This window comes from Pseudomonas sp. NFACC02 (assembly GCF_900110765.1).
In the GTDB taxonomy this organism is placed as follows: Bacteria; Pseudomonadota; Gammaproteobacteria; order Pseudomonadales; family Pseudomonadaceae; genus Aquipseudomonas.
The window spans coordinates 1-55,651 of sequence record NZ_FOEO01000028.1 but is presented as its reverse complement, the minus strand read 5'-3'; the positions used below and the strand labels follow the sequence as shown (position 1 = coordinate 55,651).

The 55,651-nt window shown below is 57.4% G+C and carries 61 protein-coding genes and 4 tRNA genes; 12 read left to right on the top strand and 53 right to left on the bottom strand.

Going from position 1 to position 55,651, the window contains the following annotated elements; translation table 11 throughout:
• Nucleotides 1-21: 21 nt before the first annotated feature.
• The 3 genes from BMY73_RS20055 (at nt 22) to trxA (ending at nt 2,213) form a co-directional block, all read left to right on the top strand.
• Nucleotides 22-474, top strand: a complete 453-nt coding sequence (locus BMY73_RS20055) for a YbaY family lipoprotein (protein WP_062384711.1) — start codon at nt 22-24, stop codon at nt 472-474.
• Nucleotides 471-1,124 carry a class I SAM-dependent methyltransferase gene (locus BMY73_RS20050; protein WP_062384708.1) on the top strand — a complete coding sequence of 218 codons (654 nt, stop codon included), beginning with the start codon at nt 471-473 and terminating at the stop codon, nt 1,122-1,124. Before BMY73_RS20055 ends, BMY73_RS20050 begins: the two co-directional genes overlap by 4 nt.
• Nucleotides 1,125-1,340: 216 nt before the next feature.
• Complete coding sequence (gene trxA, locus BMY73_RS20045; protein WP_092409202.1) at nt 1,341-2,213, top strand: thioredoxin; 873 nt, start codon at nt 1,341-1,343, stop codon at nt 2,211-2,213.
• Nucleotides 2,214-2,268: 55 nt separating this feature from the next.
• On the opposite strand, the gene BMY73_RS20040 is transcribed toward trxA, so the two are convergent.
• On the bottom strand, nt 2,269-2,622 hold the full coding sequence (locus BMY73_RS20040) for a hypothetical protein (RefSeq protein WP_092409200.1): 354 nt from the start codon (nt 2,620-2,622) through the stop codon (nt 2,269-2,271).
• A gap of 194 nt (nt 2,623-2,816) precedes the next feature.
• Here BMY73_RS20040 and BMY73_RS20035 point away from each other — a divergent pair, with 194 nt between their 5' ends.
• From BMY73_RS20035 to BMY73_RS20015, 5 genes are all read left to right on the top strand, one after another.
• A complete protein-coding gene (locus tag BMY73_RS20035) occupies nt 2,817-3,386 on the top strand; it encodes a DUF2796 domain-containing protein (protein ID WP_092409198.1) in 570 nt (189 codons plus the stop codon).
• A gap of 64 nt (nt 3,387-3,450) precedes the next feature.
• Nucleotides 3,451-4,161 (top strand): ABC transporter ATP-binding protein, encoded by a 711-nt coding sequence (locus tag BMY73_RS20030; protein ID WP_092409196.1) that lies wholly within the window; start codon nt 3,451-3,453, stop codon nt 4,159-4,161.
• Nucleotide 4,162: 1 nt separating this feature from the next.
• On the top strand, nt 4,163-5,428 hold the full coding sequence (locus BMY73_RS20025) for an ABC transporter permease (RefSeq protein WP_092409194.1): 1,266 nt from the start codon (nt 4,163-4,165) through the stop codon (nt 5,426-5,428).
• Nucleotides 5,429-5,438: 10 nt separating this feature from the next.
• On the top strand, nt 5,439-5,963 hold the full coding sequence (locus BMY73_RS20020) for a DUF3299 domain-containing protein (protein WP_062384691.1): 525 nt from the start codon (nt 5,439-5,441) through the stop codon (nt 5,961-5,963).
• A 162-nt stretch (nt 5,964-6,125) separates the two neighbouring features.
• Complete coding sequence (locus BMY73_RS20015; protein WP_092409192.1) at nt 6,126-6,812, top strand: OmpW/AlkL family protein; 687 nt, start codon at nt 6,126-6,128, stop codon at nt 6,810-6,812.
• Between the two features lie 57 nt (nt 6,813-6,869).
• Here BMY73_RS20015 and BMY73_RS20010 read toward each other — a convergent pair whose 3' ends face one another.
• Complete coding sequence (locus BMY73_RS20010) at nt 6,870-7,799, bottom strand: NAD-dependent epimerase/dehydratase family protein (protein WP_092409190.1); 930 nt, start codon at nt 7,797-7,799, stop codon at nt 6,870-6,872.
• A complete protein-coding gene (locus tag BMY73_RS20005) occupies nt 7,792-8,676 on the bottom strand; it encodes a sugar nucleotide-binding protein (RefSeq protein WP_062384682.1) in 885 nt (294 codons plus the stop codon). The genes BMY73_RS20010 and BMY73_RS20005 overlap by 8 nt, the downstream gene beginning before the upstream one ends.
• Before the next feature lie 289 nt (nt 8,677-8,965).
• Here BMY73_RS20005 and BMY73_RS20000 point away from each other — a divergent pair, with 289 nt between their 5' ends.
• A complete protein-coding gene (locus BMY73_RS20000) occupies nt 8,966-13,279 on the top strand; it encodes a DEAD/DEAH box helicase (protein ID WP_092409188.1) in 4,314 nt (1,437 codons plus the stop codon).
• 353 nt (nt 13,280-13,632) lie between these two features.
• On the opposite strand, the gene BMY73_RS19995 is transcribed toward BMY73_RS20000, so the two are convergent.
• Nucleotides 13,633-15,762: a mechanosensitive ion channel family protein gene (locus tag BMY73_RS19995; protein ID WP_092409214.1), complete on the bottom strand. Its 2,130-nt coding sequence runs from the start codon at nt 15,760-15,762 to the stop codon at nt 13,633-13,635.
• Between the two features lie 214 nt (nt 15,763-15,976).
• Between BMY73_RS19995 and BMY73_RS19990 the strand changes: the two genes are divergently transcribed.
• Nucleotides 15,977-16,546: a TetR/AcrR family transcriptional regulator gene (locus BMY73_RS19990; RefSeq protein ID WP_092409186.1), complete on the top strand. Its 570-nt coding sequence runs from the start codon at nt 15,977-15,979 to the stop codon at nt 16,544-16,546.
• A gap of 58 nt (nt 16,547-16,604) precedes the next feature.
• Nucleotides 16,605-17,084 carry a nuclear transport factor 2 family protein gene (locus tag BMY73_RS19985; protein ID WP_092409184.1) on the top strand — a complete coding sequence of 160 codons (480 nt, stop codon included), beginning with the start codon at nt 16,605-16,607 and terminating at the stop codon, nt 17,082-17,084.
• Nucleotides 17,085-17,203: 119 nt separating this feature from the next.
• On the opposite strand, the gene BMY73_RS19980 is transcribed toward BMY73_RS19985, so the two are convergent.
• Both BMY73_RS19980 and BMY73_RS19975 read right to left on the bottom strand, forming a co-directional pair.
• A complete protein-coding gene (locus tag BMY73_RS19980; protein WP_074758972.1) occupies nt 17,204-17,731 on the bottom strand; it encodes a single-stranded DNA-binding protein in 528 nt (175 codons plus the stop codon).
• Nucleotides 17,732-17,740: 9 nt separating this feature from the next.
• Nucleotides 17,741-19,135, bottom strand: a complete 1,395-nt coding sequence (locus BMY73_RS19975; RefSeq protein WP_092409182.1) for an MFS transporter — start codon at nt 19,133-19,135, stop codon at nt 17,741-17,743.
• A gap of 188 nt (nt 19,136-19,323) precedes the next feature.
• Between BMY73_RS19975 and uvrA the strand changes: the two genes are divergently transcribed.
• The gene (gene uvrA, locus BMY73_RS19970) at nt 19,324-22,158 is read left to right on the top strand and encodes an excinuclease ABC subunit UvrA (protein WP_092409180.1); all 2,835 of its coding nucleotides are present in this window, start codon (nt 19,324-19,326) and stop codon (nt 22,156-22,158) included.
• Nucleotides 22,159-22,228: 70 nt separating this feature from the next.
• Here uvrA and bfr read toward each other — a convergent pair whose 3' ends face one another.
• From bfr to birA, 47 genes are all read right to left on the bottom strand, one after another.
• Nucleotides 22,229-22,693, bottom strand: coding sequence for a bacterioferritin (bfr, locus tag BMY73_RS19965; protein ID WP_092409178.1), 465 nt, complete (start codon nt 22,691-22,693; stop codon nt 22,229-22,231).
• Between the two features lie 259 nt (nt 22,694-22,952).
• Nucleotides 22,953-23,339, bottom strand: coding sequence for a 50S ribosomal protein L17 (gene rplQ / locus BMY73_RS19960; protein WP_062384499.1), 387 nt, complete (start codon nt 23,337-23,339; stop codon nt 22,953-22,955).
• A 42-nt stretch (nt 23,340-23,381) separates the two neighbouring features.
• On the bottom strand, nt 23,382-24,383 hold the full coding sequence (gene rpoA, locus BMY73_RS19955; RefSeq protein ID WP_007970428.1) for a DNA-directed RNA polymerase subunit alpha: 1,002 nt from the start codon (nt 24,381-24,383) through the stop codon (nt 23,382-23,384).
• Nucleotides 24,384-24,405: 22 nt separating this feature from the next.
• A complete protein-coding gene (gene rpsD / locus BMY73_RS19950) occupies nt 24,406-25,026 on the bottom strand; it encodes a 30S ribosomal protein S4 (protein WP_037017742.1) in 621 nt (206 codons plus the stop codon).
• 18 nt (nt 25,027-25,044) lie between these two features.
• Complete coding sequence (rpsK, locus tag BMY73_RS19945) at nt 25,045-25,434, bottom strand: 30S ribosomal protein S11 (protein WP_002555466.1); 390 nt, start codon at nt 25,432-25,434, stop codon at nt 25,045-25,047.
• 30 nt (nt 25,435-25,464) lie between these two features.
• Nucleotides 25,465-25,821, bottom strand: coding sequence for a 30S ribosomal protein S13 (gene rpsM, locus BMY73_RS19940; RefSeq protein WP_004883692.1), 357 nt, complete (start codon nt 25,819-25,821; stop codon nt 25,465-25,467).
• A 131-nt stretch (nt 25,822-25,952) separates the two neighbouring features.
• Complete coding sequence (gene rpmJ, locus BMY73_RS19935; protein ID WP_002555468.1) at nt 25,953-26,069, bottom strand: 50S ribosomal protein L36; 117 nt, start codon at nt 26,067-26,069, stop codon at nt 25,953-25,955.
• 28 nt (nt 26,070-26,097) lie between these two features.
• Nucleotides 26,098-27,429 carry a preprotein translocase subunit SecY gene (gene secY, locus BMY73_RS19930; RefSeq protein WP_062384496.1) on the bottom strand — a complete coding sequence of 444 codons (1,332 nt, stop codon included), beginning with the start codon at nt 27,427-27,429 and terminating at the stop codon, nt 26,098-26,100.
• Complete coding sequence (gene rplO / locus BMY73_RS19925) at nt 27,430-27,861, bottom strand: 50S ribosomal protein L15 (RefSeq protein WP_037017733.1); 432 nt, start codon at nt 27,859-27,861, stop codon at nt 27,430-27,432.
• A 3-nt stretch (nt 27,862-27,864) separates the two neighbouring features.
• Complete coding sequence (gene rpmD / locus BMY73_RS19920) at nt 27,865-28,041, bottom strand: 50S ribosomal protein L30 (RefSeq protein WP_028621547.1); 177 nt, start codon at nt 28,039-28,041, stop codon at nt 27,865-27,867.
• A gap of 2 nt (nt 28,042-28,043) precedes the next feature.
• A complete protein-coding gene (gene rpsE / locus BMY73_RS19915) occupies nt 28,044-28,544 on the bottom strand; it encodes a 30S ribosomal protein S5 (RefSeq protein WP_062384493.1) in 501 nt (166 codons plus the stop codon).
• 3 nt (nt 28,545-28,547) lie between these two features.
• Nucleotides 28,548-28,898 (bottom strand): 50S ribosomal protein L18, encoded by a 351-nt coding sequence (gene rplR, locus BMY73_RS19910; protein WP_037017727.1) that lies wholly within the window; start codon nt 28,896-28,898, stop codon nt 28,548-28,550.
• Between the two features lie 10 nt (nt 28,899-28,908).
• Nucleotides 28,909-29,442 (bottom strand): 50S ribosomal protein L6, encoded by a 534-nt coding sequence (gene rplF, locus BMY73_RS19905; RefSeq protein WP_062384491.1) that lies wholly within the window; start codon nt 29,440-29,442, stop codon nt 28,909-28,911.
• A 12-nt stretch (nt 29,443-29,454) separates the two neighbouring features.
• Nucleotides 29,455-29,847, bottom strand: a complete 393-nt coding sequence (gene rpsH / locus BMY73_RS19900; protein ID WP_020290698.1) for a 30S ribosomal protein S8 — start codon at nt 29,845-29,847, stop codon at nt 29,455-29,457.
• A 213-nt stretch (nt 29,848-30,060) separates the two neighbouring features.
• Nucleotides 30,061-30,366, bottom strand: a complete 306-nt coding sequence (gene rpsN / locus BMY73_RS19895) for a 30S ribosomal protein S14 (RefSeq protein WP_003228726.1) — start codon at nt 30,364-30,366, stop codon at nt 30,061-30,063.
• A gap of 13 nt (nt 30,367-30,379) precedes the next feature.
• Nucleotides 30,380-30,919 carry a 50S ribosomal protein L5 gene (gene rplE / locus BMY73_RS19890; RefSeq protein ID WP_062384487.1) on the bottom strand — a complete coding sequence of 180 codons (540 nt, stop codon included), beginning with the start codon at nt 30,917-30,919 and terminating at the stop codon, nt 30,380-30,382.
• A gap of 20 nt (nt 30,920-30,939) precedes the next feature.
• On the bottom strand, nt 30,940-31,254 hold the full coding sequence (gene rplX, locus BMY73_RS19885; RefSeq protein ID WP_002555478.1) for a 50S ribosomal protein L24: 315 nt from the start codon (nt 31,252-31,254) through the stop codon (nt 30,940-30,942).
• A gap of 11 nt (nt 31,255-31,265) precedes the next feature.
• The gene (gene rplN / locus BMY73_RS19880) at nt 31,266-31,634 is read right to left on the bottom strand and encodes a 50S ribosomal protein L14 (RefSeq protein ID WP_002555479.1); all 369 of its coding nucleotides are present in this window, start codon (nt 31,632-31,634) and stop codon (nt 31,266-31,268) included.
• A gap of 23 nt (nt 31,635-31,657) precedes the next feature.
• Nucleotides 31,658-31,924 (bottom strand): 30S ribosomal protein S17, encoded by a 267-nt coding sequence (gene rpsQ / locus BMY73_RS19875; protein WP_003194644.1) that lies wholly within the window; start codon nt 31,922-31,924, stop codon nt 31,658-31,660.
• A gap of 2 nt (nt 31,925-31,926) precedes the next feature.
• Nucleotides 31,927-32,118 (bottom strand): 50S ribosomal protein L29, encoded by a 192-nt coding sequence (gene rpmC, locus BMY73_RS19870; protein WP_002555481.1) that lies wholly within the window; start codon nt 32,116-32,118, stop codon nt 31,927-31,929.
• Nucleotides 32,118-32,531: a 50S ribosomal protein L16 gene (gene rplP, locus BMY73_RS19865; protein ID WP_019409905.1), complete on the bottom strand. Its 414-nt coding sequence runs from the start codon at nt 32,529-32,531 to the stop codon at nt 32,118-32,120. Before rplP ends, rpmC begins: the two co-directional genes overlap by 1 nt.
• A gap of 12 nt (nt 32,532-32,543) precedes the next feature.
• Nucleotides 32,544-33,230 (bottom strand): 30S ribosomal protein S3, encoded by a 687-nt coding sequence (rpsC, locus tag BMY73_RS19860; RefSeq protein ID WP_003176422.1) that lies wholly within the window; start codon nt 33,228-33,230, stop codon nt 32,544-32,546.
• Nucleotides 33,231-33,243: 13 nt separating this feature from the next.
• Nucleotides 33,244-33,576 carry a 50S ribosomal protein L22 gene (gene rplV, locus BMY73_RS19855; RefSeq protein WP_003103908.1) on the bottom strand — a complete coding sequence of 111 codons (333 nt, stop codon included), beginning with the start codon at nt 33,574-33,576 and terminating at the stop codon, nt 33,244-33,246.
• A 13-nt stretch (nt 33,577-33,589) separates the two neighbouring features.
• Nucleotides 33,590-33,865 (bottom strand): 30S ribosomal protein S19, encoded by a 276-nt coding sequence (gene rpsS / locus BMY73_RS19850; protein ID WP_002555486.1) that lies wholly within the window; start codon nt 33,863-33,865, stop codon nt 33,590-33,592.
• 16 nt (nt 33,866-33,881) lie between these two features.
• Nucleotides 33,882-34,706 carry a 50S ribosomal protein L2 gene (rplB, locus tag BMY73_RS19845; RefSeq protein ID WP_062384485.1) on the bottom strand — a complete coding sequence of 275 codons (825 nt, stop codon included), beginning with the start codon at nt 34,704-34,706 and terminating at the stop codon, nt 33,882-33,884.
• 14 nt (nt 34,707-34,720) lie between these two features.
• On the bottom strand, nt 34,721-35,020 hold the full coding sequence (gene rplW, locus BMY73_RS19840) for a 50S ribosomal protein L23 (RefSeq protein ID WP_008374165.1): 300 nt from the start codon (nt 35,018-35,020) through the stop codon (nt 34,721-34,723).
• On the bottom strand, nt 35,017-35,619 hold the full coding sequence (gene rplD / locus BMY73_RS19835; protein ID WP_008374167.1) for a 50S ribosomal protein L4: 603 nt from the start codon (nt 35,617-35,619) through the stop codon (nt 35,017-35,019). The genes rplW and rplD overlap by 4 nt, the downstream gene beginning before the upstream one ends.
• 12 nt (nt 35,620-35,631) lie before the next feature.
• A complete protein-coding gene (gene rplC / locus BMY73_RS19830) occupies nt 35,632-36,267 on the bottom strand; it encodes a 50S ribosomal protein L3 (protein ID WP_062384476.1) in 636 nt (211 codons plus the stop codon).
• Between the two features lie 81 nt (nt 36,268-36,348).
• Nucleotides 36,349-36,660: a 30S ribosomal protein S10 gene (rpsJ, locus tag BMY73_RS19825; RefSeq protein WP_003186070.1), complete on the bottom strand. Its 312-nt coding sequence runs from the start codon at nt 36,658-36,660 to the stop codon at nt 36,349-36,351.
• A gap of 138 nt (nt 36,661-36,798) precedes the next feature.
• Entirely contained in the window at nt 36,799-37,992 is a 1,194-nt protein-coding gene (gene tuf, locus BMY73_RS19820) for an elongation factor Tu (protein WP_062384473.1), read from the bottom strand.
• A 31-nt stretch (nt 37,993-38,023) separates the two neighbouring features.
• Nucleotides 38,024-40,153: an elongation factor G gene (gene fusA, locus BMY73_RS19815; RefSeq protein ID WP_062384470.1), complete on the bottom strand. Its 2,130-nt coding sequence runs from the start codon at nt 40,151-40,153 to the stop codon at nt 38,024-38,026.
• Between the two features lie 30 nt (nt 40,154-40,183).
• Nucleotides 40,184-40,654 (bottom strand): 30S ribosomal protein S7, encoded by a 471-nt coding sequence (rpsG, locus tag BMY73_RS19810; RefSeq protein WP_010490886.1) that lies wholly within the window; start codon nt 40,652-40,654, stop codon nt 40,184-40,186.
• A gap of 118 nt (nt 40,655-40,772) precedes the next feature.
• Nucleotides 40,773-41,144 carry a 30S ribosomal protein S12 gene (gene rpsL, locus BMY73_RS19805; protein ID WP_002555494.1) on the bottom strand — a complete coding sequence of 124 codons (372 nt, stop codon included), beginning with the start codon at nt 41,142-41,144 and terminating at the stop codon, nt 40,773-40,775.
• A gap of 204 nt (nt 41,145-41,348) precedes the next feature.
• The gene (rpoC, locus tag BMY73_RS19800) at nt 41,349-45,548 is read right to left on the bottom strand and encodes a DNA-directed RNA polymerase subunit beta' (protein WP_062384467.1); all 4,200 of its coding nucleotides are present in this window, start codon (nt 45,546-45,548) and stop codon (nt 41,349-41,351) included.
• Between the two features lie 63 nt (nt 45,549-45,611).
• Nucleotides 45,612-49,685: a DNA-directed RNA polymerase subunit beta gene (rpoB, locus tag BMY73_RS19795; RefSeq protein WP_062384465.1), complete on the bottom strand. Its 4,074-nt coding sequence runs from the start codon at nt 49,683-49,685 to the stop codon at nt 45,612-45,614.
• 220 nt (nt 49,686-49,905) lie between these two features.
• Entirely contained in the window at nt 49,906-50,271 is a 366-nt protein-coding gene (gene rplL, locus BMY73_RS19790; RefSeq protein ID WP_027617682.1) for a 50S ribosomal protein L7/L12, read from the bottom strand.
• Nucleotides 50,272-50,349: 78 nt separating this feature from the next.
• Nucleotides 50,350-50,850 carry a 50S ribosomal protein L10 gene (gene rplJ, locus BMY73_RS19785; protein WP_062384462.1) on the bottom strand — a complete coding sequence of 167 codons (501 nt, stop codon included), beginning with the start codon at nt 50,848-50,850 and terminating at the stop codon, nt 50,350-50,352.
• A 197-nt stretch (nt 50,851-51,047) separates the two neighbouring features.
• Entirely contained in the window at nt 51,048-51,743 is a 696-nt protein-coding gene (gene rplA, locus BMY73_RS19780; protein WP_092409176.1) for a 50S ribosomal protein L1, read from the bottom strand.
• A complete protein-coding gene (gene rplK / locus BMY73_RS19775) occupies nt 51,743-52,174 on the bottom strand; it encodes a 50S ribosomal protein L11 (RefSeq protein ID WP_062384456.1) in 432 nt (143 codons plus the stop codon). The genes rplA and rplK overlap by 1 nt, the downstream gene beginning before the upstream one ends.
• A 122-nt stretch (nt 52,175-52,296) precedes the next feature.
• Nucleotides 52,297-52,830, bottom strand: coding sequence for a transcription termination/antitermination protein NusG (nusG, locus tag BMY73_RS19770; RefSeq protein WP_002555501.1), 534 nt, complete (start codon nt 52,828-52,830; stop codon nt 52,297-52,299).
• Nucleotides 52,831-52,839: 9 nt separating this feature from the next.
• Nucleotides 52,840-53,208 carry a preprotein translocase subunit SecE gene (gene secE, locus BMY73_RS19765; protein WP_037017694.1) on the bottom strand — a complete coding sequence of 123 codons (369 nt, stop codon included), beginning with the start codon at nt 53,206-53,208 and terminating at the stop codon, nt 52,840-52,842.
• Between the two features lie 45 nt (nt 53,209-53,253).
• Nucleotides 53,254-53,329, bottom strand: a tRNA-Trp gene (locus BMY73_RS19760).
• Between the two features lie 187 nt (nt 53,330-53,516).
• Nucleotides 53,517-53,592: transfer RNA gene (locus BMY73_RS19755), tRNA-Thr, on the bottom strand.
• A gap of 27 nt (nt 53,593-53,619) precedes the next feature.
• Nucleotides 53,620-53,693, bottom strand: a tRNA-Gly gene (locus BMY73_RS19750).
• Between the two features lie 27 nt (nt 53,694-53,720).
• Nucleotides 53,721-53,805 (bottom strand) — tRNA-Tyr (locus BMY73_RS19745).
• Nucleotides 53,806-53,946: 141 nt separating this feature from the next.
• Nucleotides 53,947-54,384 (bottom strand): hypothetical protein, encoded by a 438-nt coding sequence (locus BMY73_RS19740; RefSeq protein ID WP_062384453.1) that lies wholly within the window; start codon nt 54,382-54,384, stop codon nt 53,947-53,949.
• A gap of 78 nt (nt 54,385-54,462) precedes the next feature.
• Nucleotides 54,463-55,428, bottom strand: a complete 966-nt coding sequence (birA, locus tag BMY73_RS19735; RefSeq protein WP_062384452.1) for a bifunctional biotin--[acetyl-CoA-carboxylase] ligase/biotin operon repressor BirA — start codon at nt 55,426-55,428, stop codon at nt 54,463-54,465.
• Between the last annotated feature and the right edge of the window lie 223 nt (nt 55,429-55,651).

Below are 55,651 nucleotides of genomic sequence, written 5' to 3'. Positions count from 1 at the left end.
CCGTTTTTGCTGGAGCTGTTCATGACGCTACGTTCGCTCGCTGTAATCAGCCTGCTCGGCCTGCTCGCCGCCTGTAGCACTGCCGAGCCGCCCAAACCCGCTGCACCCGCGAAGCCTGCGCCGAATGCGATCAAGCTGCCCGCGGGCCCTGGCCCGCTTCTGCCGTATCAGCGCGAATTGAGCGGACAGTTGCTGGGTGTCCCCACCGGCGCCGAAGTTGAGTTGGCGCTGCTGGTGATCGATGACCGCAACCGCCCGCAAAAGCTGCTGAGCAGCACCAAGCTCACCGGCAACAACCAGTCGCTGCCGTTTCAACTGCGTTTCAACCCGGAAGCGTTCCCACAAGGTGCGCGTGTCGAGTTACGCGGCCGCGCCAGCCAGTCGGGTCAGTTGATCCTGCATCTGCCGTCGGTGCTGATCGCCAGGCCTGACACCCAGTCGCTCGGACAACTGCAATTCGTCACGGCGCCATGACCCCGCCGCCGCATCTGCAGGCGGCGTTGAACGAACTGCTGGGCGACGCCCGATTGGTCGCCGAGCCGTTGCCGGGCACGGACTTGAAGTTATGGCTGATCGACGCGGACAACATGGACCGTGCGTTCAGTCCTGAAGAAACCCGACGCATCCTTGAAGAGCCGCCCTACTGGAGCTTCTGCTGGGCCAGCGGCCTGGCGCTGGCACGCTTCCTCGCCGAGCACCCGCAATGGGTCGAGGGCAAGCGGGTACTCGATTTCGGCGCAGGCTCGGGCGTCGCAGGCATCGCCGCCATGAAGGCCGGCGCGCTGGAAGTGGTGGCGTGTGATCTCGATCCCATCGCCCTCGCCTCGTGCAAGGCCAACGCCGAGCTCAACGGCGTGACGCTCGCTTACTCGGCTGATTTCTTTGCCGAGGCCGACCGTTTCGACCTGATTCTGGTGGCCGACGTGCTGTACGACCGGGCCAACCTGCCGTTGCTGGACCAATTTCTCAGCCGGGGCAAAGCCGCGCTGGTCGCCGACTCCCGCGTCAGGGATTTCCAGCATCCGCTGTATGAGCGACTGGGGATTCTGGAGGCACTGACCTTGCCGGATCTGGCCGAGCCCTGGGAGTTTCGCAGGGTGAGTCTTTATCACGCGGCAAGATAACGCCTCCCCTTGTGCGTAGCTTGTCCCGCGAGCGGCTGCGAAGCAGTCGTAAATCCGGTGTACGCGGTACAACCGAAAAACTGCATTTACAGGGTTTACGACGACTGCGTCGCCGGTCGCGGGACAAGCCACGCCCCTACAAGACGTCACCGACCTTTCAACAACACCCGGCCGCCCTTTATAGTTGGCGCCATTAAGCCTTTTTCGAGACTTGCGATGAGCCAGGACACGCCGTACATCTTCGATGCGACCACTGCCACTTTCGATCAGTTGGTCATCGAGAACTCCTTTCACAAACCGGTGCTGGTGGATTTCTGGGCCGAGTGGTGCGCGCCGTGCAAGGTGCTGATGCCGTTGCTGGCGCAGATTGCCGAGAGCTATCAGGGCGAGCTGCTGCTGGCGAAAGTCGACTGCGACGCCGAGCAGGACATCGTTGCCCGCTTTGGTATTCGCAGCCTGCCGACCGTGGTGCTGTTCAAGGACGGCCAGCCAGTCGACGGTTTCGCCGGTGCCCAGCCTGAATCGCAGATTCGCGCGCTGCTCGAACCGCACGTCCAGATGCCGCCACCGGCTGCGGCAGACCCGCTGCAAACCGCTCAGGAAATGTTTGCCGCGAGCCATTTCGCGGAAGCGGAAGCGGTGCTGCAGACTATCCTCGCCGAGGACAACAGCAACGCCGCCGCGTTGATTCTGTACGCACGCTGCCTGGCTGAACGTGGCGAGCTGACCGAAGCCCGTGCTGTGCTGGACGCGGTCAAAGGCGATGATCACAAAGCCGCGCTCGCCGGCGCGAAAGCCCAGTTGACCTTCCTCGGGGAAGCCCAGGCACTGCCGGATGCGGCGGACCTGAAGAGCCGTCTGGCGCAAAACCCGCAGGACGATGAAGCCGCGCATCAACTGGCGATCCACCAGTTGTCCCGCCAGCAGTACGACGCTGCGCTGGAAGGCTTGCTCAAACTGTTTATCCGCAACCGCAACTACAACGAAGGCCAACCGCACAAGACCTTGCTGCAGGTGTTCGACCTGCTGGGCAACGATCACCCACTGGTGACCACCTATCGCCGCAAGTTGTTTGCTGCGCTCTACTGATGTGACTTCGGCCCTGTAGGGCTTTAGACAGGATTGCGTCGGGAGATCCCAGGCATCACTCGATCCAGTGATACTCCGGCGCATCGCCATGGCTTTCGACTTTGACGTTGGCACTGTGGCGCATGCGCACCATCAGGCGTTTGCCCGCCGCCGTGCTGCCGGCCAGCCCTTCCAGCTGTCCGAGCAGGTCAGGTCCGCTCATATGCCCCGCCTTGCGCAGCAGTTCCTGTGCGATCTCCCAGACCGCGTCGTTACGACTGGCGATCGGCTTGGCCGGTGATTCGTTGAGCGGTTCGGTCTGCTGCACGTGCACGCCCAGCTGCGTACCCAGCCGGGCCCAGTCGCTTTCGTCCATCTCCACGGTCAGATCCACCGGCATGTCGCCAACGGTTCCACGGATTCGCAACATGATGTGTGTCCTCTGGTTGAGTGAGCGGCATGGTCCCACAGGTGCTCCCGTGCTGCACGTGATCCGCCGAGCCCGGAACGTCCGAACGACGCAAGCGCGCTTCTACAGTCCCAACAAAAAAGTTAAGAACGCGCGCAACGTATTGTTATAAGATCACATAACAAATTTCCAACCTTCTCCCGGAGCCCTTCTCTATGCGTCGTCTGTTCCTCGCTTTGCCCTTCGCGCTGCTGCCCCTGACTTTCGCTCACGCTGCCGATGAACATGACCACGATCATGAGCACGGCAGCCTCGGCGCGCATGTTCACGGTGTGGCGAGACTGGACGTGGCGCTGGATGGCCGCACGCTGGAGCTGGAACTGGACACCCCGGCCATGAACATCGTCGGCTTTGAACACGCCGCAACGACCGCTGCCGACAAAACGACGCTGGCGCTGGCGCGGGAAACCTTGCTCAAACCTCACGGCCTGTTCAGCATTCCGGAAGCGGCGGGCTGCACGGTCACCAAACAGAAGCTGGAAAGCCCCTTGTTTGGCGACAAGGACGATGACCACGATGACGGTGATGCGGACGAGCACGAACACAGCGAAATCCACGGTCACTACCAGTTCACCTGCGATGTGCCCGCCGTGCTCAACAAGCTGGACCTGACCCAGTTGTTCAAAAGCTTCCCGGCCACCCAGACCATTCAGGTCCAACTGGTGACACCGAAACGCCAGATGGGCGCGGAAGTGCGTCCAAGCAACCCAGTGGTCAAGTTTTAAACCACGTGGCTTCACATACGACCGGGACCTCCCGGTCGTTCACCTTTCAAATGCGACTGAGGCCATGACTCAAGCACTTATCGAGCTGTCCGGACTCGGCTTTGCCTGGCCGGGACACGCCCCTCTGCTGGACATTCCGGCGTTCCGCCTGGAGCCGGGCGAAACCCTGTTTCTCAAAGGCCCCAGCGGCAGCGGCAAAACCACCTTGCTGGGCCTGCTGGGCGGCGTGCAAAAGCCCGACCGCGGCAGCATTCGCCTGCTGGGGCAGGAGCTGACAGCGCTGTCGGCCGGCGCCCGCGACCGGTTTCGCGTCGATCACACCGGTTACATCTTCCAGCAGTTCAACCTGCTGCCGTTTCTGTCAGTGCGCGAGAACGTCGAACTGCCCTGTCATTTCTCCAGGCTGCGCGCGGCACGAGCAACACAACGTCATGGCAGCGTCGATCATGCCGCTACGGCCCTGCTCGCGCATTTGGGCCTCAAGGATCCGCAGGTGTTGAGCCGTCGCGCCGACGCGCTGTCCATCGGCCAACAGCAACGCGTTGCCGCCGCCCGCGCGTTGATCGGCCAGCCCGAACTGGTGATCGCTGACGAGCCCACCTCGGCCCTCGACGCCGACGCCCGCGAAGCCTTCATCAAGCTGCTGTTCGCCGAATGCCGCGAGGCCGGCGCCAGTCTGTTGTTTGTCAGTCACGATCAAAGCCTGGCGCCACTGTTCGACCGCAACCTGTCGCTGGCCGAACTCAATCGCGCCGCCGTCGCCACCGAGGTTTGAGATGTATCTTCTTCGTCTGGCACTGGCCAGTCTTGCCAACCGCCGCTTTACCGCGTTTCTCACGGCGTTCGCCATTGCCCTGTCGGTCTGCCTGCTGCTGGCGGTCGAACGGGTGCGCACCGAAGCCCGCGCCAGCTTCGCCAGCACGATCAGCGGTACGGATCTGATCGTCGGCGCGCGCTCAGGCTCGGTGAACCTGTTGCTGTATTCGGTCTTCCGCATCGGCAACGCCACCAACAATATTCGTTGGGACAGCTTCGAACATTTCGCCAACAGCAAACAGGTGAAGTGGGCGATCCCGATCTCACTGGGTGACAGCCACCGCGGCTATCGGGTGATGGGCACCAACGAATCGTACTTCGAGCATTACCAGTACGGCCGCCAACAGCATCTTGAACTGGCCGAGGGCCGCCCGTTCGCCACCGATCCATTCGAAGTGGTACTGGGTGCCGAGGTGGCGCACGCCCTGCATTACAAGCTGGGCGACAAGCTGGTTCTCGCTCACGGCGTGGCGACCGTGAGTCTGGTCAAGCACGATGACAAGCCGTTCACCGTGGTCGGCATTCTCAAACGGACCGGCACGCCGGTGGACCGCACGCTGCACATCAGCCTGGGCGGCATGGAAGCGATCCACATCGACTGGCATAACGGCGTGCCGGCGCAGGGCGCGGGGCGTATCACGGCCGATCAGGCGCGCAACATGGACCTGACGCCGACCGCCATCACGGCCTTCATGCTCGGACTGAACAGCAAGATTTCGACCTTTGCCTTGCAGCGCGAAATCAACGAGTTCCGGGGCGAACCGATGCTGGCGATCCTGCCGGGCGTGGCGCTGCAAGAGCTCTGGAGTCTGATGGGCACGGCGGAAAAAGCGCTGTTCGTGATTTCGTTGTTCGTGGTGCTCACCGGCTTGATCGGCATGTTGACCGCGATTCTCACCAGCCTCAACGAGCGTCGCCGAGAGATGGCGATTCTGCGTTCGGTCGGTGCGCGCCCTTGGCATATCGCGAGCTTGTTGATCCTTGAAGCGTTCGCGCTCGCGCTCGCGGGCGCGGTCAGCGGGCTGGCCTTGCTCTACATCGGTATCGCCGCCGCTCAGGGTTACGTGCAGGCGAATTACGGGTTGTACTTGCCATTGTCGCTGCCGAGCGCTTATGAATGGGCGCTGTTGGGCGGCATTCTCGGCGCCGCGCTGTTGATGGGTGTCGTGCCGGCCTGGCGCGCTTATCGGCAATCTCTGGCAGATGGCCTGTCGATCCGGTTGTGAGGACGTGTTGATGCATAGGGTGTGGATGGTGATGGTGTCGCTGATGTTCTCGACGCCACTGTGGGCGCAAGACCTGCGCGTACTGACCTGGCAGGAGATGATTCCGCCGGATGCGCCACCGGTGAAATTGATCACGGCGCCCATCCATAACTTGTCGCAAATGGCTGACGCGCTGTCAGTGGAATCGGCACCTGCCGCTCATCAACTGGCGCCGCACGCACCGGTGGTCAAATCACTGGATGGGCAGAGGGTCCGCTTGCCAGGGTACATCGTGCCGCTGGAAGTCAGCGAAGAAGGTCGGGTGACGGAGTTTCTATTGGTGCCGTATTTCGGCGCCTGCATCCACGTGCCGCCGCCTCCGCCGAACCAGATTGTCCACGTCACCAGTGAGCTTGGCGTGAAGGTCGACGAGCTGTATCAACCCTACTGGATCGAAGGCCCGATGCAGGTCAAATCCACGTCCAGCGAACTGGCTGACGCCGGGTATCAGATGGAGGCCGACAAGATTCTGGTCTACGAGCTGCCGGATCAGTAGCTTGACTGCGTTTCTGTAGGCGCAGGTCGCGAAGCGGTTTACGACGGGTTTCCCGCCGATCCCGGACACGCCACGCGTCTACACGTTGACCCAGGTCAAAACAGGCGACTTACACACTTCGTAACATAAGGCATCCCTTTTTTATGCCCTTACGGAGCCCCTATGAACAAGTCCTTGCTCGGCGCATCGGTATTCGCGCTCGCACTCGTCGCCCCCATCGCCGCCCATGCCCACCAGGCTGGCGACATCATTGTTCGCGCGGGTGCTGCCACCACCGCGCCCAATGAGGACAGCGGAAATCTGAAGTTCGATGGCGTAAAGGCACCGGGGACCAAAGCAACGCTGGACAGCGATACTCAACTGGGCCTGACCTTCGCCTACATGTTGACCGACCACGTGGGTCTGGAGCTGCTCGCGGCCACACCTTTTCAACACACGGTTGCGATCAAGGGGCTTGGCGCGGGTCTGGATGGCAAGCTGGCCGACGTTAAACAACTTCCGCCGACCCTGTCGCTGCAGTACTACCCGATGGACGCGAACTCCAAGTTCCAGCCATACGCTGGCCTCGGCGTGAACTACACCTGGTTTTATGACGAGAACCTGAGCAGCGACCGCAAAGCACAGGGCATGAACAACCTGCACCTCAAGAACTCGTGGGGTTGGGCCGGGCAGGTGGGCATGGACTACATGCTGACCGATCATGTGATGGTCAACGCCGCTGTCTGGTATGTGGACATCGACACACAGGCGGCCCTTGACGGCCCGTCGGCGTTGGGCGTCGGACGTACCAAAGTCAATGTGGACGTCGACCCTTGGGTCTACATGCTTGGATTCGGCTACAAGTTTTAAACCACGGCATCAGGCATAAAAAAGGCACCTCGAAGGTGCCTTTTTGCGTTACGCGATTCAGCGCCCCATCAGGCGCGCCAGCCCGACTTTCAACGGCGTCGGCGTCGGCACCTTGAAGCGTTGCAGCAGACGCTCGTTGTTGGCGCGGGAGTGCTTGATGTCACCGGACCGCGCAGGCAGATAGCTCACCGGTGGCAGGCTGCCAACCACCTGTTCAAACGCCGCCAGCAATTCATTCAGCGAAGTGGTCGCGTTCAAGCCTACGTTGACCGCACCCTCCTCCACGTCAGGCAGCTCGAAACCCTGGACCACAAGGTCGACCAGGTCTTCGACGTAGAAAAAGTCCCGGGTCTGCTCGCCGTCACCAAACACCGAAATGGGGAGGCCTTTCTCGGCACGCTCGGCGAAAATGCTGATCACGCCCGAGTACGGCGAGGACGGGTCCTGGCGCGGTCCGAAAATATTGAAGAAGCGAAACACCACAGGCTCCAGGCCATGCTGACGACGGTAGAAGTCGAAATAGTATTCACTGGCCAGCTTGTCCGAGGCGTACGGCGTTAGCGGCGCTTTTGCCGTGTCTTCGGTGATGGCTTCGCCTTCGCCGTTATTGCCGTACACCGCTGCGCTCGAAGCAAACACCACCCGCTTGATGCTGGCCTGGCGCATGGCCTCGCAGACGTTCAGCGTGCCGATGAAATTGCTCTGATGGGTTCTCACCGGATCGTCGACCGATGCCTGCACCGAGGCCACAGCCGCCAGATGCGCGACGGCCTGACAACCTGCCGCAACGCGCGCGACCAGTGCCGCATCGGCAACGTCACCTTCGATCAGCTCGACCCGGGGATTATCCAGCGGCAGGTTGCTGCGTTTGCCGGTGGACAGATCGTCAAGCACGCGCACCGCGTAACCTTTGGCGAGCAGGGCGTCGACCAGGTGCGAGCCAATGAAACCGGCACCGCCGGTAATGAGGACGGGAGCATCAGACATGACGGTAGTAGCGGTCCAATAAGCTGGGCAAACCGGCACGCCATGCGCGAGGCTTGATACCAAAGGTGTGGAGGATTTTCTTGCAGGCCAGCACGGCGTTTTGCGGTTCTTCGGCGACATCAGGGCTCGCGGCGTGGGCCTGAGCGGTCGGTGCTTCGATCGCCAGCGGACGCATCAGGCGCGCCTCGGTAAGGATCGCCTGACCCAGCGCCAGCGGCGTGGTCGCCTCATGCCCGGCGTAGTGATACGTGCCCCACAGCGGCGCCGCGCAATCCAGTTGCTTGAGCACGGAAATGATCACGCGCGCAGCGTCATCCACCGGCGTTGGATTGCCGCGACGGTCATCGGCCATGAGCAGTTCATCAGGCGATTCGGCGCGCGTCAAGAACCGCCCCAGCACGCCGTCGGCACTGTCGTCGAGCAGCCAGCCGAAACGCAACAGCACATGTTGCGGGCACGTGGCGCGCACGCTTTGTTCGATGCGCCACAGCGCCTGGCCACGCGACCCCAGCGGCACGGGTTCATCTTTCTCGCTGTAGGCGGTCGCCCGCGAGCCGTCGAACACGCGATAACTGGAAGGCTGGACCAGAACGATGTTGTGGTATTGGCACAGCTCGGCGAGACGCTCCACAGAGCGCTCCTGGGTGTTCAGCCTCTCTGCGCTGACGCTCTCCGCCTGAAACCAGTCGAAGTAGTAAGCGAGGTTGATCAAGGCATCCGGGCGGGTGTCATCGAGCAGTTGCGTCAGGCTTGCCGCATCCCAACCGTCTTGCGGTGGACGCGGTGCGAGGAATCCAATGTCTTCCTCAGCTCCCAGACGAATCAACGCCTGCCCAAGGGCATTCCCGCCGCCCAACAGCATAAGGCGCATTCGCATAGAGTCAGCAGGCTCAGTCTTAAAAAAATAGGTGAAAAACGCTCGCAAACATAACACGTCAGTGGACAAGTCCCAACAGGTGGCCGGGCGATGGTATGGCGCAAAACGGTGATTTACCGGTGGGAGTGAGCGCTCACGAAGACAGAATGTCAGTCGCTGCACCTGTGGCGGATGCGTGGGCCTCTTGGCGAGCAAGCTCGCTCCCACCGAAACTGCAGCGCTCAGCAGGCGCAATTCCCCCGATCACCGGCCCTTGCATCCGCCAGCCAGCGCCCGCATAAATTCACTCATGAATGTATCCCACGCTTCTGAACCGGTGCTCGACGCCTTTCACCCGGCCGTCAGTGCCTGGTTTCGCACCACGTTTCCGGCGGTTACAGCGGCCCAGGCCCAGGCGTGGCCGTTGATAAAACGGCGGCAGTCCACGCTGATTGCGGCGCCGACCGGCTCGGGTAAAACCCTGACGGCGTTTCTGGCGGTGATCGACGATCTGGTCCATCAGGGACTGGAAGCGGGCGGACAATTGCCGGACCAAACGTTCGTGGTCTACGTCTCGCCCCTCAAAGCGCTGTCCAACGACATCCAGATCAACCTGCAAAACCCGTTGGCAGGCATCACGGATCAGCTAGTGCAGCAAGGCCTCCCTGAACTGCGCATCATTACCGCCGTGCGCACCGGTGACACGCCGCAGAAAGATCGCACGGCCATGCGCAAGACCGCGCCGCACATTCTGGTGACCACGCCCGAATCGCTCTACGTGCTGCTGGGTTCTGACTCGGGCCGGCGCATGCTGTCGAGCACGCAAACCGTGATCATCGACGAGATTCACGCCATCGCGGCCAGCAAGCGCGGCAGCCACCTGGCCTTGAGCCTCGAGCGTTTGCAGGCGCTGTGCGAAAAGCCACTGCTGCGCGTAGGACTGTCGGCCACGCAGAAACCCATCGAGCGCGTGTCACGCTTTCTGGTCGGCAGCGATCCTGTCAGTCGTCCCTGCGCCATCGTCGACATTGGCCATGCGCGTCCTCGCGATCTGGCTATCGAAGTGCCTCCCGTGCCGCTGACCGCCGTGATGGCCAACGATGTATGGCAGTTGGTTTACGATCGCCTCGCCGAGCTGGCGCGCGAGCATCGGACCACATTGGTTTTCGTCAACACGCGGCGCCTGGCCGAGCGCATGGCCCGCCACTTGAGTGATCGCCTCGGCAAAGAAGCCGTCGCCGCGCACCACGGCAGCCTCGCCAAGGAGCAGCGGCTGGACGCCGAACAGCGGCTCAAGCGCGGTGATCTGCAGGTATTGATTGCGACCGCGTCGCTGGAACTGGGGATCGACATCGGCGATGTCGACCTGGTCTGTCAGATCAGCTCGCCGCGCTCCATTGCTGCATTTCTGCAACGCGTAGGACGCTCCGGGCACCATGTTGGCGGCACGCCAAAGGGCCGCCTTTTTGCCGTTTCTCGCGATGACCTGATCGAGTGCGCCGCCCTGCTCGACTGCGTGCGGCGTGGCGAACTCGACATCCTGCAGATTCCCAAGGCTCCCCTGGACGTTCTGGCGCAGCAGATCATTGCCGAAGTCAGTTGCCAGGAATGGGAAGAGCATGCGCTGCTGGAGATGTTCCGCAAAGCCTCGCCCTACGCTGAGGTCGACGAAGGCCATTATCAGTCGCTGCTGGGCATGCTCGCCGAAGGCTACAGCGGTCGTCAGGGCGTGCGTGCGGCTTATCTGCATCGCGACGCCGTGACCCGCACGTTGCGGGGTCGACGCGGCAGCAAGCTGACGGCGGTCACCAGCGGCGGGACGATTCCGGATAACGCCGATTACAGCGTTATCCTGGAGCCGCAGGCGCTGAACATCGGCACGGTCAACGAAGACTTTGCCGTCGAAAGCCTCGCCGGAGACATCTTCCAGCTCGGCAATACGTCTTACCGGATCCTGCGCATCGAAGCCGGGCGCGTGCGGGTCGAAGACGCTCAAGGCGTACCGCCCAACATTCCGTTCTGGCTGGGTGAAGCGCCCGGTCGAAGCAATGAGCTTTCCTTCGCCGTCGCGCGGTTGCAGGCTGAGATCGACCAACAGCTCACGGCGCATCCCGCCAATCTGCTCCCGTGCATCGACTGGCTGATGAGCACACTCGGGCTGGACACCGCCAGCGCCGAACAGATCGTCGACTACCTCGCGCGCGCCCACTCAGCGCTGGGTGCCTTGCCGTCCCAGGACACCTTGGTGATGGAGCGCTTCTTCGATGAGTCCGGCGGCACACAACTGGTCATCCATACGCCCTTTGGCAGCCGGATCAATCGCGCCTGGGGGTTGGCGCTACGCAAGCGCTTCTGTCGCACGTTCAATTTCGAATTGCAGGCAGCCGCCAGCGAAGACGCCATCGTGCTGTCGCTGTCCACTACCCACAGTTTTGCACTGGATGACGTCTGGCGTTATCTGCACTCGAACACGGCCGAGCATTTGTTGATTCAGGCCGTGCTCGAGGCACCATTGTTTGGCGTGCGCTGGCGCTGGAACGCCGGGGTTGCACTGGCCTTGCCACGTTACGCGGGCGGTCGAAAAGTCGCGCCGCAACTGCAGCGCATGAAGAGCGAAGACCTGATTGCCACGGTATTTCCCGATCAGATTGCCTGCCTGGAGAACCTGGTCGGCGAACGTGAAGTTCCTGAGCATCCGCTGGTCGAGCAAACCCTCGACGATTGCCTGCACGAAGCCATGGACGCTGAGGGCTGGCTGTCTTTGCTGCGCCGAATGGAGAACGGCGAAGTGCGGCTGATCAGTCGCGATCTCCCTGCCCCCTCGCCACTTGCGGCCGAAATTCTTAATGCCAAGCCCTACACCTTTCTGGACGACGCGCCTCTGGAGGAACGACGTACCCAAGCCGTCCTCAATCGACGCTGGAGCGACCCGGCGTCTGGCGACGATCTGGGCGCGCTCGACGCCGATGCGATTGTCGCGGTCAGCGAAGAAGCCTGGCCGCAGCCTCAGAATCCGGACGAGATGCACGAAGCCTTGATGAGCCTCGGTTGCGTGAGCGGCGCGGAAGCCCGGGATCAACGCGACTGGATGAAATGGCTGGAAAGCCTCGCCCGTTCTGGCCGAGCGACTCGCCTGCAAGTCACGCCCGATCAAGCACTGTGGATTCCCCTGGAGCGGCTGACCTGCCTGCAGGCGCTGTATCCCGCCGCCGAGATGCACCCGCCGCTGGCGGCATTGGCGGGATTCGACGAAGTGTGGAGCGAGGACGACGCTCGCGTCGAAATCGTTCGCGCGCGCCTGAGCGGATTCGGGCCGAGGGTGTTGTCGGCCATCGCCGAACCATTGGCCTTATCACCCGGCGACGTCACTCAGGCCTTGGCGCAACTGGAAAACGAAGGCTATGTACTACGCGGCCATTTCAGCCCCGGCGTCAGCGAAGAACAGTGGTGCGAGCGGCATCTGCTGTCACGTATTCATCGCTATACGGTTAAGCGCCTGAGGCGGGAAATCGAGCCGGTTTCGTTGCAGGACTTCATGCGGTTTCTGTTCGACTGGCAGCGCCTGTCCACGTCGACCCGGAGCCAGGGTAAGGCTGCACTGCCCGAAGTGGTTGAACAGCTCGAAGGGTATTCCGCAGCGGCAGGCGCTTGGGACAGCGAGATTCTTCCGGCGCGCTTGAAGGATTATTCCCAGAGCTGGCTGGACGACCTGTGTCGCTCCGGCAAGGTGGTGTGGATGCGTCTGACCAGTCGGAACAAAGTTGGCAGCGCTGCCTTGCGCAGTACGCCGATTGTGCTGCTGCCGCGCCCACAGGTGCGTTTGTGGAGCGGGCTGACCGAGCCGCCCGCGCCGACCGAACTGTCGTTGCGCGCGCAACGGGTTCATGAAGTGCTGTCGGACCACGGCGCGATGTTCTTCGATGAACTGACCTCGGAGGCGCATCTGTTGCGCACAGAGCTTGAGAACGCGCTGCAGGAACTGGTCGGCGCCGGTCTGGTGAACGCCGACAGTTTTGCCGGACTGCGGGCACTGGTCACGCCCGCCAGCAAGCGCGCGGCGCACACCAGCCGACGCAATCGAGGTGCATTTATCGGCGGAATGGACGATGCCGGCCGCTGGGCATTACTGCGCCGCCCACCCGCCAACGCGTCTGCCTCGGCGCAACGACTCGACAATGACACGCTCGAACACATTGCCAGGACGTTGCTACGCCGCTATGGGGTGGTTTTCTGGCGATTACTCGAGCGAGAAGCCGACTGGCTGCCCAACTGGCGCGAGTTGCTCAGGACGTTTCATCGACTGGAAGCACGCGGCGACATCCGCGGTGGACGCTTCGTTGCAGGTCTGGCCGGTGAACAGTTCGCGCTGCCAGAGGCCATTCCTGTGCTGCGGGACGTGCGCAAGCGCCCACTGGATGGCAGCCTGATTGGCGTCAGCGGTGTCGACCCGCTCAACCTCGCCGGTACCTTGCTGCCCGGGGCGAAAGTAGCAGCGGTGGTCGGCAACCGACTGGTGTATCGCGACGGCGTTCCCATCGCGGCGATCGTCGCAGGCAAACCACTGTATTGGGGCGAGCTGGATGCCGAAATGATGTTGCAGGTGCGCGACCGGTTGTTCAGGTAAAAGCTCCATCCGCTGCCCCACCGCATTCGCCAGCAAACTCGCTCCCACCGGTTGTGTGTACGCCGCAAAGCATCGAACCCCCTCGATCCCTGTAGGAGCCGTCCGAGGTTACGAGGGCCGCGAAAGCGGTCTGTCATTCACCCTCGATGCCGATGCCCAATCCCCTTCGCCAGCAAGCCGGCTCCACCGGTTGGGTATACGCCGCAAAGCATCGAAACGCCACGCCCCCCTGTAGGAGCCGTCCGAGGTTACGAGGGCCGCGAATGCGGTCTGTCATTCACCGATGATGTCGCCGACCACCACCTTAATCCGAACGCGACCCGCAACAAGCCTGCTATCGCTAACATCCGCCGCTAGGCCGGGCTTTCCGAGCCGTCCTTGTTCACCACCGAGGTCTTGCCCGGCAACGGCTGCTGCCCATCGCCCTCCTCCAACGGCGGCCTTCCCCCGTTATGCGGACTCATGACGAGTTGTGGATAAGTTTGCGCAAACCGTACATCCGTCGACTTATCCACAAGCCGCTTGAGTTTGTCGTTGAACGCACGACTCACCGCATACTGCCCGCCCGACGACGTGCGGAACTGCGCTGTAATCACGATCCCGTTCATGTCCATGCGATCCAGGCCGAACACCTCCAGCGGACCTTGCAGCTTGCTCGACAGCAAGAAGTCGTCGCTGATCGCCTGCCCCGCCTCGCGAATCAACGAAGTCGCCGAATCCACATCCGAATCGTAAGTGAACTGGAACGAGAAGAACGCATACGCGAACTGGCGCGACTGGTTCGTCACCGCCTTGATCTGGCCAAACGGCACCGAATGCACGAAGCCCTTGCCGTCACGCAGGCGCAACGTGCGAATGGTCAGGCTTTCCACCGTACCGGCATGACCGGAGTCCAGCACCACCCAGTCGCCGATGGAAATGGTGTCTTCGATGATGATGAACAACCCGGTGATTACGTCCTGAACCAGTTGCTGGGAACCGAAACCGATGGCCAGACCGACGACCCCCGCACCCGCCAGCAGCGGCGCCACATTGATGCCCAGATTGGCCATGGTAGTGATGGTGCAGATCACCACCAGAACAATTTTGATCGCGTTGCGCAGCAGGGGAAGGATGGTTTTCACCCGCGTGCTGGGCTGACGCGAAGAGCGGTTGTTGGTCGGCGGCTTGAGGGCCTCCTGAATCGCGGTATCCATGACCACCCACAGCAACCACGTCACCAGGAAGATCATCCCGATACTGCTGAGCGAGTCGCTGATGACCTTACCCAACGCATTACGTTGGGCGAATTCGAACAACGAAAAACCCCAGATCCTGCCCAACAGCTCGATAAACCCGATCGCCAGCGCAATGCGCAGCACCGCGTGCAGCAAACTCAGCAGACGCTCTTTGTAGACACGTCCAGTATGGCGTTCGGCGGGTTTGAACATGTGCTGAAACAAGGTGCTCAGAAACACCGTGCCGATGAGCAAGACCGTGGTCAACAAGGCGCAACGGAGCGCTTCCTGACTGTCCTCGCCGGCGCCGATCAGGTTCACGGCCGAGACCAGAATCATCAGCAGAATCGGCAAATGCCAAAGGCTCGAAAAGATCTTCAGCGTCTGTTGCAGCGCCGGCCGTGCCAGCCGCGCGCTCAGCGACCGGTTTCGAATCAGATGGGCCACGGGCCTGCGCATCCTGATCACCACGATGCAGAACATCACGGAAGCCATCAGCCCGGTAAACGCCGCGACGCTGGTGGTGAAGTTGCCGCCAAACTGACGGGAAATCTGTGGACTGGTCAGCGCATCACTCAAGGCGGCAAGAAAGCCGATGATGAACAAGGGATGCGGTGCGTAGCCCCGAATGACGCGGACCGCCGCGCGCTTATGCCCCGCGTTGAACAGCACGATGACGGACAGCAGCACAGAGGTTGAAAAGATACCGCTGCTGGTCGAATACGCCAGACACAACGCCAGCGCGCGACCGATCGAGGCTGACATGAAGTGGCTGACATAAAGCGTCAGCGGCAGACAGATCAGCGCGGGAATCGTGAAAGGCAGAACGTAGCTCAGCACTCCCTGAAGCCGCTGACGTTTGATCAACACGCGCCGCCGCGACAGGCGACCAACGATAAAGGTGGCGATGCGATTGAGCAGCAAAAATGCTCCGATCCACACCGCCGACAGAATCAGAAAGTCGCTGGTGATGCTCCACGGCGAACGCGCCAGCGGCTTATTGACGAGCGTATCGATCTCATCCGCAGCACGGTCTGCACGCAGGCGCCAGGCGTCGAAGATATTCTCGTCAAGATCCAGCTTGTCCTGAACGCTGTCGATACTGGAGCTGATCGCACCGAGCAATCCTCCCTTCACCAGAATCTCCGGCTTGGCAGGTTCTGTTGCAGGAGCAGAATCGGCGGGTGCCGACGACTGTGCAGTGCTTGCGGCAGGCGCGTCGGCGGCCATGACGTTGGAACTGCCCACGCCAAGCAGCAGGCACATCAGCAGGACGGATTTGAAGTTCGGCAAAACGCTGGTCACTCCTTTGAGTCATGAGGGACGGCGGAATCAAGGCCCACTGGAACTGATCCACATTTGCCCGCCAAGTTCGGCGCCGAGCCAAATCCTTCATCTGCGGATGGCGACAAGGCGGCGGAATCAATCATTTTTCAAAAGTCGCTTGACCAAGGAGAACGATCGTTCTACCTTAAGTCCCATGAACGCACCCACAACCGAAACACGTGAAAAGATTCTCGCGACCGCCGAGCAACTGATCTACCAGAACGGCATCCACGCCACCGGCATGGACCTTCTGGTGAAAACGTCCGGCGTCGCGAGGAAAAGTATTTACCGTTACTTCGCGACGAAGGACGAGGTGGCCGCCGCAGCGCTGAACGCGCGGGATGTCCGCTGGATGGCCTGGTTCAGGACGGAGTCGGACAAGGCTGAGAACGCCGGAGCGCGCATCCTCAAGATGTTTGACGTGCTCAAAGGCTGGTTTGAATCCGAAGGATTTCACGGCTGTGCCTTTATCAACACCGCCGGCGAGATTGGCGACCCGAACGACCCGATTCGTTTGATCGCCAAGCGGCATAAACAGAAGTTGTTCGATTACACACTTGAGCTGTGCGAGCAGTTGAACGTCGAGCAACCGTCGGCGCTGGCCAGACAGCTGCTGATTCTAATGGAAGGCGCCATCACCACGGCCCGTGTCATGGGGGACTTCAGTGCCGCCGACAGCGCAAAGGACGTTGCGCAGCTACTGCTGAAACAGGCGTCGCCCTAGAGGCCTGAACTTCAAGAACGCTTTACCCAACGCTGAACTCATCAATGGAGGCTTCACTATGTCGTCCAATGCCCAAACTCGCCCGCCACTTCCCCCTTTCACCCGCGAATCGGCCATCGAAAAGGTCCGCCTGGCCGAAGACGGCTGGAACAGCCGTGATCCGGAAAAAGTGTCGCTGGCCTACACCCTCGACACCAAATGGCGCAACCGCGCCGAGTTCGCCACCAACCGTGAAGAGGCCAAGGGCTTCCTGACGCGCAAGTGGAAGAAAGAGCTGGATTACCGGTTGATCAAAGAACTGTGGGCCTTCACCGACAACCGCATTGCCGTCCGTTACGCCTACGAATGGCACGACGACTCAGGCAACTGGTACCGCTCGTACGGCAACGAAAACTGGGAATTCAACGAAGACGGCCTGATGGCTAATCGTTTCGCCTGCATCAACGACATGCCGATCAAGGAATCCGAGCGCAAATTCCATTGGCCACTGGGTCGCCGTCCTGATGATCATCCGAGCTTGTCGGATTTGGGGCTGTAACGCACTGACGCCTGTACAGCCCGAATGTGAAAGGTTCCGACCTGAAAAAAAGCCCCCGGCAGCTGTGCTGTCCGGGGGCTTTTTTGTTCGAAGCGTTATCGTGTTCGATCTGCAGGGATCTAGAACGGAATATCGTCGTCGAAGCTGTCGAAGTCAGGTGCTGGCTGTGGCGCCTGTTGCGGAGCTGGACGGGATTCACGCTGAGGCTGAGGAGCGGCCTGCGGACGCGACTGTTGCTGCGGACGAGGTGCGGAGTTCTGATAACCGCCACCGCCTTGGCCCTGTGGAGCGCCTTCGCCTTGCGGACGGCCGCCCAACAGCTGCATGGTGCCCTGCATGTCGACGATGATTTCAGTGGTGTAACGCTTGATGCCGTCTTTTTCCCACTCGCGGGTCTGCAGCTTGCCTTCGATGTAGACCTGCGAGCCTTTACGCAGGTACTCGCCGGCGATTTCTGCGACCTTGCCGAACATCGACACGCGGTGCCATTCGGTCTTTTCGACTTTCTGACCGGTTTGTTTGTCGGTCCACTGTTCGCTGGTCGCCAGACTCAGGTTGGTCACGGCATTACCGTTAGGCATGTAGCGGACTTCGGGATCCTGGCCGCATGTGCCGACCAATATGACTTTGTTAACCCCACGGGCCATAACGTTCTCCTAGGCTTCACACGTTTCCGACGCTGGATTGACCACTTCGTCGAAAGACGCCCGATCCAACAGTTCTTTGTCAAATTTGATATAGATGGCAGCCTCGTCGGCAACCACTACTGCATCTGTTACTCCACGTACGGCCAACACGCGATCGGCCAGGCCTGTGTCGCGTTGAGCCTCGGGCGACAACGGCAAGCGAAGGCTGGTCACGTACGGAGGTTCGCGCATGGTAACAGCAAACGCGAGCCAGATGGCGGCCAGACCGGCGCCGCCGAGGAACACCACGTCCAGTCCACCGTGCTGAAACAACCAGCCGCCGAGAATGCCGCCTGCCGCCGAACCGAGGAACTGGCTGGTGGAATAAATCCCCATCGCCGTGCCCTTCCCGCCCGCCGGAGACACCTTGCTGATCAACGATGGAAGCGAGGCTTCCAGCAAGTTGAACGCGGTAAAAAACACAACCGTGCCAATCACCAATGCCCGAAGCGTGTCACCGAACTCCCAAAAGAATAGTTCAGTGAGCATCAATACCAAGACGGCGCCGAGCAAGACCCGCTTCATCTGACGCTTTTTCTCGCCGTAAATGATGAACGGGATCATGGCGAAGAAGGAAATCAGCAGCGCAGTCAGGTAGACCCACCAGTGCTGCTCTTTGGGCAAACCGGCTTTCTCGACCAGCGCCAGCGGTAACGCGACGAAACTGGACATCAGCATCGCGTGCAACGCAAAGATACCTAAATCCAGGCGGAGCAAGTCCGGGTGCCGGAGGGTCGCGCCCAGTGCCTGTTTCGCAAGACCTGACTCGCGATGCTGCAGCGTCACGGTCGACTTGGGCACGACGAAGGCCACGATCCCGACGCCGACAAGCGCCATCGCGCCCGTGGCCAGAAACAATCCCGACAGGCCGAACGCGCTGGTCAGGATCGGACCAATCACCATTGCAACGGCAAACGAGACGCCAATGGTCATGCCGATCATGGCCATCGCTTTGGTGCGGTGCTGCTCACGGGTCAGGTCAGAGAGCAGCGCCATGACCGCCGCGGAAATCGCACCGGCCCCTTGTAAAATGCGGCCGGCGATCACGCCCCAGATCGATGTCGACTGCGCAGCCAGGACGCTGCCCAAGGCGAACACGATCAGCCCCAGGTAAATGACCGGGCGACGACCGATGCGGTCGGAAATAATCCCGAAGGGAATCTGCAGCACCGCTTGCGTCAGACCGTATGCGCCAATCGCCAGACCAATGAGTGCCGGGCTCGCGCCAGCCAGGTCCATGCCATAGGTCGCGAGGACCGGCAGAACCATGAACATGCCGAGCATACGGAACGCGAACACCAGCGCGAGACCGCCCGCCGCGCGGGTTTCGCTGCCACTCATGCGCTCGCTGTGAGAATCGTGCATGGAAGAACCTCATGTGAACCGGCGGCGATTCTACCAGTCCCATCGATGTACAGCACATACGACGCTTTGCCGCGCATCGCAGGAATTTTCTTTTTTCCATGCCTGCCGACATCCATATCGATAGTGTGCATCCATCCAGTATTTCGCCGTATACTCCCGTGTTTTGAAGCCCGCCGTGCGAGGCCACTTTGGACAAGATCCTGATTCGTGGGGCTCGAACCCACAACCTGAAAAACATCGACCTGACCCTGCCACGCGACAAGCTGATCGTGATTACCGGTCTATCCGGTTCAGGCAAATCATCGCTGGCATTCGACACCCTGTATGCCGAAGGTCAACGTCGCTACGTCGAATCGCTGTCTGCGTATGCACGTCAGTTTCTTTCAATGATGGAAAAACCTGACGTCGACACGATCGAAGGTCTCTCCCCTGCCATCTCCATCGAGCAGAAATCGACGTCGCATAACCCGCGTTCGACCGTAGGTACCATCACCGAGATCTACGACTACCTGCGCCTGCTGTATGCGCGTGTCGGCCAGCCCCGCTGCCCTGACCACGACATCCCGCTGGAAGCGCAGACGGTCAGCCAGATGGTCGACCTGGTCCTCGCAGAGCCGGAAGGCAGCAAACTGATGCTGCTGGCGCCGGTAGTGCGTGAGCGTAAGGGCGAGCACCTCGCCGTGTTCGAGGAAATGCGTGCTCAAGGCTTCGTACGCGCCCGGGTGAATGGCAAGCTCTGTGAGCTCGACGAGTTGCCGAAGCTCGACAAACAGAAGAAGCACTCCATTGACGTGGTCGTTGACCGCTTTAAAGTGCGCGCCGATCTGCAGCAGCGTCTGGCCGAGTCGTTCGAGACCGCCCTGAAGCTGGCCGACGGCATTGCGCTGGTTGCGCCGATGGACGACGAGCCCGGCGAGGAGATGATCTTCTCCGCTCGCTTTGCCTGCCCGATCTGCGGCCACGCAATCAGCGAGCTGGAACCCAAGCTTTTCTCGTTCAACAACCCTGCAGGCGCTTGTCCGACCTGCGATGGCCTGGGCGTGAAGCAATTCTTCGACACCAAGCGCTTGGTCAATGCCGAACTGACGCTGGCCGAGGGTGCGATTCGTGGCTGGGACCGGCGCAACGTTTATTACTTCCAGATGCTCGGTTCCCTGGCGAAGCACTACGGCTTCAGCCTGGAAGTGCCCTTCAAGGAATTGCCGGCAGATCAGCAGAAGGTGCTGCTCAATGGCAGCGGCTCTCAGAACGTTGATTTCCGTTACCTGAACGACCGCGGTGACATCGTTAAACGCGCGCACCCGTTTGAAGGTATCGTTCCCAACCTCGAACGCCGCTATCGTGAAACCGAATCAGCGACCGTGCGTGAAGAACTGGCCAAGTTTCTCAGCACCCAGCCCTGCCCGGATTGCCGTGGCACACGCCTGCGTCGCGAGGCGCGGCATGTCTGGGTCGGTGAGAAAACGCTGCCTGCCGTGACCAACCTCCCGATCGGTGACGCCACCGATTATTTCGGCGGTCTGAAACTCACTGGACGTCGCGGCGAAATCGCCGACAAGATCCTCAAGGAGATTCGGGAGCGTTTGCAGTTCCTGGTCAACGTAGGTCTGGATTACCTGACGCTGGATCGCAGTGCTGACACGCTCTCGGGCGGCGAGGCTCAGCGTATCCGTCTCGCCAGTCAGATCGGCGCAGGCCTGGTGGGTGTCATGTACATCCTCGACGAGCCGTCGATCGGGTTGCACCAGCGCGATAACGATCGACTGCTGGACACCCTTCGCCACCTGCGCGACATCGGCAACACCGTGATTGTGGTTGAGCATGACGAGGACGCGATCAGACTGGCCGACTACGTGGTGGACATCGGCCCTGGCGCCGGCGTGCACGGTGGCCACATCGTTGCCGAGGGTACGCCACAGGAGGTCATGGCGCATCCGGATTCCCTGACGGGCAAATACCTCTCAGGACGCGTGAAAATCGAGGTGCCTGCCAAGCGGACGCCACGCAACAAAAAACTGTCCCTCAAGCTCAAGGGCGCGCGCGGCAACAACCTGCGCAACGTCGATCTGGAAATCCCGATTGGCCTGCTGACCTGCGTGACCGGGGTTTCGGGTTCAGGCAAATCGACGCTGATCAACAACACGCTGTTCCCGCTCAGCGCTACCGCATTGAACGGCGCGACCACGCTGGAGGCCGCGGCGCACGACAGCATCGAAGGGTTGCAGCATCTGGACAAAGTCGTCGACATCGATCAGAGCCCGATCGGCCGCACCCCGCGCTCGAATCCGGCAACCTACACCGGTTTGTTCACACCCATCCGCGAACTGTTTGCCGGCGTGCCGGAGTCGCGCTCGCGCGGCTATGGCCCGGGGCGTTTTTCCTTCAACGTCAAAGGCGGCCGATGCGAAGCGTGTCAGGGCGATGGACTGATCAAGGTGGAGATGCACTTCCTGCCTGATATCTACGTCCCGTGCGATGTGTGCAAGAGCAAACGCTACAACCGCGAGACGCTGGAAATCAAATACAAGGGCAAGAGCATCCACGAGGTGCTGGAGATGACCATTGAGGAAGCGCGAGCGTTCTTCGATGCGGTGCCAGCCCTCGCACGCAAGCTGCAGACCCTGATGGATGTGGGGCTTTCCTACATCAAGCTGGGCCAGTCAGCGACGACGCTCTCAGGCGGTGAAGCTCAACGGGTGAAACTCTCCCGGGAGCTCTCCAAGCGCGATACCGGAAAGACCCTGTATATCCTCGATGAGCCAACCACAGGTTTGCACTTCGCCGATATCCAGCAGCTTCTGGACGTGTTGCACCGCTTGCGCGACCACGGTAATACCGTTGTGGTGATCGAGCACAACCTGGACGTGATCAAGACAGCCGACTGGCTGGTAGACCTTGGCCCTGAAGGCGGCTCTAAAGGCGGCCAGATCATCGCGACAGGGACACCTGAGCAAGTCGCCGGGATGAAGCAATCTTACACAGGCCATTACCTGAAGCCGTTGCTGGAACGTGATCGTGCGTAACTTCTGAACGCACACAAATAAAAAGCCCCTGCCGCGAGGGTCACGGCAGGGGCTTTTTATTGGCTCGGATTCAGAGCTGCGATTGCAGGTAGTTCTCCAGGCCTATGGACTTGATCAAACCCATCTGCTTTTCAAGCCAGTAAGTGTGATCCTCTTCGGTGTCCGCGAGCTGGACACGCAGGATGTCGCGACTGACGTAGTCCTTGTGTTGCTCACAGAGCGCGATGCCCTTGCACAGGGCAGCACGGACCTTGTATTCGAGGCGAAGGTCGCTGGCGAGCATTTCAGGCACCGTGGTGCCGACATCGAGATCGTCCGGACGCATGCGCGGCGTACCTTCAAGCATCAGAATTCGGCGCATCAACGCATCCGCGTGCTGTGCCTCTTCTTCCATCTCGTGGTTGATACGCTCGTACAGCTTGCTGAACCCCCAATCTTCATACATCCGGGAATGGATGAAGTACTGATCGCGTGCAGCCAATTCGCCGGTCAGCAGCGTGTTGAGGTAATCGATGACGTCCGGATGGCCTTGCATCGCCGTGAATCTCCTTCGTGAAAGTCGATAGTTTGAACCATCATCACGGGCAGGTCACTGGATCCGGGGCAGAAAAACAAAGAAAAACCGTGATTTCCTCAAATTTGGTGCTGAAAACGCGGGTAAATGAGGAGAGTTCCGTTTATCACTTAGACTTAGCGCAATACTGATGCAAAGTAACTGATAACGCGTTGTATTTAGTGAATTCCGGAAACAAAAAACCGGGCGCTAGGCCCGGTTTTTCGCAACGACTGACGTCTTATTCAGCAGCTTCTACAGAGCCACCGACAGGACGGTCAACCAGTTCGACGTACGCCATTGGCGCGTTGTCGCCAGCGCGGAAACCGCACTTGAGGATGCGCAGGTAGCCACCCTCACGAGTTGCATAACGCTTGCCCAGGTCGTTGAACAGTTTGCCGACCATTTCTTTCGAACGGGTACGGTCAAATGCCAGACGACGGTTAGCAACGCTATCAACCTTGGCCAGAGTGATCAGCGGCTCGGCAACGCGGCGCAGTTCCTTGGCTTTCGGCAGGGTAGTTTTGATCAGCTCGTGCTCGAACAGCGACACCGCCATGTTTTGGAACATGGCCTTGCGGTGAGAGCTGGTACGGCTCAGGTGACGTCCACTTTTACGATGACGCATGGTTCATTCCTTACCAAACACAACGTTCGGTGATTACGACGATCAGGCAGTCGCCTTGTCGTCCTTCTTAAGACTTGCAGGCGGCCAGTTGTCGAGGCGCATGCCGAGGGAGAGACCACGAGAAGCCAGAACGTCCTTGATTTCAGTCAAGGATTTCTTGCCCAGGTTCGGAGTCTTCAACAGTTCTACTTCGGTGCGCTGAATCAGGTCGCCGATGTAGTAAATGTTCTCCGCCTTAAGGCAGTTGGCCGAACGTACAGTCAGTTCCAAATCGTCAACCGGACGAAGCAGGATCGGATCGATCTCGTCTTCCTGTTCGACTACCACTGGCTCACTGTCACCTTTGAGGTCGACGAACGCAGCCAACTGCTGTTGCAGAATGGTTGCAGCGCGGCGGATTGCCTCTTCAGGATCCAGAGTACCGTTGGTTTCCAGATCAATAACCAGTTTGTCCAGGTTAGTACGTTGCTCGACACGGGCGTTTTCCACCACGTAGGCGATACGACGAACCGGGCTGAACGAAGAGTCGAGCTGCAAGCGACCGATGCTGCGGCTTTCGTCTTCGTCGCTCTGACGCGAGTCTGCTGGTTCATAACCGCGACCACGAGCTACGACGAGCTTCATGTTCAGGGCGCCGTTAGACGCCAGGTTAGCGATTACGTGATCGGGGTTAACGATCTCGACATCATGATCCAGCTGAATATCGGCAGCGGTAACCACCCCCGAACCCTTCTTCGACAAGGTCAGCGTAACTTCGTCTCGACCGTGCAGCTTGATAGCCAGACCTTTAAGGTTCAACAGGATTTCAATGACATCTTCCTGTACACCTTCGATGGCGCTGTACTCGTGGAGTACACCGTCAATCTCGGCCTCGACTACTGCACAGCCGGGCATGGAGGACAACAGGATGCGGCGCAGCGCGTTGCCCAGGGTATGGCCGAAACCACGCTCGAGAGGCTCGAGTGTGATCTTGGCGCGGGTTGGACTGACAACCTGCACATCAATGTGGCGGGGTGTCAGGAACTCATTTACCGAAATCTGCATGGATGCACCTATTTTCTAGCCCTTACTTGGAGTAGAGCTCGACAATCAGGCTTTCGTTGATGTCGGCGGACAGATCACTGCGAGCTGGAACGCTTTTGAAAACGCCAGATTTCTTCTCAGTGTCTACTTCTACCCATTCTACGCGGCCACGTTGGGCACACAGATCGAGAGCCTGGACGATACGCAGCTGGTTTTTCGCTTTTTCGCGAATAGCGACCACGTCACCAGCACGAACCTGGTAGGACGGAACGTTAACGGTTTTGCCGTTTACGCTAACCGACTTGTGCGATACCAGTTGACGAGATTCGGCACGAGTAGAACCGAAACCCATACGGTATACGACGTTGTCCAGACGGCATTCGAGAAGTTGCAGCAGGTTCTCGCCAGTAGCGCCTTTCTTGCCGGCCGCTTCTTTGTAGTAACCGCTGAACTGACGCTCGAGAACGCCATAGATACGACGGACTTTCTGCTTTTCACGCAGCTGGGTGCCGTAGTCGGATTGGCGACCGCGGCGCTGACCGTGGATACCTGGTGCAGCTTCGATGTTGCACTTCGATTCGATCGCGCGCACGCCGCTCTTCAGGAAGAGATCGGTGCCTTCGCGACGAGCGAGTTTGCATTTTGGACCAATGTAACGAGCCATTCTTTACAATCTCCTGGATTACACGCGGCGCTTCTTCGGCGGACGGCACCCGTTGTGCGGGATTGGCGTCACGTCGGTGATGCTGGCGATCTTGTAGCCACAGCCGTTCAATGCACGAACTGCAGATTCACGACCCGGACCTGGGCCCTTGACGTTAACGTCGAGGTTTTTCAGGCCGTATTCCAGCGCAGCTTGACCAGCACGCTCAGCAGCTACTTGAGCAGCGAACGGGGTGGACTTGCGGGAACCGCGGAAACCCGAACCACCGGAGGTAGCCCAGGAAAGAGCGTTACCTTGACGGTCGGTAATGGTCACGATGGTGTTGTTAAAAGATGCATGGATGTGGGCGATGCCATCAACCACTGTCTTTTTAACTTTTTTACGAGGACGAGCAGCAGGTTTTGCCATGATTTAATTCCTGTCGATTCGCTGGGGCGATTACTTGCGGATCGGCTTACGCGGACCTTTACGGGTACGCGCGTTAGTCTTGGTACGCTGACCGCGTACTGGAAGACCACGACGATGACGCAGACCGCGATAGCAACCGAGGTCCATCAAGCGCTTGATTTTCATGTTGATTTCGCGACGCAGGTCACCTTCAGTGGTGAACTTCGCGACTTCGCCACGCAGCTGTTCAATCTGCTCGTCGCTCAGATCTTTGATCTTTGCCGCCGGGTTAACCCCGGTGGTAGCACAGATTTTCTGTGCAGTCGTGCGACCAACACCATAGATGTAGGTCAGCGAGATAACAGTATGCTTGTTATCTGGAATGTTAACGCCTGCAATACGGGCCATTCAGTGGGACTCCAATTGACAGCTACCTACGCCCCGGAAGCCAAGAAATAGGGCGCGAGATAATATCGCTGTAATAACAAATAATCAACCCAGCAGCGCACTAGCTGCTGGGCTTATAGCACAGATCACACTCAGCCTTGGCGCTGCTTATGACGTGGTTCCGCGCTGCAAATTACTCGAACAACACCTTCGCGGCGAATAATCTTGCAGTTACGGCACAGCTTTTTCACCGATGCACGAACTTTCATCACCAACTCCTCGAACCTTATGGGTGCTTCAGCGCAGCATGCCGCTGCCGTAGCCCTTCAGGTTGGCTTTCTTCATCAGGGATTCATACTGGTGCGAAACGAGGTGAGATTGCACTTGGGACATGAAGTCCATCACAACCACGACCACGATCAGCAACGAGGTCCCGCCAAGGTAGAACGGCACGTTTGCAGCAACCACCAAAAACTGGGGCAACAGGCACACGGCCATCATATAAAGAGCACCGAACATGGTCAGACGAGTCAGAACGCCATCGATATAGCGCGCCGACTGCTCACCAGGACGAATGCCCGGAATAAAGGCACCGGACTTCTTCAGGTTTTCCGCTACGTCTTTCGGATTGAACATCAACGCCGTATAGAAGAAGCAGAAGAAAATAATCCCTGCACTAAACAGCAGAATATTCAACGGCTGACCAGGAGCGATCGACTGCGAGATGTCCTGCAACCAGCCCATACCTTCAGACTGACCGAACCAGGCACCCAACGAAGCCGGAAACAGCAAGATGCTGCTTGCGAAAATGGCCGGAATAACCCCAGCCATGTTCACTTTCAGCGGCAAGTGGCTGGTCTGCGCAGCGAAGACCTTGCGGCCCTGCTGACGCTTGGCGTAGTGAACTGCGATACGACGCTGACCACGCTCAATGAACACCACGAAACCGATAATCGCTACTGCCAGCAAACCGATGGCGACCAAAGCGAAAATGTTGATATCACCCTGACGTGCAGACTCGAAAGACTGCCCGATCGCTCTCGGAAGACCGGCGACGATACCCGAAAAAATCAACATCGAGATACCGTTACCAACACCGCGCTCAGTGATCTGCTCGCCCAGCCACATCATGAACAGTGCACCAGCCACAAAGGTGGTGACCGCCACGAAGTGGAAGCCGATATCTGCAGAGAAAGCAACGCCCTGACCGGCCAAGCCAATGGACATGCCAATAGCTTGAACCAATGCCAGGACGACGGTGCCATAGCGGGTGTATTGGCTGATCTTACGACGACCAGCCTCACCTTCCTTCTTCAACTGCTCCAGCTGTGGGCTGACAGCGGTCATGAGCTGCATGATGATCGAAGCCGAGATGTACGGCATGATCCCCAGTGCAAAAATGCTCATGCGCTCCAGCGCACCGCCGGAAAACATGTTGAACAAGCTAAGAATGGTCCCCTCATTCTGTCGAAACAGGTCCGCCAGCCGGTCAGGATTGATACCTGGAACTGGGATATGCGCACCGATCCGGTAGACGATAATCGCCAGGAACAGGAAACGCAGTCGAGCCCAGAGCTCGGACAACCCGCCGCTTTTGCTGAGCGCTGAGAGAGCACCTTGCTTAGCCATTTATTCCTCGAATTTGCCGCCAGCTGCTTCGATAGCCGCACGCGCACCTTTGGTGGCTGCGATACCTTTGAGGGTGACCGCGCGAGTAACCTCACCGGACAGCATGATTTTCACGCGCTGTACGTTTTGGTTGATCACGTTGGCATCCTTCAGGGACTGCACAGTTACAACGCCTTCTACTTTAGCCAGCTCGGAGGTGCGAACTTCCGCACGATCCATTGCCTTCAAAGAGACGAAGCCGAACTTTGGCAGACGACGATGCAACGGCTGTTGGCCGCCTTCGAAGCCCGGAGCAATGGTGCCACCGGAGCGGGAGGTCTGACCTTTGTGGCCGCGGCCACCGGTCTTGCCCAAACCACTACCGATACCACGGCCCGGACGATGCTTCTCGCGACGGGAACCCGGCGCTGGACTCAGATCATTGAGTTTCATCGATTAACCCTCGACTCGCAGCATGTAGTAAGCCTTGTTGATCATCCCACGGTTTTCCGGGGTATCAACGACTTCTACAGTGTGACCGATGCGACGCAGACCCAGACCCTTAACGCACAGTTTGTGGTTAGGGATACGGCCGGTCATGCTTTTGATCAAAGTAACTTTTACGGTAGCCATGATCAGATGATCTCCTGCACGTTCAGGCCGCGTTTTGCAGCAATGGACTCAGGGGACTGCATGGCCTTCAAACCCTTGAACGTTGCGTGAACAACGTTGACCGGGTTGGTCGAACCGTAGCATTTGGCCAGAACGTTCTGAACGCCAGCGACTTCCAGGACAGCACGCATCGCGCCGCCGGCGATGATGCCGGTACCTTCGGAAGCAGGCTGCATGTAGACCTTCGAAGCGCCGTGAGCGGACTTCATGGCGTACTGCAGAGTGGTGCCGTTCAGATCAACCTGGATCATGTTGCGACGAGCAGCTTCCATTGCCTTCTGAATCGCAGCAGGCACTTCACGTGACTTGCCACGGCCGAAGCCAACACGGCCCTTACCATCACCCACTACGGTCAACGCAGTGAAAGTGAAGATACGGCCGCCTTTTACGGTTTTTGCTACGCGATTAACCTGAACCAGCTTCTCGATGTAGCCTTCGTCGCGTTTTTGGTCGTTATTTGCCATAACTTAGAACTCCAGCCCGCCTTCACGAGCAGCATCAGCCAGCGCCTTGACGCGACCGTGGTACTTGAAGCCAGAACGATCAAAAGCCACTTGCGATACGCCTGCGGCTTTCGCACGCTCAGCGATCAGCTGGCCAACTTTAGTGGCCGCGTCGATGTTGCCAGTGGCGCCATCACGCAGTTCTTTGTCCAAAGTCGAGGCGTTTGCCAGGACTTTGCTGCCGTCGGCCGAAATGACCTGGGCATAAATGTGCTGCGAAGAGCGGTACACGCAGAGACGCACGACTTCGAGTTCGTGCATTTTCAGGCGTGCTTTGCGAGCGCGACGCAGTCGGGTAACTTTTTTGACGGTCATTTGCTATGCCCTACTTCTTCTTGGCTTCTTTACGACGGACGACTTCGTCCGCGTAACGCACGCCTTTGCCTTTGTATGGCTCTGGACGGCGGAAGTCGCGGATCTCAGCGGCCACTTGACCAACCAACTGCTTGTCGATACCACGGATAAGGATATCGGTTTGGTTGGGGGTCTCAGCGGTGATGCCTGCTGGCAATTCGTAGTCCACTGGGTGCGAGAAGCCAAGGGCCAGGTTCAGCACCGTGCCTTTTGCTTGCGCTTTGTAACCAACACCGACCAGCTGGAGCTTGCGCTCGAAGCCTTGGCTTACGCCCTGGACCATGTTGTTTACCAACGCACGAGTGGTACCGGCCATTGCGCGAGTCTGTTGATCGCCATTGCGAGCAGAGAAACGCAGCTCGCCAGCTTCTTCAACAATTTCAACGGACGAGTGAATGTTCAGGTCGAGAGTACCCTTGGCACCCTTCACCGAAAGCTGCTGGCCGACGAGTTTGACTTCGACGCCTGCTGGCAACTTAACGGGGTTCTTAGCTACGCGTGACATGCTTATCCCCCCTTAGAACACAGTGCAAAGCACTTCGCCGCCGACACCGGCAGCGCGCGCAGCACGATCCGTCATCACACCTTTGTTGGTGGAGACGATAGACACACCGAGACCGCCACGAACTTTCGGCAGATCATCGACGGACTTGTACTGACGCAGGCCTGGACGGCTAACGCGCTTGACTTCTTCGATAACCGGACGGCCTTCGAAGTATTTCAGCTCGATAGACAGCAGGGGCTTGGTTTCACTGCTGATCTGATAACCCGCAATGTAGCCTTCGTCTTTCAGGACTTTAGCTACAGCCACCTTCAAAGTGGAAGATGGCATGCTTACGACGGGCTTTTCAGCCATCTGGGCATTACGGATACGAGTTAGCATGTCCGCTAACGGGTCCTGCATACTCATGGGCTAGACGCTCCTAATACAAAATAATTAGCCTTGCGGCTACTGCTTGTCGCCAAAAAAACTCGGGCACGTAAAAACACGGGCTCAGGCGAGCCGGCAATTCTAGACGTACGCCAGAAACGAATCAAGCCCCAAAAGGGGCTTGATTCGAATTCAGGTCCTACGCTGGTCGGTTTTCGAAGAATCCGATCAGCGCGGTACGAGAAGTGCGACTTACCAGCTGGCTTTAACCAGACCTGGAACGTCACCACGCATTGCAGCTTCACGCAGCTTGTTACGGCCCAGGCCGAACTTGCGGTAAACGCCGTGCGGACGACCGGTCAAGCGGCAACGGTTACGCATGCGCGAAGCGCTTGCGTCACGTGGTTGCTTCTGCAGGGCTACCGTGGCTTCCCAACGTGCTTCTGGACTGGCGTTCAGATCCACGATGATCGCTTTCAGTGCTGCACGCTTGGTAGCGTACTTGGCAACGGTGAGCTGACGCTTCAGCTCACGGTTTTTCATGCTCTTCTTGGCCATTTTCCTACTCCAATCAGTTGCGGAACGGGAATTTGAAAGCACGCAGCAAAGCGCGGCCTTCGTCATCGTTCTTGGCAGTGGTGGTCAGGGTAATGTCCAGACCGCGGAGAGCATCGATCTTGTCGTAGTCGATTTCCGGGAAAATGATCTGCTCTTTCACGCCCATGCTGTAGTTGCCACGACCATCGAAGGACTTGGCATTCAGGCCGCGGAAGTCGCGAACCCGAGGCAGGGAGATCGACAGCAGACGATCCAGGAATTCATACATACGCTCACGGCGCAGAGTGACTTTGACGCCGATCGGCCAACCTTCACGGACTTTAAAGCCAGCGATGGATTTCCGAGCGTAAGTCACAACGACTTTCTGACCGGTGATCTTTTCCAGGTCGGCAACAGCGTGCTCGATGACTTTCTTGTCACCGATCGCTTCGCCCAGACCCATGTTCAGGGTGATCTTTGTTACGCGTGGAACTTCCATCACGTTAGCAAGCTTAAGTTCTTCCTTAAGCTTGGGTGCGATTTCCTTCCAGTAAATCTCTTTCAGTCGTGCCATGGTCTTCTACCTAGCAGTGTTCAAGCATCAACCGCTTTTTGGGTCGACTTGAAGACACGAATTTTTTTGCCGTCTTCAACTTTGAAACCAACGCGGTCAGCCTTGTTGGTTGCGCCGTTGAAAATGGCGACGTTGGAAGCGTGCAGTGGCGCTTCTTTCTCGACGATACCGCCCTGTACGCCCGACATCGGGTTAGGCTTGGTATGACGCTTCACCAGGTTGATCCCACCAACGACCAGACGGTCGTCAGCGAGAACCTTGAGCACCTTACCGCGCTTACCTTTGTCTTTGCCGGCGATCACGATGATCTCGTCGTCACGACGAATCTTTTGCATGTCGGATCTCCTTACAGCACTTCTGGGGCGAGCGAGACGATCTTCATGAACTTCTCAGTACGAAGCTCACGGGTCACTGGCCCAAAGATACGGGTGCCGATCGGCTCTTGCTTGTTGTTCAACAGAACAGCAGCGTTGCCATCGAAGCGGATGATGGAGCCGTCTGCACGACGAACACCGTGGCGAGTGCGGACTACAACAGCAGTCATCACCTGGCCTTTTTTCACCTTACCGCGAGGAATTGCTTCCTTGACGGTTACTTTGATGATGTCACCGATACCAGCGTAACGACGATGAGAGCCACCAAGCACCTTGATGCACATAACGCGGCGAGCGCCGCTGTTATCGGCCACATCGAGCATGGATTGAGTCTGAATCATATAATTTCTCCGACCCCTAGCCCTTAGACTTCCACAGCGCGTTCGAGAACATCAACCAGCGCCCAAGATTTGGTCTTGGCCATCGGACGAGTTTCACGAATAGTGACCTTGTCGCCGATGTGGCACTGGTTGGTTTCGTCGTGCGCGTGCAGCTTAGTCGAACGCTTAACGTATTTACCGTAGATCGGGTGCTTGACGCGACGCTCGATCAGAACGGTGATGGTCTTGTCCATCTTGTCGCTGACAACACGGCCAGTCAGCGTACGGACGGTTTTTTCGGCTTCAGCCATGATTACTTACCTGCCTGCTGGTTGAGCACAGTCTTCACGCGAGCGATGTCACGCTTAACTTGCGAGAGCAGGTGAGACTGCCCCAACTGGCCAGTTGCTTTCTGCATACGCAGATTGAACTGGTCGCGCAGCAAGCCGAGCAGTTGCTCGTTCAGTTGCTGTGCTGATTTTTCACGAAGTTCATTCGCTTTCATCACATCACCGTCCGCTTAACAAAGGAGGTGGCGAGCGGCAGCTTTGCAGCAGCCAGGGCGAACGCCTCACGCGCCAACTCTTCGGAAACACCCTCGATTTCATACAGGACTTTGCCTGGCTGAATCTGGGCAACCCAGTATTCGACGTTACCCTTACCTTTACCCATACGAACTTCGAGGGGCTTTTTGGAAATAGGCTTGTCCGGGAATACACGGATCCAGATCTTGCCACCACGTTTTACGTGACGGGTCAGAGCACGACGCGCTGACTCGATCTGACGAGCGGTGAGACGACCACGAGCAACAGACTTCAGCGCATATTCGCCGAAGCTGACTTTGCTACCGCGCAGTGCCAGACCACGGTTGTGACCGGTCATCTGCTTGCGGAACTTCGTACGCTTTGGTTGCAACATTTGGCGTACCCCTTACTTAGCAGCTTTTTTACGAGGCGCTGGTGCTTGTGGCTTCAGCTCTTCTTGGCGACCACCAATTACTTCGCCTTTGAAGATCCAAACCTTTACACCGATCACACCGTAGGTGGTGTGAGCTTCGTAGTTGGCATAGTCGATGTCGGCACGCAGGGTGTGCAGTGGCACACGACCTTCGCGATACCATTCAGTACGTGCGATTTCAGCACCGCCGAGACGACCGCTCACTTGGATTTTGATGCCTTTGGCACCAATGCGCATGGCGTTCTGTACTGCGCGCTTCATAGCGCGACGGAACATTACGCGACGCTCCAGCTGCTGAGCTACGCTCTGCGCAACCAGCATACCGTCGAGCTCCGGCTTGCGGATCTCTTCGATATTGATGTGCACAGGCACACCCATTTGCTTGGTCAGGTCCTGACGCAGTTTCTCAACATCTTCACCTTTCTTGCCGATCACGATGCCGGGACGAGCGGTGTGGATGGTGATACGTGCAGTTTGAGCCGGACGATGGATATCGATACGGCTTACGGACGCGCTTTTTAATTTGTCTTGGAGATACTCACGCACCTTCAGATCAGCGAACAAGTAGTCCGCATAAGTCCGACCGTCTGCGTACCAGACGGAGGTGTGCTCCTTGACGATTCCCAGGCGAATGCCAATGGGATGTACTTTCTGACCCATCTCTTCGACTCCGTTACTTGTCAGCAACCTTGACAGTGATATGGCAAGACCGCTTGACGATGCGATCAGCACGGCCTTTGGCACGTGGCATGATGCGCTTCAGCGAACGCCCTTCGTTGACGAAAACGGTGGAGACCTTCAGGTCATCAACGTCTGCGCCTTCGTTATGCTCGGCGTTGGCTACGGCCGACTCCAGCACTTTTTTCATGATCTCGGCGGCTTTCTTACTGCTGAAAGCCAACAGGTTGAGCGCTTCGCCCACCTTCTTCCCGCGGATCTGGTCGGCGACCAAGCGGGCTTTCTGGGCGGAGATTCGAGCGCCCGACAACTTAGCGGCTACTTCCATCATTCCTTACCCCTTAACGCTTGGCTTTCTTGTCTGCCACGTGCCCACGATAAGTGCGGGTACCGGCAAACTCGCCCAGTTTGTGGCCGACCATGTCTTCGTTCACGAGAACAGGAACATGCTGACGACCGTTATGCACAGCGATGGTCAAACCGACCATTTGTGGCAGGATCATCGAACGACGCGACCAGGTTTTAACTGGTTTGCGATCGTTCTTTTCCGCCGCCACTTCGATCTTCTTCAGTAGGTGAAGATCAATAAAAGGACCTTTTTTCAGAGAACGTGGCACTGTCGTATCCCTCTATTTACTTGCGACGACGGACGATCATTTTGTCGGTACGCTTATTACCACGAGTCTTCGCGCCCTTAGTCGGGAAGCCCCACGGCGATACCGGATGACGACCACCAGAGGTACGACCTTCACCACCACCATGTGGGTGGTCAACCGGGTTCATGGCAACACCACGAACGGTTGGGCGAACGCCACGCCAGCGCTTGGCACCAGCTTTACCCAGCGAACGCAGGCTGTGCTCGGAGTTCGAAACTTCACCCAGAGTTGCACGGCATTCGGACAGGACTTTACGCATTTCACCGGAGCGAAGACGCAGAGTCACGTAGACACCTTCACGAGCGATCAGCTGAGCCGAAGCACCAGCGGAACGAGCGATCTGAGCACCTTTACCAGGCTTCAGCTCGATACCGTGAACGGTAGAACCGACCGGGATGTTGCGCAGTTGCAGAGCGTTGCCTGGCTTGATTGGAGCCAGAGCGCCTGCAATCAGCTGGTCGCCAGCACTCACACCTTTAGGTGCGATGATGTAACGACGCTCGCCATCTGCGTACAGCAGCAGCGCAATGTGAGCAGTACGGTTTGGATCGTATTCGATACGCTCGACAGTGGCAGCGATGCCATCTTTGTCGTTGCGACGGAAGTCGACCAGACGATAATGCTGCTTATGACCACCACCAACGTGACGAGTGGTAATACGGCCATTGTTGTTACGACCACCAGACTTCGATTTTTTCTCGAGCAGCGGTGCGTGAGGAGCGCCTTTATGCAGCTCCTGGTTGACCACCTTGACCACAAAACGGCGGCCAGGGGAAGTCGGTTTGCATTTAACGATTGCCATGATGCACCCCTTCCTTACTCAGCACTGCTGCTGAAATCGAGATCTTGGCCTGGCTGAAGGGAGATAACTGCCTTCTTCCAGTCATTACGCTTGCCCAGGCCGCGAGCAGTACGCTTGGTCTTACCCAGGACATTCAGGGTAGTCACGCGCTCTACTTTCACGCTGAACAGGCTTTCGACGGCCTTCTTGATTTCCAGCTTGGTTGCATCAGTAGCAACCTTGAAAACGAACTGACCTTTCTTGTCTGCCAGAACCGTAGCCTTCTCGGAAACGTGCGGGCCAAGCAGAACTTTAAATACGCGTTCCTGGTTCATCCCAGCAGCTCCTCGAATTTCTTCACGGCCGACACAGTGATCAACACTTTGTCGTATGCGATCAGACTAACTGGATCGGAACCTTGAACATCACGAACATCTACGTGAGGCAGGTTGCGAGCAGCCAGGTACAGATTCTGGTCAACAGCATCAGACACGATCAGGACGTCAGTCAGACCCATGCCGTTCAGCTTGTTCAGCAGATCTTTGGTTTTCGGTGCTTCAACAGCGAAATCCTGAACCACGACCAGACGATCAGTACGAACCAGCTCAGCCAAGATGGAACGCAGTGCTGCGCGATACATCTTCTTGTTGAGCTTCTGAGAGTGGTCCTGAGGACGCGCTGCGAAGGTGGTACCGCCGCCACGCCAGATTGGGCTACGGATAGTACCGGCACGAGCACGGCCAGTACCCTTCTGACGCCATGGGCGCTTACCGCCACCAGAAACGTCGGAACGGGTCTTTTGCTGCTTGCTACCCTGACGGCCGCCAGCCATGTAGGCCACGACTGCTTGGTGAACCAGCGTCTCGTTGAATTCGCCGCCAAATGTCAGTTCGGAAACTTCGATCGCTTGAGCGTCATTTACATTTAATTGCATGTCAGCTTCCCCTTAACCGCGAGCCTTGGCTGCTGGACGTACAACCACGTTGCCGCCAGTAGCGCCAGGAACAGCACCCTTGACCAACAACAGATTGCGTTCAGCGTCCACGCGCACTACTTCCAGGGACTGCACGGTCACGCGCTCAGCGCCCATATGACCGGACATTTTTTTGCCCTTGAATACACGACCAGGAGTCTGGCACTGGCCGATAGAGCCTGGGACGCGGTGGGAGACGGAGTTACCGTGGGTGTTGTCCTGACCGCGGAAATTCCAGCGCTTGATGGTACCGGCGAAGCCTTTACCTTTCGACTGACCGGTAACATCTACCAGTTGGCCAGCTGCGAAGATTTCTGCATTGATCAGATCGCCGGCCTTGTATTCGCCTTCTTCAAGACGGAATTCCAGGACGGTACGACCAGCGGCAACGTTCGCTTTAGCGAAGTGGCCTGCCTGAGCGGCAGTCACACGCGAAGCACGACGCTCACCGACAGTGACTTGCACTGCACGATAGCCATCGCTTTCTTCGGTTTTGAACTGGGTGACGCGATTCGGCTCGATCTCAATGACCGTGACCGGAATGGAGACACCTTCTTCGGTGAAAATACGGGTCATACCGCATTTACGACCGACTACACCAATAGTCATGTTGTAAACCTCATGAGTGTACGGGGCTTTCACCCGCTATGGCCGCCCATTTCAGAGCGTTACACGACCAAGACCCAAGTCTTAGCCGAGGCTGATCTGCACTTCCACACCTGCCGCAAGATCAAGCTTCATAAGTGCATCAACGGTTTTATCCGTTGGCTGGACGATGTCCAGAACGCGCTTATGAGTACGGATCTCGTACTGGTCACGCGCGTCTTTGTTGACGTGCGGGGAGACCAGAACGGTGAACCGCTCTTTACGGGTAGGCAGTGGAATTGGACCACGCACTTGAGCACCAGTACGTTTCGCGGTTTCCACGATTTCCTGGGTGGATTGGTCGATCAGGCGATGGTCAAAAGCCTTCAACCTGATACGGATTTGCTGATTTTGCATTGGATTTCAGACTCCAGGCTACTTCCCACCGAGCGCAATACGCCCGTTAAAAGGAGGCGCAATTCTATAGACGAGCTAACAGAGTGTCAACCCAATAAAAAAGCCCCCGCAAGCGGGGGCTTTTTCTCAAATCAACGCTTAGGCGATGATTTTGGCTACGACGCCAGCGCCGACGGTACGACCGCCTTCACGGATAGCGAAACGCAGACCGTCTTCCATTGCGATTGGCTTGATCAGAGTGACGGAAACTTTAACGTTGTCACCTGGCATAACCATTTCAACGCCTTCCGGCAGTTCGCAGCTACCAGTTACGTCGGTAGTACGGAAGTAGAACTGTGGACGGTAGCCTTTGAAGAACGGAGTATGACGACCGCCTTCTTCTTTGCTCAGCACGTAGATTTCAGCTTCGAACTGAGTGTGAGGCTTAACGGTGCCCGGCTTAACCAGAACCTGACCACGCTCAACGTCGTCACGCTTGGTACCACGCAGCAGAACGCCGCAGTTCTCGCCAGCACGACCTTCGTCCAGCAGCTTGCGGAACATCTCAACGCCAGTGCAAGTAGTCTTGGTGGTGTCACGCAGACCCACGATCTCGACTTCTTCCTGGATCTTGATGATGCCACGCTCAACACGACCAGTCACAACAGTACCGCGACCCGAGATCGAGAATACGTCTTCGATTGGCATCAGGAACGGCTTGTCGATCGCACGAACTGGTTCTGGGATGTAGGTGTCCAGAGTCTCAACCAGCTTCTTAACAGCCGAGGTGCCCATTTCGTTGTCGTCTTGGCCGTTCAGAGCCATCAGAGCCGAACCGATGATGATCGGAGTGTCGTCGCCTGGGAACTCGTAAGTGCTCAGCAGGTCACGAACTTCCATCTCAACCAGTTCCAGCAGCTCAGCGTCGTCAACCATGTCAGCCTTGTTCAGGAAGACAACGATGTACGGAACGCCAACCTGGCGGGACAGCAGGATGTGCTCACGGGTTTGTGGCATCGGACCATCAGCGGCCGAGCAAACCAGGATAGCGCCGTCCATCTGAGCAGCACCGGTGATCATGTTTTTTACGTAGTCGGCGTGACCTGGGCAGTCAACGTGCGCGTAGTGGCGAACGGCCGAATCGTATTCAACGTGAGCGGTGTTGATGGTGATACCACGAGCTTTTTCTTCTGGCGCGCTGTCGATTTTGTCGAAGTCGACTTTAGCCGAACCGAAAACTTCGGAGCAGACGCGAGTCAGAGCAGCGGTCAGAGTGGTTTTACCGTGGTCAACGTGACCGATAGTGCCAACGTTGACGTGCGGTTTGTTACGTTCAAATTTTTCTTTAGCCACGACAGTGAACTCCTAGCCTAAAGGGGCTGAATCAGCCTTGTTTTTTAACGAGAGCTTCGACGATGTTCGACGGAGCTTCGGAGTATTTGGAGAATTCCATAGAGTAGCTAGCGCGACCCTGAGACATGGAACGAACGTCGGTCGCATAACCGAACATCTCACCCAACGGAACCTCGGCGCGGATAACCTTGCCGGAAACCGTATCTTCCATACCCTGGATCATGCCGCGACGACGGTTCAGGTCACCCATCACGTCACCCATGTAGTCCTCAGGTGTTACAACTTCTACCTTCATGATCGGCTCAAGCACCACACCACCGCCCTTCTGGGCCAGTTGCTTGGTCGCCATGGAGGCAGCCACCTTGAACGCCATCTCGTTGGAGTCGACGTCGTGGTAAGAACCGTCAAAGACGGTAGCCTTCAGGCCGATGAGCGGATAGCCGGCAACAACACCGTTCTTCATCTGCTCTTCGATACCTTTCTGGATAGCCGGGATGTATTCCTTAGGAACAACACCACCGACTACTTCGTTCACGAATTGCAGACCTTCCTGACCTTCGTCAGCAGGAGCAAAACGGATCCAGCAATGGCCAAACTGACCACGACCGCCGGACTGACGAACGAACTTGCCTTCGATCTCGCAGTTCTTCGTGATTTTCTCACGGTAAGAAACCTGCGGTTTACCGATGTTGGCTTCGACGTTGAACTCACGGCGCATCCGGTCAACCAGGATGTCCAGGTGCAATTCGCCCATACCAGAGATGATCGTCTGACCAGTCTCTTCATCGGTCTTGACTCGGAAAGACGGGTCTTCCTGAGCCAGCTTGCTCAGAGCGATACCCATTTTTTCCTGGTCATCTTTGGTTTTCGGCTCTACAGCAACCGAAATAACCGGCTCAGGGAAGTCCATACGCTCGAGGATAATAGGCTTATCCAGCGCACACAGCGTCTCACCGGTGGTCACATCTTTCATGCCGATCAGGGCAGCGATGTCACCAGCCAGTACTTCCTTGATTTCTTCACGGGTGTTGGCATGCATCTGAACCATACGGCCCACACGCTCTTTCTTGCCTTTCACCGAGTTCAGAACCGAGTCACCAGAGTTCAGAGCACCCGAGTAAACGCGAACGAAAGTGATCGAACCCACGAACGGGTCGGTCGCAATCTTGAACGCCAGAGCCGAGAAAGGCTCGTTGTCGTCGGCATGACGCTCGTCGTGACGAACAGCCGGATCGTCTTTGTCCAGCTCCTTGTCATCCGGGTTGATACCCTTGATGGCAGGAATCTCGACCGGAGCCGGCAGGTAGTCAACAACGGCGTCCAGAACCAGAGGCACGCCCTTGTTCTTGAACGAGGAACCGCAAACTGCCAGAACGATTTCACCGGCGATAGTACGCTGACGCAGAGCAGCCTTGATCTCTTCGATCGACAGCTCTTCGCCTTCCAGGTACTTGTTCATCAGCTCTTCGTTGGCTTCGGCCGCAGCTTCAACCATGTTGCTGCGCCACTCTTCGGCCAGCTCTTGCAGCTCAGCCGGGATGGCTTCGCGACGAGGGGTCATGCCCTTGTCAGCGTCATCCCAGTAAACAGCTTCCATGGTCATCAGGTCGATCTGGCCCTGGAAGTTATCTTCCGCGCCGATAGCGAGCTGGATAGGCACTGGAGTGTGACCCAGACGCTGCTTGATCTGACCAACGACGCGCAGGAAGTTCGCGCCAGCGCGGTCCATCTTGTTGACGTAGACAAGACGTGGAACACCATATTTGTTGGCCTGACGCCATACGGTTTCCGACTGAGGCTCAACACCCGAAGTACCACAGAACACAACGACAGCGCCGTCGAGTACGCGCAGCGAGCGCTCTACTTCGATGGTGAAGTCAACGTGGCCCGGGGTATCGATGATATTGAAACGATAGCGGTCTTTGTGCTGCTTGACAGAGCCCTGCCAGAAAGCAGTGGTCGCAGCAGAAGTAATGGTAATACCACGCTCCTGCTCCTGAACCATCCAGTCCATGGTCGCGGCGCCATCATGCACCTCGCCCATTTTGTGGTTTACGCCAGTGTAAAAAAGGACGCGCTCGGTGGTGGTGGTTTTACCAGCATCCACGTGAGCAACGATACCGATGTTACGGTAGCGGTTAATCGGAGTAGTACGAGCCATAAAGCCCTCGCAAAAATAGTGACGCTGAGATTAGAAGCGGTAGTGCGAGAAAGCCTTGTTGGCCTCAGCCATACGGTGCACGTCTTCACGCTTCTTGACCGCAGCACCTTTGCCTTCAGCGGCATCCAGCAGTTCGCCAGCCAAACGCAGTGCCATAGACTTCTCACCGCGCTTGCGCGCGAAGTCTACCAACCAACGCATTGCCAGAGCATTACGACGGGACGGACGAACTTCGACCGGAACCTGGTAAGTAGCACCGCCTACACGGCGCGACTTTACTTCGACCAGCGGAGCGATGGCGTCGAGAGCTTTCTCGAAGATTTCCAGGGGGTCGCTGTTCTTGCGTTCTTTAACCTTGTCCAGCGCGCCATAAACGATACGCTCGGCAACGGCTTTCTTGCCGCTTTCCATTACGTGGTTCATGAACTTCGCCAGGATCTGGCTTCCGTATTTTGGATCGTCAAGCACTTCGCGCTTGGCTGCTACGCGTCTTCTTGGCATGGATAAGCCCTCAAACGGTCTTCAGGTTCGCTCGGAATCGGTGCCCTTGCGGGACGCCTCCGACCTTACTCTTATCGACTCAGAAAAATAGATGATTCAGTTTTACAAAAAGCCGCTACTACTTAGGCTTCTTGGTACCGTACTTCGAACGACCCTGGTTACGGCCTTTAACGCCCGAAGTATCCAAGGAGCCGCGAACGGTGTGGTAACGAACACCTGGCAAGTCTTTTACACGGCCGCCACGAATCAGGACGACGCTGTGTTCTTGCAGGTTGTGGCCTTCACCACCGATGTACGAGGAAACCTCGAAACCGTTGGTCAGGCGCACACGGCATACTTTACGCAGTGCCGAGTTAGGTTTTTTCGGCGTAGTGGTGTACACGCGAGTGCACACGCCACGACGTTGCGGGCAGTTCTGCAGCGCAGGTACGTCGGATTTCTCGACGATACGCTTACGCGGCTGACGTACCAGCTGGTTGATAGTTGCCATCTACTAGCTCCACTGTTGTCTTGCGACGCTATTGTCTTACAAGAAAAGCAAAATGGCAGGACACACGTCCCGCCAAATTTAGGGGTACAAGAGTCTAAAGAGGATCCCGCCCCCAGTCAAGGCAAAGCCCCGACCTCAATGCCCACCCGCTCACAGCAAACAACCTGTCAGTTTTGGGTGGACATTGAGATCAGGGCCCTACTCTCAATTACTGCTTGAGTTCAACGCTTCGGTCAGCGCGGCTTCAACTTCGCTCGCACTCACACGCAACGGCTTGTCAGCATCACGACGACGCTTGCGCTCGCTGTGATAAGCCAAACCGGTACCGGCCGGAATCAAACGACCCACAACCACGTTTTCTTTCAGGCCGCGCAGGTAATCGCGCTTGCCGGTCACAGCCGCTTCGGTCAGCACGCGAGTGGTCTCCTGGAAGGAGGCCGCCGAGATGAACGATTCGGTGGACAACGATGCCTTGGTGATACCGAGCAGCACACGAGTGAACTTCGAAATGAATTTCTCTTCCTGTGCCAGACGCTCGTTCTCGACCAGTACATGCGTCAACTCCATCTGGTCGCCCTTGATGAAGCTCGAATCACCCGACTCGGAGATCTCGACCTTGCGCAGCATCTGACGAAGGATCGTTTCGATGTGCTTGTCGTTGATCTTCACGCCTTGCAGGCGATAAACGTCTTGAATCTCGTTGACGATGTATTTCGCCAGCGCGCTGACACCCAACAGACGCAGGATGTCGTGCGGATCGCTAGGACCGTCGGAGATAACCTCACCGCGGTTCACTTGCTCACCTTCGAAGACGTTCAGGTGACGCCACTTAGGAATCAGCTCTTCATACGGATCGCTACCATCGTTCGGCGTAATCACCAGACGACGCTTACCTTTGGTCTCTTTACCGAACGCGATCGTACCGCTGACTTCTGCCAGGATCGACGCTTCCTTCGGACGACGCGCTTCGAACAAGTCGGCAACGCGTGGCAGACCACCGGTGATGTCACGGGTCTTGGAGGTCTCTTGTGGAATACGGGCGATAACATCACCCACGCCCACCTGAGCGCCGTCCGCAACACCGACCAAGGCGTTCGCAGGCAGGAAGTACTGAGCCGGCACGTCAGTACCCGGCAGCAGGAGATCCTTGCCATCGATACCGACCATCTTCACGGCAGGACGGATGTCCTTGCCCGCAGCTGGACGGTCTTTGGCGTCAAGTACTTCGATGTTGGTCAGACCGGTCAGTTCGTCGGTCTGGCGCTTGATCGTAATACCTTCTTCCATGCCCACGTAGGTCACGGTACCTTTCATTTCGGTAACGATCGGGTGAGTGTGCGGATCCCACTTGGCTACGATGGAGCCAGCGTCGACCTTGTCGCCTTCCTTCACCGAAATCACTGCACCGTAAGGCAGCTTGTAACGCTCACGCTCACGACCAAACTCGTCGGCGATCGCCAGCTCACCGGAACGCGATACCGCGACCAGGTTGCCGTCAAGACGCTCTACGTGTTTCAGGTTGTGCAGACGGACGATACCGCCGTTTTTCACCTGAACGCTGTCGGCAGCGGAAGTACGGCTTGCCGCACCACCGATGTGGAACGTACGCATGGTCAGCTGGGTCCCCGGCTCACCGATCGACTGGGCGGCGATAACGCCGACAGCTTCACCGATGTTCACCTGGTGACCACGGGCCAGATCGCGACCGTAGCACTTGGCGCAGATGCCATAACGGGTTTCACAGCTGATTGGCGAGCGTACGATCACTTCGTCGATGCTGTTCAGCTCGATGAACTCGACCCACTTCTCGTCGACCAGAGTACCGGCCGGAACAATAACGTCCTCGGTGCCAGGCTTGAACACGTCACGGGCGATTACACGACCCAGTACACGCTCACCCAACGGCTCTACCACGTCGCCGCCTTCAATGTGCGGCGTCATGACCAGGCCCTGCTCGGTGCCGCAATCCACTTCGGTCACAACCAGGTCTTGTGCCACGTCCACCAGACGACGGGTCAGGTAACCGGAGTTCGCGGTTTTCAACGCGGTATCCGCCAGACCTTTACGAGCACCGTGGGTCGAGATGAAGTACTGGAGTACGCTCAAACCTTCACGGAAGTTCGCGGTGATCGGGGTCTCGATGATCGAACCGTCCGGCTTGGCCATCAGACCACGCATACCGGCCAGCTGACGAATCTGTGCTGCGGAACCCCGCGCACCCGAGTCGGCCATCATGTACATCGAGTTGAACGACTCTTGGTCCACGGTTTCGCCGTGACGGTCGACAACCTTCTCTTTCGAGAGGTTGGACATCATCGCCTTGGAAACTTCGTCGTTGGCCTTGGACCAGAGGTCGATCACCTTGTTGTACTTCTCGCCCTGGGTTACCAGGCCGGAGGCATACTGACTTTCGATCTCTTTAACTTCTTCGGTCGCCGCGTCGATGATGCGTGCTTTCTCATCCGGGATAACGAAGTCGTTAACACCAATGGAAACACCCGAGATCGTCGAGTAGGCAAAACCGGTGTACATCAGTTGGTCAGCGAAGATGACCGTCTCTTTCAAACCAACCACGCGGTAGCACTGGTTGATCAGCTTGGAGATAGCCTTTTTCTTCATCGGCTGGTTGACCACGTCATACGACAGGCCAGCCGGAACCACCTGGAACAGCAACGCACGGCCGACAGTCGTGTCGACGATACGGGTGTTGGTGACGCTGCCGCCATCACGATCGTTCACGGTTTCTTTGATACGAACCTTGATCTTGGCGTGCAGAGCAGCTTCGCCGGCGCGGAATACGCGGTCGACTTCCTGCAGATCCGCGAACACACGACCTTCGCCTTTGGCGTTGATCGCTTCACGGGTCATGTAATACAGACCCAGTACAACGTCCTGCGAAGGAACGATGATTGGCTCACCGTTAGCTGGCGACAGAATGTTGTTGGTCGACATCATCAGCGCGCGCGCTTCCAGCTGGGCTTCCAGCGTCAGCGGCACGTGAACGGCCATTTGGTCACCGTCGAAGTCGGCGTTGTAAGCCGCGCAGACCAGAGGGTGCAGCTGGATCGCCTTACCTTCGATCAGAACCGGTTCAAACGCCTGGATACCCAGACGGTGAAGGGTTGGAGCACGGTTAAGCAACACTGGGTGTTCGCGGATGACTTCTGCGAGAACGTCCCACACTTCCGGCAGTTCGCGCTCGACCATCTTTTTCGCAGCCTTGATGGTGGTCGCCAGACCACGCATTTCCAGCTTGCCGAAAATGAACGGCTTGAACAGCTCGAGTGCCATCTTCTTAGGCAGACCGCACTGGTGCAGACGCAGGGTCGGGCCTACGGTAATGACCGAACGACCCGAGTAGTCAACACGCTTACCAAGCAAGTTCTGACGGAAACGACCCTGCTTACCCTTGATCATGTCAGCCAGGGATTTCAGAGGACGCTTGTTGGAACCAGTGATGGCACGACCACGACGACCGTTATCGAGCAGCGCATCCACAGCTTCCTGCAGCATACGTTTTTCGTTGCGCACGATGATGTCCGGCGCGGACAGGTCAAGCAGGCGCTTCAAACGGTTGTTACGGTTGATCACTCGACGATACAGATCGTTGAGGTCAGAAGTCGCGAAACGACCGCCGTCCAGTGGAACCAGTGGACGCAGATCTGGCGGCAGAACCGGCAGAACGGTCAACACCATCCACTCAGGCAGGTTGCCGGAACCCTGGAAGGCTTCCATCAACTTCAGGCGCTTGGACAGCTTCTTGATCTTGGTTTCGGAGTTGGTTTGCGGAATCTCTTCACGCAGACGGCCAATCTCGTGCTCCAGATCGATAGCGTGCAGCAGTTCGCGGACAGCCTCGGCACCCATGCGGGCATCGAAGTCATCACCGAACTCTTCGAGCGCTTCGAAGTACTGCTCATCGTTCAGCAGCTGCCCCTTCTCAAGGGTGGTCATGCCTGGATCGATAACGACATAGCTCTCGAAGTAGAGAACTCGTTCGATATCACGCAGGGTCATGTCCATCAGCAAGCCGATACGCGACGGCAGCGATTTCAGGAACCAGATGTGGGCAACCGGGGACGCCAGTTCGATGTGAGCCATGCGCTCACGACGGACCTTGGCCAGTGCAACCTCAACGCCGCACTTCTCGCAGATCACGCCACGATGCTTCAAGCGCTTGTACTTACCGCACAGGCACTCGTAATCCTTTACCGGGCCAAAGATCTTGGCGCAGAACAGACCGTCACGCTCAGGTTTGAACGTACGGTAGTTGATGGTTTCCGGCTTTTTAACTTCACCGAATGACCACGAACGGATCATCTCAGGCGATGCCAGTCCGATGCGGATGGCGTCGAACTCTTCGACTTGACCCTGGTTTTTCAGCAAATTCAGTAGGTCTTTCAAGGCCTTTCCTCCTGGCGGAGCAGAGAGTGGTCATACCGACCCACTCTCGATTCGCGTCACGTGTTATTCGGTTTCCAGATCGATATCGATACCGAGCGAACGGATTTCTTTGATCAACACGTTGAAAGACTCGGGCATGCCCGGCTCCATACGGTGATCGCCGTCCACGATGTTTTTGTACATCTTGGTACGACCGTTCACATCGTCCGACTTCACTGTGAGCATTTCTTGCAGAGTGTATGCCGCGCCGTATGCTTCCAGCGCCCAGACCTCCATCTCCCCGAAACGCTGACCACCGAACTGCGCCTTACCACCCAGCGGCTGCTGGGTAACCAGGCTGTAAGAACCAGTGGAACGCGCGTGCATCTTGTCGTCCACCAAGTGGTTCAGCTTCAGCATGTACATGTAGCCAACAGTTACCGGACGCTCGAATTTGTTACCGGTACGACCGTCGAACAGTTGCATCTGGCCACTGTCCGGCATGTCCGCCAGGCGCAGCATCGCCTTGATTTCGCTTTCCTTGGCACCGTCGAAAACCGGAGTTGCCATCGGAACGCCGCCACGCAGGTTCTTCGCCAGATCCAGAACTTCCTGATCAGACAGGTCGTCCAGGTTTTCCTGACGGCCGCCAATCTCGTTGTAGATCTCGTTCAGGAACTTGCGCAACTCAACGACTTTACGCTGCTCTTCGAGCATACGGTTGATCTTCTCGCCCAGACCTTTCGCCGCGAGGCCCAGGTGGGTTTCGAGAATCTGACCAACGTTCATACGCGAAGGTACACCCAACGGGTTGAGGACGATATCCACCGGTGTGCCATTGGCATCGTGTGGCATGTCTTCAACCGGCATGATCACGGAGACCACACCTTTGTTACCGTGGCGACCGGCCATTTTGTCGCCCGGCTGAATGCGGCGACGAATGGCAAGGTAGACCTTGACGATTTTCAGCACGCCTGGAGCCAGGTCATCGCCCTGCTGCAGTTTGCGTTTCTTGTCTTCGAACTTGTCGTCCAGCAGGCGGCGACGATCAACGATGTAAGCCTGGGCTTTTTCAAGTTGCTCGTTCAGCGCGTCCTCAACCATGCGCAGCTTGAACCACTGACCGTGCTCGAGACCGTCGAGTAATTCGTCGGTGATTTCCTGACCTTTCTTAAGGCCGGCACCACCTTCAACCGTACGACCGACCAGCGCGGAACGCAGACGTTCGAAGGTTGCACCTTCAACGATGCGGAACTCTTCGTTCAGATCCTTGCGGATCTCGTCCAGCTGGCTCTTCTCGATAGACAGGGCACGAGCGTCACGCTCAACGCCGTCACGGGTGAAGACCTGTACGTCGATGACCGTACCCTTGGTGCCGGTTGGCACACGCAGGGAGGTGTCTTTAACGTCACTGGCTTTCTCACCGAAGATCGCACGCAGCAGCTTCTCTTCTGGCGTCAGTTGAGTCTCGCCCTTCGGAGTGACCTTACCGACCAGGATGTCGCCGGCGCCGACTTCAGCACCCACATAAACGATACCGGCTTCGTCCAGCTTGTTCAGCGCTGCTTCACCCACGTTAGGGATGTCAGCGGTGATTTCCTCTGGGCCAAGCTTGGTATCACGAGCCACGCAGGTCAGTTCCTGGATGTGGATCGTGGTGAAACGGTCTTCCTGAACAACACGCTCGGACAGGCAGATGGAGTCTTCGAAGTTGAAGCCGTTCCATGCCATGAACGCGATACGCATGTTCTGACCCAGAGCCAGTTCACCCATGTCGGTGGACGGGCCATCAGCCATGATGTCGCTGCGCTGAACGCGATCACCCTTGCTCACCAGCGGACGCTGGTTGATGCAGGTGTTCTGGTTCGAGCGGGTGTATTTGGTCAGGTTGTAGATGTCGACACCGGCTTCGCCCGGCTCAACTTCGTCATCAGCAACGCGAACTACGATACGGCTGGCGTCGACGGAGTCGATGACGCCGCCACGACGAGCCACGACGCAAACACCGGAGTCACGCGCAACGTTGCGCTCCATGCCGGTACCCACCAGCGGCTTGTCGGCGCGCAGAGTCGGTACAGCCTGACGCTGCATGTTCGAACCCATCAACGCACGGTTGGCGTCGTCGTGCTCGAGGAACGGAATCAGCGACGCCGCAACCGAAACTACCTGCTTCGGCGAAACGTCCATCAGGGTGACGTCTTCCGGCGCCTTGACGGTGAATTCGTTCAGGTGACGAACAGCTACCAGCTCATCGATCAGATGACCTTTGTCGTTCATGGTCGCCGAGGCCTGGGCGATCACGTGATCGGCCTCTTCGATGGCGGACAGGAAGACGATCTCGTCGGTAACCAGACCTTCTTTCACCACGCGGTACGGGCTTTCGAGGAAGCCATACTGGTTGGTGCGGGCATAGGCTGCCAGAGAGTTGATCAGACCAATGTTCGGACCTTCCGGCGTTTCGATCGGGCAAACACGACCGTAGTGCGTAGGGTGTACGTCACGAACTTCGAAGCCTGCGCGTTCGCGAGTCAGACCACCAGGGCCGAGCGCGGACACACGACGCTTGTGGGTAATCTCAGACAGCGGGTTGTTCTGGTCCATGAACTGCGACAGCTGGCTGGAACCGAAGAACTCTTTGACCGCGGCTGCGACCGGCTTGGCGTTGATCAGGTCCTGAGGCATCAGGCCTTCACTTTCCGCCATCGAGAGACGTTCTTTAACCGCACGCTCGACACGCACCAGACCTACACGGAACTGGTTCTCAGCCATCTCACCTACGCAACGAACACGACGGTTACCGAGGTGGTCGATGTCGTCGACGATGCCTTTGCCGTTACGGATATCGACGAGGGTCTTGAGGACCGCAACGATATCTTCCTTGCAGAGAACACCCGAACCTTCGATCTCGGTACGACCGATACGACGGTTGAACTTCATCCGGCCAACAGCCGACAGATCATAACGCTCTGGGCTGAAGAACAGGTTGTTGAACAGGGTCTCGGCAGCATCCTTGGTTGGCGGCTCGCCAGGACGCATCATGCGATAGATTTCGACCAACGCTTCAAGCTGGTTGCCAGTCGAATCGATCTTCAAGGTATCGGAGATGAACGGACCGCAATCGATGTCGTTGGTGTACAGCGTTTCGATACGGACAACCTGAGCCTTGGCGATTTTCGCCAGGATCTCGGTGTTCAGTTCGGTGTTGCACTCGGCAATGATCTCGCCAGTCGCCGGGTGGACGATCGCCTTGGCGGTGGTGCGACCCAGTACGTAGTCCAGAGGAACGTCGAGCGCCTTGATGCCGGCTTTTTCAAGCTGGTTGATGTGGCGCGCGGTAATACGACGGCCTTGCTCGACGATGACCTTGCCCTTGTCGTCCTGGATATCCAGAACGGCAATTTCACCGCGCAGGCGCTGAGGCACCAACTCCAGGCTCAGGGATTCCCCATGAACGTGGAAAACGTTGGTGGTGTAGAACGCGTCCAGCACTTCTTCAGTGGTGTAGCCCAGTGCACGGAGCAGAACCGATGCAGGGAGCTTGCGGCGACGGTCGATACGGACGAATACACAGTCCTTTGGATCGAACTCGAAATCCAGCCACGAACCACGGTAAGGAATGATGCGAGCGGAGTACAGCAGCTTGCCCGAGCTGTGCGTCTTGCCGCGGTCGTGATCGAAGAACACGCCCGGGGAACGGTGCAGTTGGGAAACGATGACACGCTCGGTACCGTTGATAACGAAGGTACCGTTTTCAGTCATCAGGGGGATTTCACCCATGTAGACTTCTTGCTCTTTGATGTCCTTGATCGCTTTGTTCGACGATTCTTTGTCGAAAATGATCAGGCGCACTTTTACCCGCAAAGGTACGGCGTACGTCACACCGCGCAGCACGCATTCCTTGACATCAAATGCCGGTTCGCCCAGGCGATAACCAACGTACTCCAGAGCAGCATTGCCGGAGTAGCTGATGATCGGGAAAACGGATTTGAAGGCCGCATGCAGGCCCACGTCGCGGAACTGATCTTTAGTCGCTCCCGCTTGCAAGAATTCACGATACGAATCCAGCTGGATGGCCAGGAGGTAAGGCACATCCATGACGTCCGGCAACTTGCTAAAGTCCTTGCGGATACGTTTTTTCTCAGTATATGAGTAAGCCATCAGCGTTCCCCAGCTTGGTCACCTGCTTGTTTGGCCTCTCCCGACGGGAGTGACCAGAAAATCTTGCAAACCCCATGGTTTGCGCCACCGTACGAGGCGGTTGAAGCACGTTAGTGACGCCGACCTGATCGGTCGCCAATAACGGAAAAAGGCCGGTGGCAGAAGCCACCAGCCATCAGCCTTTCGCTTAACGCTTGGGCTGGAGACGCAAGGTCGATGCTTACTTCAGCTCGACTTTAGCGCCTGCTTCTTCCAGAGCAGCTTTGGCTTTGTCAGCAGCGTCTTTTGCGACTGCTTCCAGAACCATTGCTGGAGCGCCGTCAACGACTGCCTTGGCTTCTTTCAGGCCCAGACCGGTCAGTTCACGAACTGCTTTAATGACGTTAACTTTCTTCTCGCCAGCTTCGGTCAGCATGACGTTGAATTCGGTTTGCTCTTCAACAACAGCGGCAGCAGCAGCTGGACCAGCCGAAGCAGCAGCAGCGCTAACGCCGAATTTTTCTTCGAAAGCTTTGATCAGCTCAACAACCTGCAGAACGGACATTTCAGCTACGGCGTTGAGGATATCGTCTTGAGAGATAGACATGACTCTAATTCCTGAATTGTGTGAGGGCCTATGCGGCCTTCGAAATAAACAAAAATACGCGAGAAGAGGTGTGCGGCCTTAGGCTGCAGCTGCTTCTTTCTGTTCGCGAACTGCCGCCAGAGTACGAGCCAATTTGCTGGTAGCGCCTTGAATCACGCTCATCAGCTGAGAAATTGCTTCGTCACGGGTCGGCAAGGTTGCCAGCACGTCGATCTGATTAGCTGCGAGGAACTTGCCCTCGAACGCAGCTGCCTTGATCTCGAACTTGTCCTGACCTTTAGCGAACTCTTTGAACAAACGGGCAGCAGCGCCTGGATGTTCGTTGGAGAACGCGATCAAGGTCGGGCCGGTGAACGCATCGTTGAGGACACTGTATTCAGTGTCAGCAACAGCGCGCTTGAGCAGGGTGTTACGTACAACACGTACGTAAACGCCAGCTTCACGAGCCTCTTTACGGAGTCCGGTCATCGCGCCTACTGTTACGCCACGGGCATCGGCCACGACAGCGGACAGAGCGACTTTGGCAGCCTCGTTGACTTCAGCGACGATGGCCTTCTTGTCTTCGAGTTTAATTGCCACGGGTTTAACTCCTGCTTGTTACCGTTTCATCTGGCCGGAGCCTGATGTCGTTTTGGTGTCTGATTCGGTAAGGAACCGGGAGCACCATCTGCGTAGGCTTGTGTTTTAAGACTTGCGCCGCCTACGGTCTTGGATAGCCCCCGCCAGGCAGGGACCCCAATATTTGCAAAGGTGCGGTTACCCGCACCCTGCCGGTCTTACGCGCTCAACGAACCTTGGTCGATGACCAGACCTGGGCCCATGGTGGTGCTCAGGGTTACGCGCTTGACATAGATACCTTTCGAGGAAGCTGGCTTGATACGCTTCAGATCAGCGATCAGGGCTTCGACGTTCTCACGCAGCTTGTCAGCATCAAAGCCAACTTTGCCTACGGAAGTGTGGATGATGCCGTTTTTGTCGGTGCGATAACGAACCTGACCGGCTTTCGCGTTCTTGACCGCGTTAGCTACGTCCGGGGTAACGGTACCGACTTTCGGGTTTGGCATCAGACCGCGTGGACCGAGGATCTGACCCAACTGACCTACAACACGCATTGCGTCCGGAGAGGCAATAACTACGTCATAGTTCAGGTCGCCGCCTTTCATTTCGGCAGCCAGGTCGTCCATACCAACGCGATCAGCACCGGCAGCCAGAGCAGCTTCAGCAGCTGGACCCTGGGTGAAGACAGCAACGCGAACGGTCTTGCCAGTGCCGTGTGGCAGCACAGTAGCGCTACGAACAACCTGGTCAGATTTACGCGGGTCAACACCGAGGTTTACAGCAACGTCAACGGACTCGCTGAATTTAACGGTCGACAGTTCGGTCAGCAGGGCTGCCGCGTCGTTGAAGCTATAAGACTTGCCAGCTTCAACTTTGGAAGCGATTGCCTTCTGGCGTTTGGTCAGCTTAGCCATTACACACCCTCCACGTTAAGGCCCATGCTACGAGCAGAACCGGCGATGGTACGCACGGCAGCTTCCATGTCAGCAGCGGTCAGATCAGCGTTTTTAACCTTCGCGATATCTTCCAGCTGAGCACGGGTAACGGTGCCAACTTTGACGGTGTTCGGACGAGCCGAGCCGCTGGTCAGGCCAGCTGCTTTCTTCAACAGAACCGAAGCAGGGGTACTTTTGGTTTCAAAAGTAAAGCTACGGTCGCTATAGACAGTGATGATCACTGGAGTCGGCAGACCTGGCTCAAGACCCTGAGTACGGGCGTTGAAAGCCTTGCAGAATTCCATGATGTTCACGCCATGCTGCCCCAGAGCAGGACCAACAGGTGGGCTCGGGTTAGCCTGAGCGGCTTTCACTTGAAGCTTGATGTAAGCGGTAATCTTCTTGGCCATGAGGCACTCCAATTACGGGTTCAAACGCCTCTAATAAAGGCTCCCCGGTTACTTGCGCGTTTATCCCAGTGACGACAAAACCCCACAGCCCAAGGCTGCGGGGTATGGGATTTCTAGCTCAGCTATGCCTTTTCGACCTGACTGAACTCAAGCTCCACCGGAGTAGAGCGTCCGAAAATGAGCACAGCCACTTGGATCCGGCTCTTTTCGTAGTTAACTTCTTCAACCGTACCGTTGAAGTCCGCGAAAGGACCATCGGTCACGCGAACCACTTCGCCCGGCTCGAACAACGTTTTCGGCTTCGGCTTATCGCTGCCATCCGCAACGCGACGGAGAATAGCTTCAGCCTCTTTATCGGTGATCGGAGCGGGCTTGTCCGCTGTCCCACCAATGAAGCCCATGACACGAGGAGTATCCTTGACCAGGTGCCAAGTACCCTCATTCATGTCCATCTGGACAAGCACATAACCAGGGAAGAATTTACGCTCGCTTTTGCGTTTCTGGCCGTTTCGCATCTCTACCACTTCTTCGGTAGGGACCAGAATTTCGCCGAAGCCATCTTCCATGCCTGCCAGCTTTACACGCTCGATCAGAGAGCGCATAACATGCTTCTCGTAACCCGAGTAGGCATGCACTACGTACCAACGCTTAGCCACGGGACACCCTTAGCCGACAATCAAGGAAACAAGCCAGCCGAGCAGGGAATCTAGCCCCCACAGCAGCAGCGCCATAACCAGAACCACAGCTACCACAATGAGGGTAGTCTGGGTGGTTTCTTGACGAGTAGGCCATACGACTTTACGAATCTCAGCGCGAGCTTCCTTGGCCAACACGAAGAAAGCCTTGCCCTTGCCGGTCTGCAGCGCTACGTAGGCTGCGACAGCGGCGATAACGAGCAAAGCAAGTACGCGATACAGGATTGGCTGCGCCGAGTAGTATTGATTTCCGACAACACCCACAACGACCAGGAGGACTACTACGAGCCACTTAACAAGGTCAAAACGGGAGTCTTGGGCTTCAGCCTTTGGATTCATCTACTAAAATCCTGTGAAAAGAAAGCCAGACACGTTATGCGAATCTGGCAGGTCAGGAGGGAATCGAACCCCCAACCTACGGTTTTGGAGACCGTCGCTCTGCCAATTGAGCTACTGACCTAAAAGCAAAATCAGGCCGACCATTATGCTGACCTGACAGGAAGATTTCAACAGCTATTCGACAAGCCTGACCTTCCGACACCATCGAATGCTGCTGGCAATCAATCAGAATCAGGCTTCTAGCCGAAACACCGAATCTGATCAACCACCTAAAACAAAGGCAGATACTTTCATATCTGCCTTAGTAATGGAGCTCTTGAGCGGATTTGAACCGCTGACCTCACCCTTACCAAGGGTGTGCTCTACCAACTGAGCTACAAGAGCAAAACACATTGCACAACCAACAAAACTTGGAGCGGGTAGCGGGAATCGAACCCGCATCATCAGCTTGGAAGGCTGAGGTTCTACCACTAAACTATACCCGCCGAGCATGCTGCTTACGCTCGAAAATTTGGTGGAGGGGGAAGGATTCGAACCTTCGAAGTCGTAGACGTCAGATTTACAGTCTGATCCCTTTGGCCGCTCGGGAACCCCTCCTAAGCGAGGCGACATTCTATATCATGCCACCCTTCTGTCAACCTTTTTCTCAATAAAAACTTGAGGTTACAAACGTTGACGCTTGCTTCGCATGCATTTTAATTTGCCCTGCGCTGCGAAGCGGGCGCCATTCTATGCAAACTAATCTGCGGTTGCAATGCCTTCACATGACATTATTTTACTTTTTAACTGCGGGAAGTCCTGCTTTAACCCACCCAACAGACCATCATCCACAAGCCGTCTACTATCAGGCTCAACTTTTAACCAGTAGATGGCGCCCATGTCATCTAGTCGCCTGCCGAATTGGGTTCGGATATCCAGGCTCGTCAGGCGCTGTTCGATCGTCCTCGCTTCGTTTTGAGCAACCCCACCCCCGAGATAAAGGCACTGGTCGCCAACCTGACGTGAAGCTGAGCCATAGGATTGGGCGCCAGACTCACTCAACAGGCGGATGTCCTGCTGAGCGCCCTTGAACAGTGACAGAGGGGCTACCTCCTTCGGCCTTAGCGGAGCTTCCTGCTGGTTCCATACGTAGTAAAAGCCATTCAACATTACCAGCAGCAAAAAAAACCAGCGCATAACGACCTCATCACAACCCAAACACAACGCTACGGCTTTAATGCTACCGCAACGATCTCCCCACTCTGGTAAAGCCGCTCACGCCTCCGGAGCAGCACGCAGCCTAAGACTCAGCTCGCCACCACTGAAGCTTTGAACCTGATCGCCGACTTTCAAACGCAATGCTCCAACCGCATCAATCCCCACCACCACACCCTCCACCGTGCTCGAACCTGCGAGCAGCGTTACTGGCCGGCCTTGCCAAAGATGATTCGCTTCCCACTCCGCCTGAAAAGCACCAAACCCAACATTGCGATGAGCGGACAAATAGGTATCAAGCGCTTTACTCAGATGAGCCACCACCTGGTTGCGGTCTATAACGCCGCCGGATTCAAGCAACATCGACGTCCAGGATTGATCCACCTCGTCGGAGGCACGCATGTTGACGTTGATACCAATGCCTACGACAACGTGGCACACATCTGCAGGATCCCCCGTCAGCTCCAGCAATACCCCGGCCAGCTTGCGCCCCCCTACCAGCACGTCGTTAGGCCACTTCAATCCCGCTCCGTTGACTCCCATGTCTCGCAGCATTTTGACTACCGCTAGACCCACAAGAAGGCTCAACCCCTCCAGTTGACGCATTCCCCCATCGACACGCATTGCCAGACTGTAATAGAGATTCTCGGCAAACGGACTTACCCACTTGCGACCGCGTCGGCCTCTGCCGGCAGTTTGCCGCTCAGCAAGAACCAGTACAGGCAACGACTCCCCACCATCAATTAAACGCATAGCCTGGGCGTTAGTGGAATCAACGCTGTCGTAGACACGAACAGCCCAATCCAAGCCCGGCTGGTGCTTCTCGATCCGCTGTGCATCCAACAGGAAAAGAGGATTAGCGAGCCTATATCCACGACCTCGCACCTTGTGGATCTCCAGCCCCGTCTCAGCCTCGAGCTGCTGAAGCTTTTTCCAGACAGCACTGCGGCTCACTCCCATGACAACCCCCAGGTCTTCGCCGGAATGAAACTCTCCATCTTTCAGAAGCTTCAATAACATCTGCATTCTTATTTCGCCTGTTGAGAGGGATGCATAATAGCTATCGTCGCAGAAGGCGCCTAGGACTCAGAGAGGCTGCGCCTAAAGCGCGCCCCCGAAAGCAATGAACAGCGACAGAACAAGGTCCTGCAGCCTGCAGGCAACAGGATAGAGAAACCGGCAGCCAGAACCGGATGAGTTTTTTCCACGCGCAAAAACAAAACCCCATCTGCTTTCGCAAATGGGGTTT

Bases quoted from the DNA above. Each gene is read 5' to 3' on its own strand.
- BMY73_RS19995 (WP_092409214.1), bottom strand. From the start codon at position 15,762: ATGTGCCTGCTGCTTGGCGTGGGCAGTTCCAACGTCATGGCCGCCGAC.
- rplQ (WP_062384499.1), bottom strand. From the start codon at position 23,339: ATGCGTCATCGTAAAAGTGGACGTCACCTGAGCCGTACCAGCTCTCAC.
- rpsC (WP_003176422.1), bottom strand. From the start codon at position 33,230: ATGGGTCAGAAAGTACATCCCATTGGCATTCGCCTGGGAATCGTCAAG.
- BMY73_RS19985 (WP_092409184.1), top strand. From the start codon at position 16,605: ATGTCGTCCAATGCCCAAACTCGCCCGCCACTTCCCCCTTTCACCCGC.
- BMY73_RS20000 (WP_092409188.1), top strand. From the start codon at position 8,966: ATGAATGTATCCCACGCTTCTGAACCGGTGCTCGACGCCTTTCACCCG.
- secE (WP_037017694.1), bottom strand. From the start codon at position 53,208: ATGAATCCAAAGGCTGAAGCCCAAGACTCCCGTTTTGACCTTGTTAAG.
- birA (WP_062384452.1), bottom strand. From the start codon at position 55,428: ATGCAGATGTTATTGAAGCTTCTGAAAGATGGAGAGTTTCATTCCGGC.
- rplC (WP_062384476.1), bottom strand. From the start codon at position 36,267: ATGACTATTGGTGTAGTCGGTCGTAAATGCGGTATGACCCGTATTTTC.
- BMY73_RS19980 (WP_074758972.1), bottom strand. From the start codon at position 17,731: ATGGCCCGTGGGGTTAACAAAGTCATATTGGTCGGCACATGCGGCCAG.
- rplF (WP_062384491.1), bottom strand. From the start codon at position 29,442: ATGTCACGCGTAGCTAAGAACCCCGTTAAGTTGCCAGCAGGCGTCGAA.
- rplD (WP_008374167.1), bottom strand. From the start codon at position 35,619: ATGCAATTAAATGTAAATGACGCTCAAGCGATCGAAGTTTCCGAACTG.
- BMY73_RS20025 (WP_092409194.1), top strand. From the start codon at position 4,163: ATGTATCTTCTTCGTCTGGCACTGGCCAGTCTTGCCAACCGCCGCTTT.
- BMY73_RS20040 (WP_092409200.1), bottom strand. From the start codon at position 2,622: ATGTTGCGAATCCGTGGAACCGTTGGCGACATGCCGGTGGATCTGACC.
- BMY73_RS19740 (WP_062384453.1), bottom strand. From the start codon at position 54,384: ATGCGCTGGTTTTTTTTGCTGCTGGTAATGTTGAATGGCTTTTACTAC.
- BMY73_RS20035 (WP_092409198.1), top strand. From the start codon at position 2,817: ATGCGTCGTCTGTTCCTCGCTTTGCCCTTCGCGCTGCTGCCCCTGACT.
- rplW (WP_008374165.1), bottom strand. From the start codon at position 35,020: ATGAACCAGGAACGCGTATTTAAAGTTCTGCTTGGCCCGCACGTTTCC.
- rplO (WP_037017733.1), bottom strand. From the start codon at position 27,861: ATGAAACTCAATGATCTGAGTCCAGCGCCGGGTTCCCGTCGCGAGAAG.
- rplP (WP_019409905.1), bottom strand. From the start codon at position 32,531: ATGTTGCAACCAAAGCGTACGAAGTTCCGCAAGCAGATGACCGGTCAC.
- rpmJ (WP_002555468.1), bottom strand. From the start codon at position 26,069: ATGAAAGTTCGTGCATCGGTGAAAAAGCTGTGCCGTAACTGCAAGATT.
- rplK (WP_062384456.1), bottom strand. From the start codon at position 52,174: ATGGCCAAGAAGATTACCGCTTACATCAAGCTTCAAGTGAAAGCCGCT.
- fusA (WP_062384470.1), bottom strand. From the start codon at position 40,153: ATGGCTCGTACTACTCCGATTAACCGCTACCGTAACATCGGTATCGTT.
- rpmD (WP_028621547.1), bottom strand. From the start codon at position 28,041: ATGGCTACCGTAAAAGTTACTTTGATCAAAAGCATGACCGGCCGTATC.
- rpmC (WP_002555481.1), bottom strand. From the start codon at position 32,118: ATGAAAGCGAATGAACTTCGTGAAAAATCAGCACAGCAACTGAACGAG.
- trxA (WP_092409202.1), top strand. From the start codon at position 1,341: ATGAGCCAGGACACGCCGTACATCTTCGATGCGACCACTGCCACTTTC.
- BMY73_RS20055 (WP_062384711.1), top strand. From the start codon at position 22: ATGACGCTACGTTCGCTCGCTGTAATCAGCCTGCTCGGCCTGCTCGCC.
- BMY73_RS19975 (WP_092409182.1), bottom strand. From the start codon at position 19,135: ATGCACGATTCTCACAGCGAGCGCATGAGTGGCAGCGAAACCCGCGCG.
- rpoB (WP_062384465.1), bottom strand. From the start codon at position 49,685: ATGGCTTACTCATATACTGAGAAAAAACGTATCCGCAAGGACTTTAGC.
- BMY73_RS20050 (WP_062384708.1), top strand. From the start codon at position 471: ATGACCCCGCCGCCGCATCTGCAGGCGGCGTTGAACGAACTGCTGGGC.
- rplN (WP_002555479.1), bottom strand. From the start codon at position 31,634: ATGATTCAGACTCAATCCATGCTCGATGTGGCCGATAACAGCGGCGCT.
- bfr (WP_092409178.1), bottom strand. From the start codon at position 22,693: ATGCAAGGCCATCCGGACGTCATCGATTACCTCAACACGCTGCTGACC.
- rplB (WP_062384485.1), bottom strand. From the start codon at position 34,706: ATGGCAATCGTTAAATGCAAACCGACTTCCCCTGGCCGCCGTTTTGTG.
- rplA (WP_092409176.1), bottom strand. From the start codon at position 51,743: ATGGCTAAGCTGACCAAACGCCAGAAGGCAATCGCTTCCAAAGTTGAA.
- rplV (WP_003103908.1), bottom strand. From the start codon at position 33,576: ATGGAAGTAGCCGCTAAGTTGTCGGGCGCTCGAATCTCCGCCCAGAAA.
- rpsL (WP_002555494.1), bottom strand. From the start codon at position 41,144: ATGGCAACTATCAACCAGCTGGTACGTCAGCCGCGTAAGCGTATCGTC.
- rplE (WP_062384487.1), bottom strand. From the start codon at position 30,919: ATGGCACGACTGAAAGAGATTTACTGGAAGGAAATCGCACCCAAGCTT.
- BMY73_RS20020 (WP_062384691.1), top strand. From the start codon at position 5,439: ATGCATAGGGTGTGGATGGTGATGGTGTCGCTGATGTTCTCGACGCCA.
- rpsE (WP_062384493.1), bottom strand. From the start codon at position 28,544: ATGGCAAATAACGACCAAAAACGCGACGAAGGCTACATCGAGAAGCTG.
- rpsJ (WP_003186070.1), bottom strand. From the start codon at position 36,660: ATGCAAAATCAGCAAATCCGTATCAGGTTGAAGGCTTTTGACCATCGC.
- rpsG (WP_010490886.1), bottom strand. From the start codon at position 40,654: ATGCCAAGAAGACGCGTAGCAGCCAAGCGCGAAGTGCTTGACGATCCA.
- rpoA (WP_007970428.1), bottom strand. From the start codon at position 24,383: ATGCAGATTTCGGTAAATGAGTTCCTGACACCCCGCCACATTGATGTG.
- BMY73_RS20030 (WP_092409196.1), top strand. From the start codon at position 3,451: ATGACTCAAGCACTTATCGAGCTGTCCGGACTCGGCTTTGCCTGGCCG.
- rpsQ (WP_003194644.1), bottom strand. From the start codon at position 31,924: ATGGCTGAAGCCGAAAAAACCGTCCGTACGCTGACTGGCCGTGTTGTC.
- rplR (WP_037017727.1), bottom strand. From the start codon at position 28,898: ATGACCGTCAAAAAAGTTACCCGACTGCGTCGCGCTCGCAAAGCACGC.
- BMY73_RS20015 (WP_092409192.1), top strand. From the start codon at position 6,126: ATGAACAAGTCCTTGCTCGGCGCATCGGTATTCGCGCTCGCACTCGTC.
- BMY73_RS20010 (WP_092409190.1), bottom strand. From the start codon at position 7,799: ATGTCTGATGCTCCCGTCCTCATTACCGGCGGTGCCGGTTTCATTGGC.
- rplL (WP_027617682.1), bottom strand. From the start codon at position 50,271: ATGTCTATCTCTCAAGACGATATCCTCAACGCCGTAGCTGAAATGTCC.
- rplX (WP_002555478.1), bottom strand. From the start codon at position 31,254: ATGCAAAAGATTCGTCGTGACGACGAGATCATCGTGATCGCCGGCAAA.
- BMY73_RS19990 (WP_092409186.1), top strand. From the start codon at position 15,977: ATGAACGCACCCACAACCGAAACACGTGAAAAGATTCTCGCGACCGCC.
- rpsD (WP_037017742.1), bottom strand. From the start codon at position 25,026: ATGGCTCGTTACATTGGTCCAAAATGCAAACTCGCTCGTCGCGAAGGC.
- rpsK (WP_002555466.1), bottom strand. From the start codon at position 25,434: ATGGCAAAACCTGCTGCTCGTCCTCGTAAAAAAGTTAAAAAGACAGTG.
- rpsH (WP_020290698.1), bottom strand. From the start codon at position 29,847: ATGAGTATGCAGGACCCGTTAGCGGACATGCTAACTCGTATCCGTAAT.
- rpsN (WP_003228726.1), bottom strand. From the start codon at position 30,366: ATGGCCAAGAAGAGCATGAAAAACCGTGAGCTGAAGCGTCAGCTCACC.
- secY (WP_062384496.1), bottom strand. From the start codon at position 27,429: ATGGCTAAGCAAGGTGCTCTCTCAGCGCTCAGCAAAAGCGGCGGGTTG.
- rpsM (WP_004883692.1), bottom strand. From the start codon at position 25,821: ATGGCCCGTATTGCAGGCGTTAACATTCCAGATAACAAGCATACTGTT.
- BMY73_RS20005 (WP_062384682.1), bottom strand. From the start codon at position 8,676: ATGCGAATGCGCCTTATGCTGTTGGGCGGCGGGAATGCCCTTGGGCAG.